We start from the raw sequence: 53242 nt of genomic DNA, 5'->3' as shown, positions 1-53242 counted from the left end.
CCGTCAGCACCAGGCTGAAGGCGACAGTGGCACGGCTGGCCACTTCATTGAAGTTCCAGCGTTCCCAGGTCACCAGACCGGTCAAGCGGAACACCCCGGCGTACCACTCCGTATCCATGGGCTTGCGCCAGGCGCTGGAACGGCAAGAGATCCAGCGCGGCGCAGGCGCCCCGCTGCCAGCATGCCCGCCGCCAGCAGCGGCACGATGCGGCGCGGGTCGTCGCTGGCCAGGTAAAGCAAGGCAAACAGCAAAGTCCCCAGCGTCATCAAAGGATGGATGACCAGCGACAGGGGGCAACAGTGGGCACCAGCCAGCGCCATTTGCCGCGCAGCAGGCAAGCGATGGCAAATATGCCCCAGCGCCTCGGCAAAAATGCGCGGCGTCAGGTAGGGCTCGGCCAGCGAGATCGCCATGATCGGGTCGTAATCACTCGGCAGCAGCAGCAGCAGCCACGCCAGCCCCACCCACAGCATCGCGCCGCGCAGCAGGCCCGACAGCAGATACCAGGCGGCCGCCAGCCACAGTACGCTGCCCAGGGTGTGCAACAGGTGCGAGCCCGCATCCAGGCCCAGGGCCAGGATAAAGACGCTGTACAAGGGGGCTGAACAGGGTGAACGCATCCTGCGACCCGAACATGAAGTACAGGTCGTGCTCGAACTGGCCTGGATTCAGCAGGCGCAAGGCTTGCGCCGCATACAGCCGGGGCATCATGCCAGATGCCGGCCCACGGCCGGGGCATACAGCCAGACGGCCAGCAAGGCCAGCAGCATCACACTCTGGCGCGCCCCCCCAGCGCGGCGCCAGTTGCACGGGCGCCGCCAGTGGCAGGGGCGCTGCCGGCGCCGCCGCCGGCAGCGGCAACGCCTGCGTCATGCAGCTTTCTTCTCTTCGTGGTACTCGTCGTCGATGTTAACGTCCCACAGCGCGTCTTTCGACACGTCGCCGGAGGCGATGGCTTCCGCCGCCAGTTTGGCGGTGAGCATCGAATGGTCCTGGTTGTTATAAGCGGTGCATGCCGTTGCGGCCGACCAGGAACAAGTTGCCGATGGTGTCGGTATAGCGGCGCACTACGTCGAACTGGTCGTAAGTACCAAAGTAAGCCGGATAAGCCTTCGGCACACGCACCACCGTACCGTCCAGCACCTTGGTGCCGGTCAGCATGCCGATCTTGGCCAGTTCGCCGGCGCCGAACGTGATCAGTTCCTGGTCATTCATCTGCCACAGGTCGTCGTCCTCGTTGCAGAAGTACTCCAGGCCCATCCACATGGTGTCCTCATCCTTGACCAGGTGCGGGCTCCAGTTGTTGAAGATCTGCAGGCGGCCGATGCGCACATCCTTTTCCTGGATGTAGATCCAGTTGTCGGGCAAGGCTTCGCCATTGGTGGTCAGCACATCCGACTTGCGTACCAGCAGGCCGACGGTCAGGAAGTCACGGTACATCAGGCCGTCGGCCACCTTGCGCACTTCGGCCGGCACCTCATTCATGCCCTTGATCAGCTCACGCACCGGCATGGTCGATACCGCGTGTGCGCATTCCAGGCGGAACTGGGCCCCGGTATTGCGGTCGCTGCCGCTCACGGCCACCACCTTGCCATCCTTGGTTTCCACGCCGGTGACGGCCTGGTTGTAGCGGATTTCGCCCACCGCCCTCGGTGATCAGGCGCGCCACCTCCTGCCACATCTGGCCAGGGCCGAATTTCGGATAGAGGAATTGTTCGATCAGGCTGGTCTCGGTGCCCTTTTGCGACACCCCACCCTTGCTCTTGAAGACCTGCTTGACCGCATGCCACAGCGCCTTGCTGATGTTCAGTCCCTTGATGCGCTGGGCGCCCCAGTCGGCGCTGATCTGGTCGCACGGGATGCCCCACACCTTGTGGGTGTAATCCTTGAAGAAGGTTTCGTACAACTCGCGGCCGAAACGGTTGATCATGAAATCTTCCAGGTTCTTTTCCGGCCTGCGCGGGGAACATCATGATCCAGCCGTAAGTCACCGCTACCTTGGTCAGGCGCCACAGCCCCAGCTTGCTGGCGGTGGCGGCATTCATCTTGATCGGGTAGTCGAAGAGAAGCGGCGCAGGAAGAAGATGCGCGACAGGCGGCGAACGCACCAGCATGCGACGGTCGTCGTCGCTCTCGTGCGCAGTGCCGGCCACCTGGACCGAGGTTTTCTTGTTCTGGTAGGTCAGGTCGAGCGAGGGCATTGGCCGCCGCGTCGATCGGCAGGATGTCCTGCCACCAGTTCATGACCCAGTCGGATTTGGAAAAGAAGCGGTGGCCGCCCAGATCCATGCGATTGCCATTATGGCAAACAGTGCGGGAAATCCCGCCCACTTCCCCGCTTGCCTCCAGCACGATCGGTCGAACGTTGCTGTTCCGGATTAATTCCAGGGCCGCAGTCAGGCCTGCGGGACCGGCGCCGATAATCACGGCTTGTTGCTGCCCCCATACAACTTTTCCTTCAAGTCAATTCATATAAGAAAAGCCACTGCCCAGAAAACAGGCAGTGGCTTTCAGAATTTTACCTTGTGGAAATTATTAATGCTACAACTGGATGTTCAATTGTGGCGCGCGACGCATCAGACGTAGCCGTAGCCGCGTGGCCATGGCGGCGGCAGCCAGCGGCAGCAGGGCGAAGACATGAATCTCTGTCATCAAGGTCTTGCGCACCGAACGGATTTCCACCTCTTCCGGAGCGAAGCCGGCGTCCGCCGCTTGCGCCTTGCGCCAGCGCAGGAAGCTGCGGGTCGGCTTGATCGACAGCAGGCCGATGATGGCGAACAGCACCACCTTGGTCCAGAACACATGGTTATGCAGGTAGAAATCGGAACCCTTGGCGCCGAAGAATACGCGCAGGAAGCCGATCGCCACCAGCGACATCGACATCACGCCCAGCGCGATGTCGTACTTGGCCGCCAGCTGCACGGCCGGCGGCTGCATGCCCGGGCGCACCAGCACCAGCTGGGCCGTGATGGCCGCCGCAATGCCGAAGGCCAGCAGGTGGTGCACGATCGCGAGCAGCAAGTCGACCATCACCGTGCTCCTCAGGCGCGTTCCGACACAGCGTCCACCACGCACAGCGCCGTCATGTTGACGATGCGGCGCACGGTGGCGGACGGCGTCAGGATGTGCACCGGGGCGGCGCAGCCGAGCAGGATCGGTCCGATCGCGATGCCGTTGCCGGCTGCGGTCTTGACCAGGTTGTAGGCGATGTTGGCGGCGTCGATGTTCGGCATCACCAGCAGGTTGGCGTCCTGCTTCAGGGTGGTGGTCGGCAGCAGCTTGTGGCGGAACTTGGTGTCGAGCGCGGTATCACCGTGCATTTCGCCGTCCACTTCCAGTTCCGGCGCGCGCTGGCGCACCAGTTCCAGCGCGGCGCGCATCTTCTGCGCCGATTCGCTGTTGGAAGAACCGAAGTTCGAATGCGACAGCAGGGCCGCGCGCGGCACCAGGCCGAAGCGCTTCATTTCTTCCGCGGCCATGATGGTGATGGCGGCCACTTCGTTGGCGTTCGGGTTCTCGTTGACGTGGGTGTCGACCATGCACAGCTGGCGCTCAGGCAGCACCAGGATGTTCATCGCCGCGTACACGCAGGCGCCGGGGCGCTTGCCCAGCACTTGGTCGATGTAGTGCAGGTGCAGCTGGGTGGTGCCGAAGGTGCCGCAGATCATGCCGTCGGCATCGCCCTTCTTGATCATCATGGCGCCGATCAGCGAGTGGCGGCGGCGCATTTCCAGCTTGGCGTATTCCTGCGTCACGCCCTTGCGCGCGGTCAGCTCGTAGTATGCCTGCCAGTATTCGCGGTAGCGCTCGTCGAAGTCTGGGTTGATCACGTCGTAGTCGACGCCCTGCTTCAGGCGCAGGCCGAACTTCTGCACGCGCGCATCCAGCACGGCCGGGCGGCCCACCAGGATCGGGCGCGCCAGCTTCTCGTCGACCACCACCTGCACCGCGCGCAGGATGCGCTCTTCTTCGCCCTCGGCGTAGACGATGCGCTTCATTTCCGGCGGCGCCTTCTTGGCCACCGAGAACACCGGCTTCATGAAGGTGCCGGAACGGTAGACGAATTGCTGCAGGCTGTCGGCATAGGCCTCCAGGTCCTTGATCGGGCGCGTCGCCACGCCGGAATCTTCGGCCGCCTTGGCCACGGCCGGCGCGATCTTGGTCAGCAGGCGCGGGTCGAACGGCATCGGGATCAGGTATTCCGGGCCGAAGGCCAGGTTGGCGATGCCGTACGTGGTGGCGACGATGTCCGACTGCTCGGCGTGGGCCAGGTCGGCGATCGCGTGCACCACGGCGATTTCCATTTCGCGCGTGATGGTGCTGGCGCCGCTATCGAGCGCGCCGCGGAAGATGTAGGGGAAGCACAGCACGTTGTTGACCTGGTTCGGGTAGTCCGAACGGCCGGTGCAGATGATGGCGTCGCCGCGCACCGCTTTCACGTCTTCCGGCAGGATTTCCGGGTTCGGGTTGGCCAGCGCCAGGATCAGCGGGTTAGGCGCCATCGCCTTGACCATATCCTGTTTCAGCACGCCGCCGGCAGACAGGCCGAGGAAGATGTCGGCGCCGGAAATGCATTCGGCCAGGGTGCGGTGCGGGGTCTCGCGCGCGAAACGCTCCTTGTCCGGGTCCATCAGCTCGGCGCGGCCCTTATACACCACGCCGGCCAGGTCGGTAACCAGGATGTTCTCGATCGGGAAGCCGAGGTCGACGATCAGGTCGAGGCAGGCCAGTGCCGCCGCGCCCGCGCCGGACACCACCAGCTTGACGTTCTTGATGTCCTTGCCGATGTATTTCAGGCCGTTCAGGATGGCCGCGCCGACGATGATGGCGGTGCCGTGCTGGTCGTCGTGGAACACCGGGATCTTCATCTTCTCGCGCAGCTGGCGCTCGATGTAGAAGCACTCTGGCGCCTTGATGTCTTCCAGGTTGATGCCGCCGAAGGTCGGCTCCAGCGAGGCGATGATGTCGACCAGCTTGTCCGGGTCTTGCTCGTTGATCTCGATGTCGAACACGTCGATGCCGGCGAACTTCTTGAACAGCACGCCTTTGCCTTCCATCACCGGCTTGGAGGCCAGCGGTCCGATATTGCCCAGGCCCAGCACGGCGGTACCGTTCGAAATCACGGCCACCAGGTTGCCGCGCGCGGTGTACTTGTAGGAATTGGCCGGGTCGATGACGATTTCTTCGCAAGGCGCCGCCACGCCCGGAGAGTAGGCCAGTGCCAGGTCGCGCTGGTTGGTCAGTTGCTTGGTGGGGGAAACGCTGATCTTGCCTGGCTTGGGGCACTCATGGTACTCAAGCGCGGCAGCGCGCAGTTGTTGACGAAGTTCTTCTTTCTTGTCAGATCCCGAATCCATGCTGTACTGCCCCTTCTATCCTGTGTCCGAAAGCTTCCGATTCTAGCAGATAGAGTGGTTGCTCTAACGTAGGTATTTTTACCAATGCCGAATTTTCATCGGTTTCAATTGCCATTCAATCAAGAATCATCCTTGGTGGGGCGATTTTTCTGCACAACAAGTTAATAAACTGTCGTCCGGGCGACAATGCTGACTTGCGGCACGAAACCTTAAAATCTTGTTGCGCCAAATCGTATTTGCTTGGAATTTTCGGCGAAAGCAACTTTACATATAGCATTTTCCTGCATAGACTGGGTTTACTGGCACTTAACGGAAGGAAAACACCATGCGCAATGCAATCTGGCATTCCTGGTCCCGACTGTCCGGCGTCCTGTTCCCTGCGACCGCCGTCGCCCTGTTCTTCACCCCGCAAGATTCCGGTTATGTTGCCTTATTGGCAACGGCCGCCCTCGCTTCCGGCGGCACCTGGATTTACTTGCGCGATAAGCCAACTAAGGACGAAGCCGGGGTGCCCCGCTAGAATGGCGGGATGCTTTCCGAATTCGACCTGATAAAAAAATACTTCGTGCGTCCCTTGCCGGGCCGCGCAGCACTTGGCATCGGCGACGATTGCGCCCTGCTGGTCCCATCGCCGGGAATGCAGACTGCCATTTCCTCCGACATGCTGGTCGAGGGGCGGCATTTCTTTGCCGGCGAAGATCCGCAGCGTCTCGGCCATAAAAGCTTGGCGGTCAACCTGTCCGACCTGGCCGCCATGGGCGCCCGCCCGGTGGCTTTCACGCTGGCGCTGGCCTTGCCGGCCGCCGAGCGCTCCTGGCTGGAGGGTTTTTCGCGCGGCCTGTTCGCGCTGGCCGATGCGCATGGCTGTGAGCTGATCGGGGGCGACACCACCAAGGGCCCGCTGAACATCTGCATCACCGTGTTTGGCGAAGTGGCGCCAGGGCGCGCCCTGCGCCGCAGCGCCGCCCGTCCTGGCGACGATGTGTGGGTGTCCGGCACCCTGGGCGATGCGCGCCTGGCCCTGGCCGGCTACCTCGGTGAACTGACACTGCCGGCCGACGCGCAGGCAGCCGCCGGTACGCGCATGCATACGCCGACGCCGCGTGTGGCGCTGGGCGAAATGCTGGCAAAGCGCTGCCTGGCGCATGCCGCCATCGACATTTCCGACGGCCTGGTGGGCGACCTTGGCCACATCCTCGACAAATCCCGCGTGGGTGCCACCTTGAATGCCGACGCGCTGCCGGCCGGTCCGGTGCTGGCCACCCAGCCGCAAGCCCTGCGCCGCGCTTTCACTGCAGCTGGCGGCGACGACTACGAGATCTGCTTCACCGCGCCAGCGTCGGCACGCGAAGCGATCCTCGCCGCGGGGGCCGAATGCGGCACGGCAGTCACCCGCATCGGCCGCATCGAGGACGCCGCCGGCTTGCGCTGGACCGACGCCACGGGAGCACCACTGGCACTCGATCTGTCCAGCTTCGACCACTTCACCACCTGATCCATGACCTTCCGTGAACGTTGCGAGCGCCTCGACACCGAGGCATTGCTGGAGCACCTGCGCCTTGACCTGCGCGACGACGCCAAAGCTATCGTGTTGCAGCTGCTGGCCGCACGAGGCATAGCGCCCGCCACAATTGAGCAGGTGCTGGCCGAGCAGGCAGCCCATGATGCCGAAGCATTCGCGCAGCACGAACGCATGGCCAGCCTGGGCGAGCGCATGCTGGCCTTCGGCATCGACTTCGCGGCCTGGCTGCTGGTGGGCGGCCTGCTGATCGGAACCCGCGATGGGGAGGCCTCCACTGGCGCGGAAGCTTTTTTCGAAATCCTGAGCTGGACCTACCTGCTGCTGCGGGATGCCGTCCCTGGACTGAGTCTTGGCAAGCGCCTGCTCAGGTTGCGCGTGGTCCACATTCCGGGCGAGCGCCCGGTGACGCTGGTCGGCTCGGCACTGCGCAACCTTTCCCATCTCATCCTGGTCATCGACGCCCTGTTCATGCTGGGCGAACGCCGCATGCGGCTGGGTGACCGCCTGGCGCGCACTATCGTGCTGCGGGCAGCGGCAATTGACGCAGGTACTCGCCTGGCGGCTGGCCCACCAGGGCAGTAAATTCCTTGATGAAGTGGGCCTGGTCGTAATAGCCCAGGTCCAGCGCGAGTTGCGCAAGTTGCGGTGCGGCGCCGGCCTGCAACTGGGCCACGGCTTCGTGCATGCGGTAGCGCTTGATCACCCATTTCGGCCCGACGCCGACGTATTGCTGGAACAGGCGCTGCAAGGCACGCTTGTTGACGCCGGCCTGCTCGGCCAGGGCGTCCACCGTCAGCAGCGCTGGATCGCCGGCAATCGCTGCCACCAGCGCGGCCGCGTGCTCTGCGTCTGCGTCGCGCGGCGGCAGGCGAGCCAGCAGGAAGGCTTGCGCTGCCGCGGCCATGGCGTCCGGCGCGGCCGCTGCGGCACAGGCGCGCACCTGTCGCGCCAGCGCGTCGCCATCCGCGCCAAACAACAGCGCCAACACGATGCGCTGGTCGGCAATGTCGGCGACGGCACGGCCCAGGAAAGGGCGGAATCCGCCCGGCCTGAACTTGATCCCGAACGCAAAGCCCTGCCCTGCCAGCAGCTTGCTATAGCGCGCCGTATGCACGCCGTACACGCCGTCGCTATCGTGCTCGATCACCAGGTGCACATTCGGGTGCGGCAGCGTTTCCTGCTGCTGCGGCGGGTGGCCCTGCATGTCCCAGCCAACGAACCAGTAATGCTCGACCAAACCAGCCAATTGCGCGCACGGCGCCAGCCGTTCGTGGCGAAATGTACCCGTCGCAAAATGCGGCACCAGGACGCCGCGCGGTTCAGTTTCGATTTGTCGCGTTTTTCCAATCATCAGGCGCAGGAGACTAACATACTGGCCGGCATGAAAACACTAATCCCATTACTATTCGCATTCGCCGCTGCTGCGGCCAACGCAGGAGACAAACCCATGCAAATCGAAGGCAGCTTCGAGGTCAAACTCACACCCCAACCAGCAGCCGAAGGCCAGACCTGGGGCCGGCAATCCATCACCAAGACTTTCCAGGGTGCGCTGGATGGCACCAGCCGCGGCGAGATGCTGGCCGCAGGCACCGCCGTCAAAGGCTCCGCCGGTTACGTCGCGATGGAGCAGGTTAGCGCCACGCTGGAGGGTCGCAAAGGCACGTTCTTCCTGCAGCACTTTGGACTGATGGACAAAGGCACGCCAACGCTGAAGGTCAGCGTGATTCCCGACTCCGCCACCGGCGAGCTCACCGGCCTGCAAGGCACAATGACCATCGACATCACCGGCGGCCAGCACCGTTACACCTTCACCTACAACCTGCCGCCCCGCTGAACTGTCATGAAGTGGTCATAACCGGAGACTACTATCCTGCCTGTCTCCACATTCATACCACTCTCCCATGAATGTTTTTAGCCGCCCTTCACGGGCGGCTTTTTTTCATCCGATGCAGCGATCCCCTGTGCCATGGCGCGCCTCAATGCCTCGCTCAGCTTGCGGCCGATGGTGTCCTGCACGACGAGCAAATCCTGCGCCGGGCTGTCATAGGTATCGGACCAGACGATAAAGCCACTGTCGGCCCGCATCAGCCGGGCGGAAACCCGCAGCGTGCTACCGGACTTTCTTACACTGCCGTCAACCACATAATCGACGGCCAGCCGCTTGGCAACCTCGCCAACCGGGGTGCCGCTGCCCTTGAACTGGAACGAAACCGACAGCGCTGGCACTTTGAAGCCCGGTACTTTGCTCAGCCGCCCAATCAATTCTTCGGCAATCCCATCTGCAAAAATCTCGTGGCTCATGTCTTCAGTAAAATCGAGGAAAGGCAGCACGGCAACCGTATGTTCGACGGGCGCACCCATGGCGCGCCAAAGCAGCGCCCCCGTCATCAACAAGAAACTGCAGGCCAGCAGGGCCAGCCGACCGCGCCCACGCCTGGCCGCGGGTGCAGCCTGGGCGGCGACCGGCGACATCGGGACTGCTGGGGGCGCTGGAGACACGGCGCAGGCATCAACAGCCGCAACCAGCCGATACCCCTTGCGCGGGACGGTAACAATATAGGGCGACGTCTTGGGATCGTCGCCCAACAAGCGGCGCAGGGATGCAATGGCTTGGTAGACCGAGTCCGGCGTGACGATCACCCCGGGCCAGACTTCGGCCAGCAGATCGTCAGCGCTGACCACCTTCCCGGCCCGGCCAGCCAGGCATAACAGCAGGCGCAAGGTGCGCGGTTCCAGCCGAACCGTCTTATCACCTTGCGTCATCTGGCCCAGCTCCGGATCGACAGTCCAGGCACCGACACGTATTTTTTCCACGCTTTCGTGCTCCATCCAAGCCTTTGATTTTTCATGAGAATTCGCGATTCTACCAGCGTATTCAGGCGAACTTCAGGCAACTTTCAGGTCTCTTTCAGGACTTTTGGCGCCCTGAGCGTCATCGTACGCACTCCAAAACCAAGCACTGGAGCCAGACATGTCTCGTATCGCAATCAGCTTATCAATATGTGTATGTATGGCGGCACGCGCCGCCGACCAGACGCCAGGTCCGTGGCGCGAGCATAGCCCGGGAGTCCTATTGCAGGCCCCTGCGCACCTGCTCTGGACGCAAGGCGACAGCCGCCAGGAATTGGCGTGGAGCGAAGCCCGCTCATATTGTGCCTCGATCGGGCCCGGCTGGCGCCTACCCCTTATCGCTGAATTGACCGCAGTCGCGGCAACGGCTGTGCGGGATGGCGAGCGCGTCGCCTGCGGCGATGCAGTCTGCCAGGCGACGCCGCTATTTCAGCTGAACGGCGCCTGGTTCTGGAGCGACGTGCCGGTTGCCAAGAGCGAGGACAGCGAGTCCGAAAGGCTGGCATGGGGCGTCACCCTAGCCGGCGGTCGTCCGACCATGGCCTTCCGCAAAGCGTCTTACGGCAGCCGCGCCCTGTGCGTTCGTAGTGCATAACCCTCCAGGAGAGACCAATGAAATCAGTTCTTTTCGCCCTGTTCATGCTTGCCAACTTTTCCGCCAAGGCGTCGGAAGTGCTGAAAATAGATGCCTTGCACAGCGCGGTCGTCTTCAGTTGGAACCATTTCGGCTTTTCCAATCCGCTCGCGCGCTTCGAGCAAATCGAAGGGGAACTGCGCCTGGATACAAAGGCGCTGGACAAATCGAACGTATCGGTCAGCCTGGCAGTGGAAGGCGTGCGCACCGGCGTTCCATCCCTGGACAAACGACTGAAAGCGCCGGAATTCTTCGACGCTGCCGCACACCCGTCGATCACATTCAAAAGCACCGGCGTGGAATTGCTGGCACACGACCGGCTCCGGATTACCGGCGAGCTGTCCATGCGCGGCGTGACGCGCCCGGTAGTATTGAGCGCAAAACTCAACAAGATACAGGCCGAGGGCGACAAGCTGGGCCGGGCCGGTTTCGATGCCGAAGCCACGCTGCGACGCTCGGACTTTGGACTAGACCGCTATGTCCCCGCCGTGAGCGACGAAATCGGCGTGCGCATTACGCTGGAAGCCTTCGCGGACAGCTAAGCAGCCATCATCCCGTCAGGGCGGTGTGGTCTTCGCCCGGTTCGCCGGCGCGGCGGCCGCTGCCATGCATCAGCCAATAGTGGTGGAAGGCCAGGCGGATGTTGTCGCGCAGCTGGGTGTCGTCCCACGGCTTGGTGTAGAAGCGGTAGATCGCACCGCGGTTGATCGAGTCCAGCACCGCTTCCAGCCCGGTGTAGCCGGACAGGATGATGCGGATGGTGTCCGGGTACATCTCCTTGACCTTGGCCAGGAATTCGGTGCCGCTCAGGATCGGCATGCGCTGGTCGCACACGATCACCTGCACCGGATACAGCGCCAGCAGGTCGAAGCCTTCGTCCGGCGTCACCGCAGTGAGGATGCGGTAGCCGTCGCGGCGGAACAGGCGGTGCAGCGAGGACAGCACGTTGACATCGTCATCCACCAGCAGCAGCGTTTGCGGCGGTTCGGCCGCCATGTTCGGGTCGGGCGGCAGGCTCTTGCCTGATTCGGCCAGGGCGCCCATTTCCGCTGCCGGCAAGGGGCGGCTGAAGAAGTAACCCTGAATCTCGTCGCAGCGGTTGCGGCGCAGGTACTCGAGCTGCGGCCGCGTCTCGACGCCTTCCGCAATCACGCGCAGCTTGAGGCTGTGCGCCATGCTGATGATGGCCAGCGCAATCGCCGCGTCGTTGGGATTGGTGGTGATGTCGCGCACGAAGGCGATGTCGATCTTCAGCTTGTCGATCGGGAAGCGCTGCAGGTAGGCCAGCGAAGAATAGCCGGTGCCGAAATCGTCGATCGCCACCTTGATGCCCAGCTCCTTGAGCGCCGTCAGCACCTGGATGGTGCGCTCGGCGTTCGACATCAAGGCGGTTTCCGTCAATTCCAGTTCCAGCAATTCCGCGGGGACCTGGTGCCGCTCCAGCGCTTGCCGGACGTCGCTCTCCAGGTCGCCTTCCACGAACTGGCGGCTGGCCACGTTGACCGCCACATGCACGCCGCCTACCGGCGTGCGCAGCCAGGTCGCGATCTGGCGGCAGGCGGCATCCAGGATCCAGCTGCCGACACGCACGATCAGGCCGGTATCTTCCAGCACGCTGACAAATTCGGCCGGATAGACCAGCCCATAGCCCGGGCGGTTCCAGCGCAGCAGCGCTTCCGCCCCGCTGATACGGCCCGTGGTCAGGTTGACCTTGGGCTGGTAATGCAGTTCCAGTTCGTTGTTGTCCAAGGCGCGGCGCAGCGCCATTTCCAGGTCGAGGCGCGCCAGCACCTGCACGTTCATGCCGGCCGTGAAGAAGCGGTAGCCGTCGCCGCCGGCGTCCTTGGCACGCTCCATCGCGGTGTTGGCATATTTGACCAGCGTCTCGGGATCGTTGGCGTCGTCCGGATACATTGCGATGCCGATGGAGGCGGTCAGCGTGGCCTGGTGATCGTCCAGGTCGAACGGCGAACGCAGGGCTTCGCGTACTTCGTTCGCCACCAGCACGGCGTCCTGCTGGTCGCGCGTCATGGTCAGGATCAGCGCAAACTCGTCGCCCCCCAGGCGGCCCACCGTGTCGCGCAGGCGTACGCATTGCACCAGGCGGTTGGAAAATTCATGCAGCAACTGGTCGCCCATGGCCGCGCCCATCGAGTCGTTGACCTTGCGGAAGCGGTCCAGCCCGATAAACAGCACCACGATGCGCCACTCCTTGTCCTGCGCCAGCTCGATCGATTCACCCAGGGTCTGGAAGAACAGGGTGCGGTTCGGCAGGCCGGTCAGGCGGTCGTAGTGCGCCATGTGGCGCAGGCGCTCTTCGGCCAGGCGGCGCTCGGTGACATCGCGCGCCACGCAAATCAGGGTGCGGTGCGCCGACTCGCCCTCGCTTTGCAGCAGCCAGTAGACTTCCACCGGCACGGCCGCGCCATCGCTGCGCAGCAGTTCTATTTCCGTCAGCTCCGGCGCGCGGTGCGGGGCATTCAGCGCCTGGCCGGCGCGTTCCGCCTGTGCCGACAGGGTTTCGCGGCTGCCCAATCCGAGCCGGCCCGGTTCCAGCGACAGCAGTTGCGGACGCGGATGGCCCAGCATGCGGCAGGCGCCCTCATTGACGTCCACCAGCGCCAGCGTGCTGGTGTCGATCAGGAAGATGGCGTCGGCCGTGGCGTCCATCGCGCTGCGGAAGCGCTGCAGGTCGGCAGTACGGGCGCGCACGGTCTGCTCCAGCACCTCGTTGTAGTCGCGCGCCTGCTGGTGCAGCAGGCGTACTTCCAGCATATTGTTGATGCGCGTAAGGACTTCGACCGGGTCGAATGGCTTGCTGATGAAGTCGCGCGCACCGGCGTCGAGCGCAGGCAGCTTCTGGTCCGGCTGCGCCGTCACCACCAGCACCGGCAGGTATTCCGGCTCCAGCGGCTTGAGCGCCTCCATCACCTCGAAGCCGCTCATGCCGGGCATGTGCAGGTCGAGAATGATCAGGTCATAGCGGTGCTCTTCATGCCAGGGCGCCACCACGCGCGGGTCGGTGGTGGAACTGACGTTCACGTAAGCGCTGGTCTGCAGCAGGTATTCCAGCAGTTGCACGTTGACCGGCTGGTCATCCACTATCAGGACTTTGGCATTCAGGATATCGTCGCGGCTGATCACTTGGACGTACTCCCTTCTTCCTCCCTGCGAGCCAGGAAGGCCATGGTGCTGTTAATCGCTTCGGTGAACTCGTCGATGTTGATCGGCTTGATCAGGTAGCGGAAGAAACCGGCCGCCAGGCCTTTTTCAACGTCGCGCGGCATAGCATTGGCGGTCAGGGCGATGACGGGAATCTGTGCGGTGCGCGGGTCGGTGGCCAACAGCTTGACGGCGTCGATACCATTCAGGCCAGGCAGGTTGATGTCCATCAGGATGATGTCCGGCTGGTGGGCACGTGCAAGTTCGATGCCGAGGTGGCCGTCCGGCGCGGAAATCAGTTTCAGGTCGGGCCGGAAGCTGATGATTTCCTCCACCAGTTTGAGGTTGGCCGGATTGTCTTCCACGTACAGGACGGTAGCCGGCTCGCCTGCCGCGTGCCGGTGCGGCTGCGCCGGGCGTTCGGCACTGAAGTCCACGCGCGAAGGCGTCGGTTCGGTCGATTCCAGTTCGATCCAGAACATGCTGCCCACGCCCTGGCTGCTGGTCACGCCGATGGTGCCGCCCATCAGCTCCACCAGGCGCTTGGTGACCACCAGGCCAATCCCGGTACCCTCTTCCGCCCCGCTTTCCTGTCCCAGGCGGTTGAAAGGCTGGAACAGCTGCTTGACCTGCTCCGGCCTGAGGCCCATGCCGGTATCCTGCACCGAGACCCGCACCAGGTTTGGCCCGCTCGGGCTGCAATCGACCACCACGGCGCCGCCATCGCGGTTGTACTTGATGGCGTTGGACAGCAGGTTAAGCAGGATCTGCTTGAGGCGGGTGCGGTCGGCCGTGACGTTGGCTGCGCAACCGTCCGGGAACAGCAGGCGGATGCCGCGCACGCTCGCCAGCGGCGCCACCATGCCCTCGCATTCGAGCAGGATCTCGTTGAGTGCGACCGGTTCCAGCGACAGCGCCACGGCGCCCGATTCGATCTTGGCCAGGTCGAGGATTTCGTTGATCAGGGTAAGCAGGTGGCGGCCGGACTTCAGGATATGGTTGGCGAATTCGCGCTTCTGCACCAGCGTGGAGGGCAGCTTTTCAGAAGTCAGGATTTGCGCGAAGCCGAGGATGGCATTCAGCGGCGTGCGCAGCTCATGGCTCATGGAGGAGAGGAACGCCGACTTGGCCTGGTTGGCGCTCTTCGCCTCCTGCATCGCCATGGCCAGTTCGCTGTTGGCCTGCTCGAGCTGCAGCGTGCGTTCATGCACGCGCTGCTCCAGTTCCTCGTTCAGGCGCATGACTTCCTGCTGCGCCTTGCTGCGCTGCTCCGCCTCGCGCGCGATTTCGCTGTTGGAGGTTTCCAGCTCGCGCGTGCGGCTTTCGATCTCGCTCAGCATCTTGTTGAAGGAGTCGGCCAGTTCGGCCACTTCGTCATTGCTGGTGCCCGGCGCGCGGCGCGAGTAGTCGCCGGTCGCCATCACTTCGCGCGCCACGTCCGCAATCGCCAGCACCGGCTGCGTGACCACCTTGTTCAAGGGCCGCATCAACAGGTAGGCAATGCCCATCGCCAGGAAGGTGGCGATGATCGCGATCATCACGTAGTCGCCGAAGCGCCCCAGAAGTTCATAGTCCGACTGCAGGTAGACGGTGCCCAGCAACTCGCCGTTATCGCGGATGCGCCGGAACAGCATCATCTTGCCGTCTTCGAACGCCACGCCCTCGGCCTGCGGCGCGGCAGGAACGCTGATATCCTTTCCCGGCGCCACGTAGGTGGCGAACAGTTGGCCGCGCGCATTGTAGATGGCGCCTGCATTGACTCTCGGGCGCAGGCGCAGCAAGGCCAGGTTTTCCTTGGCCAGGCGCGGGTCGTCAAAGGTCAGCGCGGGCGCACTCATATGCCCCAGCAACTCGGCCTGGGTGGTCATGTCGGAACTCAGCGACTGGTGGTAGGCGCGCAAGTCATACGCGATGATGGTGCCGAGCGAGACCAGCAAGGCCACCAGCGTAACCAGCATCACCACGCCGAGCAGCTTTTGCGGCAGGGAGCGGCGGCGCGCAATCATCCCGCCACCTGCTGCACGCGAAGAGCGGCCGACAGCATGCGCGCGCTGATTTTCAGGCGCGCCACGGCCGCATGCTTCAGGGAGACTTCAAAGCGCAGCCTTTCGTCGGCGATGACGAAGTTGATCATGCTGCCCATGCCGAAGGTTTCGTCGCCATCGGTGACGGTCAATACCGGCTGGCCGCGGCTGGCGGCCAGCAGTTCCTGCGCCAGCAGCTTGTCATGCGCCGGGATGAACAGGATGTGGATGCCGGCCAGGCTGTCGCCGCGCTTGACGCGCCTGACCTGCAGCGGACGGCCGTTGGCGGTGTGGCCGGCCACGGTCTGTTCCAGCTGCTCGGCCAGCGGGTCGGCGCCGGCCACGCCGATCACGATCGGCGCATCCGGACGGGCAAAGCTGCCGTCGGGCCATTCGACGAAGCCAGCAAATTTGTAGAGGTAGGCTGCCTTGACCTGGCGCTCCAGGCTGGAGCCCGATTGGGCATGGGCGAGCAGGGGCCACAGCGCAGCCAACAGCAGCGCCACCCAGAAAACGGGACGTCTTCCTTGGAGAGTCCTCACCGCCGTGCCTCGCGAACAGGGGATTGGGGGCATTCTATCGCTGAGTACCGAGCAGTGGCGCAAATATTGGTTTGTCGCACCACAAAAGCCTTCCCAGGCTTGCAAGTTAGTCGTGACGCCACATTATTGCGGTGCAGCGTGGTCAATCTGCACAGCAGCGCGCTAGAATGGACTCAAACGCTTTTGTTTGCTAAAGGAGCCACAAGTGAGTACAGACATCAACGAACTGGCCGCCCAAGTGGGTAAGGCCCTGCAAGACAAAGGCTTGCTGTTGGCAACCGCGGAATCCTGTACCGGTGGCGGCATCTCGACGGCGATTACCGACATTGCCGGTTCCACCGGCTGGTTCGATTGCGGCTTCGTGTGTTATTCGAATGCTTCCAAGACCGAGATGCTGGAAGTGCCGGCCGCCATGATGGCGCAATTCGGTTCCGTCAGCGAAGAAGTGGCAGCCGTTATGGCGCAGGGCGCACTCGGCTCCAGCAATGCCCACGTGGCGGTATCGGTGACCGGCATCGCCGGCCCTACCGGTGCGGTACCGGGCAAGCCGGTTGGCACCGTGTGTTTTGGCTGGGCCAACGCCGATACCGTGCACACCGAACGCCTGGTATTCTCCGGCGACCGCCAGGCGGTGCGCACACAGACCATCGAGCATTCGCTGAAAGGCCTGCTGCGCTTTATCAATTGAGTTAGCTAAGCGAGCAGGCGGCTGCGGCGCTCCGCAGCGGCCGGCTCGAACAGGGTCAGCCCGGCGATAGCTCGGCTGATCGCCACATACAGGTAGCGCCGTTCCTCCGCGTATTCATCGCCATTGCGGGTGGCGCGCGGGAACTGGCCTTCCTCCATATACGGCAGCAGCACCTGCTGCCATTCCCGTCCCTTTGCCGACTGCACGGTGGCCAGCGCCAGCGCCTTGCCCGCGCCACCGCGCGCCGTGGGCTTGCCGCGCGTTGCCACCTGGCGGCGGCGCAGTTCTTCCAGGAAGGCCGGCGCCTTCGCGTCGCCTTGGCGCTGTGCGAAATCCATGAAGGCACCCAAGGTGCGCAGCACGGAGTCGGCGTGGGCGCGCTTGACAAAGGTGCGGCGGGTGGCGGCGGGCAAGTCGAGGCCCGTGCTGGCAAGTTCAAGCAATTGCGCAGCGCTGGCCGTTGCGGACTGCGCCTTCATCTGCGCCAGCACCTCGGCCAGGCGCTGTTTCCAACGGCGGGTGGCGCCGCTGTCGTAATGCTGCTCGGCGCACAGCAGGCCGCTGAACATGAACTCCAGCGTTTCCGGGTCGCGCACCACGGCGTCTTTCTGCTGCTGGTAGGCGTCGCCGGAGCCGTACATGGCGTGGCTGGACTCGTAATCGCGACGGTCGCCGGAAACGGCGAAATAGGTTTGCAGGCCGTCCACCATCAGTTCGCAGCTTTCCTTGTCCGCCTTCAGCGTGCTGTAGTCGCCGCTGGCCACGTGCAGCAGCGCGCGCAGGGCCATGATTTCCGGGCGCTTGAGGTAGGACGCGAAACCGTCGCAGTTATAAGGCAGGCCGGCATCGAGCAGTGCGTTCTCGATTTCAACGCTCTGGTCGACTTCGCGCAGGATAATCGCCAGGTCCGGGCCCAGCGCCAGCTCTTTCGCCTTGGCGACGACGGCGTGGGCGCAAGCTTGCCGGTCGGTGTGCTCGTATTCAACGTGGCGCACTTCGGAATAGGTGTCCGGATGCGATTCGAAGCCGCATTTCGGCAAGGCCCGCTCCAGCAGTTTTTTCAGCGATACGCCGCAACGGCGCGACTGCGACAGTGGCAGGCGCTCCGCATTGGGGAAGGCCAGCTCGAAGCCGCCGCCAGAGAAGCGCGGATCGGCGCCGCGCTCGGCATTGATGACCTGGTGGCGATCGCCCACCACCACCAGCCGCGCGTTGCGGCGGAACAGCTGCAGCAGCTCGAATTCGGCGGCATTCACGTCATGCCATTCGTCGACCAGCAGCAGGCTGGCTTGCGGCATATCATGCACCGCTTCCGGGAAGCGGCGCAGGATGGACACCAGGTCGGTCGCGTAATCGACCGGCGCCTGCCACAGGATATGGCCGGCCTGCGGCTGGCGGCGGCGCTCGAACTCATGGAAGATTTCCACGATCTCGCGGTCTTCCAGCTGGAATTCGTTGCACAACTCGTCGAAGGTGAAGTCGTCGAAGACTTCATCCTCGAAGCGCAGCGTCGCCAGGGTGGCCTTCATCTGCGCCAGCAACTGCAGCATCACTTCCACCCGCTGGGTACTGCGTTCGAAGTCGAAATCGAATTCCGTATAGCGGCCTTCGTGGCGCTGCCAGATCGTGTTGGCGGCCGCCACCAGCATGGGACGCATCTGCTCCAGGCTCGACCAGCGCTCCGGCAGGTCCAGCCAATTGCCATGTTCCGCGATGCGCGTGAGCTGTGAGCGGGCCAGCGCTTCCACCGTCAACACCTGCACTTTGCGTTCAGGGCACTCCAGCGCCAGCTTCTCGTAGAAGCGCTGGCGCGCGCCTTCCGAGAAACACAAGCCCAGCACCACGCCCGGTTCCTGTGCCGCCAGCATGGACAGCGTGGTAGTCTTGCCTGTCCCGGCGCGCGCCTCGATCATCAAGGTCTGGGCACGGGACTTCAGGATCGCTTCCTGCTCGCTGGATGGTGAAACTCGCATGCCTGTTCAAATGGTGCCAATGAAAACACGCATTCTACCTTGGCTGGCCGCCGCAGCCGCCTTCTCGGCCCCGGCCGCCGGACATGCAGCGCGGCCCCTGACGGTATACGCCGCTGGCGACATCGCCGACTGCCGCTATAACCGCGCCGCCGACTCCGGCGCCGCCGGAACCGCCGCCCTCATCGCCCAAGGCGACCCGCAGGCCCTGATCCTCACTCTGGGCGACCACACTTACCCGAATGGCGCCCCCGCCGAATTCAGCGACTGCTACGCCCCCACCTGGGGCCAATTCAAATCCCGCACCCGCCCCACGCCCGGCAACCACGAATACACCAGCGGCAAAGCCACCGGCTATTTCGAGTACTTCGGCGAACTGGCCGGCCCTGCCGGCCGCGGTTATTACAGTTTCGACAAGGGCGGCTGGCACTTCCTTTCCTTAAACAGCGACCTCAAAACCGCCGATCACCAGCGCCAGCTCCTGTGGCTGAAAGACGACCTGGCCACAAGCAAGGCGCGCTGCACCCTCGCCTACTGGCACGCGCCCATGTATAGTTCTGGCGGACACACCCCGACCAGCAAGATGCAGGACATCTGGCGCGCGCTGCACGCGGCCGGCGTCGAGCTGGTCCTGTCGGGGCATGACCACGACTACGAGCGCCTGGCGCCGATGGATGCCGACGCGCAGCCCGATGCCGCGCGTGGCGTACGCCAGTTCGTGGTCGGCACCGGCGGCGCCATGCTGACGCCCTTCCTCTGGCTGAATGAGCAGAGCGAAGCGCGCTCCAACTGGCGCACCGGGGTGCTGAAACTGGTTTTGAAGGAAAACAGCTACGAATGGGAGTTCCTGCCGGTCCAACCAAAGCCGGCACCGGAGCGCCCGCAGCAGGAGGCCCGTGACAGCGGCACGGCCAACTGCCACTGATAACAGGAGCATCAATGCAAAACACGGTTCACTTCGTCCTGCAGGGCAAGGGCGGTATCGGCAAGACGTACGTATCGACCATTCTCGCGCAATGGCTGCAGACCAAGAGCGAGACCCCGCTGCGCTGCTACGACACCGACCAGGAAAACACCACCTTCTCGCGCTACAAGGCGCTGGACGTGAAGCATGTGCCGGTAATGACCGAATCGCGCACCATCGACCCCAAGCGCTTCGACGCTTTGATGATCGATATCCTGGAAACGGACGGCAACTGCGTGATCGACAACGGCGCCAACACCTTCTCGCCGCTGATGGCCTACCTGATTGAGAACGACTGCTTCAACCTGCTGGAAGAATCTGGCCGCAAGGTGTACATCCACACCATCGTCGGCGGCGGCGATACGCTGCACGATACGGCGATGGGTTTCGTGACCACGGCCAAGTCGACCCAGGTGCCGCTGGTGCTGTGGGAGAACGAGCATTTCGGGCTGCTGCAATCGGCATCCGGCAAATCGTTCCTCGAATCGCAGACCTACTCCGACAACTCGCAGCGCGTGCGCGGCCGCATCGTCCTGAGCGCGCGCAATGCCGACACCTTCGGCGCCGACGTGAAGAAGATGAACACCGGCCGCCTGACGGTGGACGAGGTGAAGGCCAGCGACAAGTTCAATGTGATGGAGAAGCAGCGCATCAAGGTCGTGTTCCGCGACCTGTTCGAACAACTCGACCTGGTGAACTGGTAATGGCCCTCGACCCGCAGAAACTGCGCCTGCATGTGTTTGAAAAGACCGGCATCAAAGTAGATGTCGACGACCCGATTTTTGCCCTGGTCGCCTTGAACGAAGCGGTGCTGGAAGAAGCGGTCGAACGCCACCTGGCGCGGCTGGACGGCGCGCGGGCCCCGGCCGCCGCGCCCGCAACCGGCCCCGCCTACGTCCCGCCGCCGGGCGCCCGCCCCATCCCCACCTCGCATGAACCGTTCTCACGGCGCGAATTGCGCCTGCTGGCCGCCGCCGCCGGCGTAGCGGTGCTGACCGCCGCCCTGGTCCTGATCGGCCAGGCCATCTTCAGCAAGCCCGCCGGCATCCCGCCCGCCAAGCTCGAGCGCGCCCTGCAAACCCTCGACGCCAAATCCCGCGCCGCCGTCGAAGCCGAACTCGCGAAACCCTAAAAAATGTCCACTTTGGGGTCAGGAACGAAAGTGGACAAAAATGTCCACTTCTGTTCCTGACCCCAAAGTGGACATTTTTCATGCTAACATATGAATACCTATTCACTTGTTTGCTATGGCTATCTACTCTGACAATGATGCTTCCGTCGCGGAGCTGGCGGATTTGTTCCATTTGCTGGGGGATTCGACCCGGCTGCGTATCGTGCTGGCTTGCCTGGAGCAGCCGATCGCGGTCAGCGATATCGCGGGTTCGCTGCAACTGAGCTCGTCACTGGTCAGCCACCACCTGCGCTTGCTGCGCGCTGCGCGTATCGTCAAGTCCGAGCGCCAGGGCAAGCAAGTCTTCTATTCCACCGCCGATGCCCATATCAGCGGTGTCTTGCGCGATATGCTGGAACACATCGCCGAACCCTCCAACGGTAACGAACAATGAGCGCCCATCACCACCACGGACATGGCCACGACCACGGCCATCACCACCATCATCACGGCGAAGTCGGCCACGGCCGCGCCTTCGCCATTGCCATTACGCTCAACGCGGCCTTTGTCGCGATTGAGTTCTTCTACGGTTTCCTGGCCAATTCCACCGCGCTGATGGCCGATGCGGGCCATAACCTGTCGGACGTCCTGAGCCTGATCCTGGCCTGGGGCGCGGCTATCCTGGCCAAGCGCGAACCGTCCGGCCGGTATACCTACGGCTTGCGCAGCAGCTCGATCCTGGCGGCGCTGTTCAACGGCATGCTGCTGATGGTGGCTACCGGCGCCATCGCGTGGGGTGCCTTCCAGCGCTTGATGGAACCGACGCCCGTGGCGGGGCTGACCGTGTCCGTGGTGGCCGGCATCGGCATTGCCGTCAACGGCATTTCGGCCTGGCTGTTCATGAAGGGCAGCAAGGACGACCTGAACATCCGCGGCGCCTACCTGCACCTGGCGGCCGATGCTGCCATCTCGCTGGGTGTGCTGATCGCCGGCCTGGTGGTCATGTACACCGGCTGGGCATGGATCGACCCTGCCGTTTCGCTGGTCATCGTGGTGCTGATCATGAAGAGCACCTGGTCGCTGCTGCGCGAGGCGCTGGATATGACGCTGGGCGCGGTGCCGGGCAATGTGGATGCCGGCGAGGTGGAGAAGCTCCTGCTGGCCAGCCCTGGCGTGAGCGGCGTGCACGACCTGCACATCTGGTCGATGAGCACCACCGACGTCGCGCTGACTTGCCACCTAGTGATGCCGGGCGGTTATCCGGGCGATACGGCGATCGACGACATCGCGCGCCAGTTGAAGGAGCAGTTCGGCATCCATCACACTACCCTTCAGACCGAGCAAGGCACCACGCAGCATGAATGCTGCCTGCAAGGCCCGGCCCATGCGCTCGACGACAAGCACGACCATGACCATGACCACGACCATGAGCACCACCATGGCCATGCCCATTAAGCCGTAGCGCCACGCCTGGCCAAGAAGTCAGACAAAGCCTCTCCAACCGGTCCAAGCATCGGGACGAAAAAATTACCTGTTGGCATCATTGATGTGCCGACAGGCTTATAAATCAAGCACTTACCGGACTCCGCCCCGCCAATTCACGGCGGGCACACAGCTTGCTGTTGAGCCAGGACCCCGCCAGACGCGCGGGGACCTAGACAACGGAGACCGGAATGCAAAAGAAGCGCCCCCTCACCCTCTACATCTTGTTCGCGATGCTGCTTGGCATCGCCGTCGGCTACGCCTGTCACACGGTATTCCCTGACAAGAAACTCACCGCCGACATTTCGGCCCACATCTCGCTGGTGACCGACATCTTCCTGCGCCTGATCAAGATGATCATTGCGCTGCTGGTGTTCTCCACCCTGACCGTCGGTATCGCCAACCTGAGCGACGGCAAGGCTGCCGGCCGGATCGGCGCCAAGGCTTTCGCCTGGTTCATCGTCGCCTCGCTGGTCTCGCTGGCACTCGGCATGGTGCTGTCGAACCTGATGCAGCTCGGCACCAACCTTGGCCTGCCGCTGCCCGCCATCGATGCCAGCACCGGCCTGAAAACTTCGGCCTTCACCCTGAAGGACTTCGTCACCCATGTGGTGCCGAAGTCGCCGATCGAGGCCATGGCCAATAACGAGATCCTGCAGGTGCTGGTGTTCTCGATCTTCTTCGGCTCCGCACTAGGCGCACTCGGCGAATCCGGCAAGCGCTTGCTGGACGTGGTCGACGAGCTGGCGCAAGTGATGCTGCGCATTACCGGCACCATCATGGGCATGGCTCCGCTGGCGGTGTTTGCCGCCATGGCGTCGGTGGTCACCACCAATGGCCTAGGCATCCTGGCGACCTTCGCCAAATTCATGGGCGGCTTCTACCTCGGCCTGTTCAGCCTGTGGATCCTGCTGATCGGCGCCGGTTTTGCTGTGCTGGGCCCGCGCGTATTGCGCTTGGTGGGCTTGATCCGCGAACCATTCCTGCTGGCCTTCTCCACTGCCAGCTCGGAAGCGGCGTACCCGAAACTGCTGGTTGCGCTGGACAAGTTCGGCGTGCAGCGCCGCATCTCCAGTTTCGTGCTGCCGATGGGCTATTCCTTCAACCTGGATGGCTCGATGATGTATTGCACCTTCGCCGTGCTGTTCATCGCCCAGGCCTACGGCATCGACCTGTCGCTTGGCACCCAGATCACCATGCTGCTGCTGTTGATGTTGACCTCCAAGGGCATGGCTGGCGTGCCGCGCGCTTCGCTGGTGGTGATCGCCGCCACCCTGACCCAATTCCATATCCCTGAAGCCGGCCTGCTGTTGCTGATGGGCGTGGACCAGTTCCTCGACATGGGCCGTTCGGCCACCAACGCTGTCGGCAACGCCATCGCTACCGCCGTCGTAGCGAAGTGGGAAGGCGCGCTCGGCGAAGAAGATCCAGCGGACGAACACAGCTACATCCGCGCCGCATAAGAACAACAACCTCAGGAGAACCCCAATGAAATACACCGCCATCACCCTGCTGGCCTTGGCTTGCTGCAGTGCGCACGCGCAATCTTCCGTCAAAATCTATGGCGTGGCCGATGCCGGCATCGTGCTCGAACGCGGCGGCGCCGCCGGCCATACCAGCAATGTCAGCAGCGGCGTCGCGTCCGGCTCGCGTATCGGCTTCAAGGGCACGGAAGACCTGGGCAATGGCCTGTCGGCCGGCTTCGTCGTCGAGAGCGGCTTCGGCATCGACACCGGCGCCTCCGGCCAGGGCGGCCTGACTTTCGGCCGCCAGTCCTTCGTTTCTCTCGGCAGCCCGCTCGGTACCATCAGCGCCGGCCGCCAGTACTCGCCTTACTACAAGGCCTTGCGCGATATCGCCGATCCTTTCGCCGACGGCCTGGCCGGCCAGGCTGCCAACCTGATGGTGCCGAACCGCCGCATGGACAATTCGCTGCGCTACGCCTCGCCGAAGATTGCGGGCTTTTCCACCGAGCTGGCATACGGTGCGGGCGAGGTGGCAGGCGACAGCACCCGCAAGCGCGCGCTGAGCGGCGCGCTGAACTACGACGAAGGGCCACTGGCGCTGTCGCTGTCGCACTTCCGCCGCGAAAGCGCTACGGCCGGCCTGCATGCGCATAACACCCTGCTGGCGGCGCGCTACAAGCTGGGCGACTACCAGCTGCACGCCGGCTATGCCTTCAATCGCGGCATGGGCACGGTCGGCGGTGGCGGCAGCAGCACGCTGTCGAACGGCGCGAGCGGTACTGCGGGTACCGGCACTGCAGGTCCTGTTTCCAGCGCGACCAGCATCATCACCAGCGGCACGATCGGCGTTCCAGGCGCCTCCAGCCGCGACCTGGTGCTGGGCCTGTGCGCCACTTTCGGGCCGCACAGCTTTGCCGGCTCGGTGGTGCAGCACCAGGACCGCAGCCCGGCCAACCAGGATGCGCGCCAGTACGGCATCGCATACCTGTACGGCATGTCGAAGCGCACCGACCTGTATGCCGCCTATGGCCGCATCGATGGACACAATGGCGCCCCATTCACGGTCGGCAACGCCACCGACGACGGCAAGGGCCTTCGCGCCTTCAACCTGGGCTTGCGTCATCAGCTGTGACGGAGGTTTGCTATAGTTGGCTGTGATGCCAGTCCAGCCCGACACTACCGCAACGCCCCAGGCGCTATCGCGCCCGACGCAACACGTCCGTACCTTGTGGGGGCTGGTGCTGCTGGCTGGCCTGGCCCTGCCCTACCTGGCGTACTGGTGGGCCGACAGCGCGACCACCGAGCGCCTGCGCGAAGCAGGCGCGCAAAGGCTGGAGGTGTACGCCACCAGCCTGGAAAACCTGCTGGACAAGTACGACCTGGTGCCGCGCATGCTGGAGCTGGACAAGGACGTGGTCCGGCTGCTGGAGCATCCCGGCGACGAGGATGCGCGCAACAGCGTGAACGAATACCTGGAAGGCCTGAACCAGAAGGCCGAGTCCAGTAATATCTACATCGTCAACCTGCAGGGCCGCACCCAGGCGGCCAGCAACTGGCGCCAAAGGGACAGCTTCATCGGCGACGACGTCAACTTCCGCCCCTATATCCGCAACGCGCTGCGTGGCCGCCCGGGCGGCTTTTACGGCGTCGGAACCCCACCAGCCTGGAGCCGGGCTACTTCTACGCGCACGGCATCTACAAGGATGGCCGCATGCTGGGCGTGGCGGCGATCAAGGTCAGCATCGAGAACCAACAGCGCAGCTGGACCCAGGGCAGCGACAAGGTGGCGCTGGTGGATCCGAACGGCGTGATCTTCCTCAGTTCGGACCCGGACTGGAAATTCAAGGCCCTGAAACCGCTGTCGGCGAGCGTGCGCGCCGAACTGGAGCAAACCCGCCAGTATTTCGCGCAAGAGCTGCCGGCATTGACGCTGAAGTACGATGAACCGCTCGCCAACGGCAACCGCCTGCTGGTCGTCCGCGACAGCAATGCCCCCGGTGCGGCGAGCACGCCGCTGATGCTGGCGCAAACGCGCTCGCTGTCGCCGCGCGACTGGACTTTCATCTACCTGTCCGACCTGAACGCAGCGCGCGGCAACGCCAGCGTGGCCTTCCTGTTTGCACTGCTGGCATATGGCTTCCTGGTGCTGCTGTTCCTGTACTGGCGCCAGCGCCTGCGTGCCAAGGAAGAATTGGAACGCATGGTGGCCGAGCGGACCGCCAGCCTGGCGCGCATGACACAGGATTTGAGCAAGGAAGTCGACGTGCGGCGCCAGGCCGAGCAGCAACTGCAGATCACGCAGAATGAGTTGTTCCAGGCTGGGAAGATGGCGGTGCTGGGGCAAATGTCGGCCAGCATCACGCACGAACTGAACCAGCCCCTGACGGCGCTGCGCACCATGTCCGACAACGCCGTGCTGCTGTTCGAGCGCGGCCGCATGGACGACGTGCGCAACAACCTGAAGACCATTTCGCAGGTGGTGGCGCGCATGGGCACCATCACAGGCAAGTTGAAAGGCTTCGCCCGCAAGTCGAATGCGGAACTGGGACCGGTGTCGATCCACACCTCGATTTCCAATGCCCTGGTGCTGGTCGAACGCCGTATCCAGCTGGACAAGGTGACCTTCCAGTTGCGCATCGACCAGGCCGATATCTACGCGCTGTGCGACAGCAACCGCCTGGAGCAGGTGCTGCTCAACCTGATGACCAATGCACTCGACTCGATGGCCGGCTGCGCGGTGCGCGAGCTGGTGCTGGAAGTGAGCAGCAAGCCAGGCCGCGTACAGATCCGCGTAGCGGACAGTGGCCCAGGCCTCAGCGACGAAGCGCGCCAGCGGCTGTTCGAGCCCTTCTACACCTCCAAGCCGCAAGGCGAAGGCCTGGGCCTGGGGCTGGCTATTTCAGAACAAATCATCCGCGATTTCGGCGGAAGCTTAAGAGCGGAACAGGCCAGTGCCGGCGCCTGCTTCGTGATCGAATTAAAAGCGGCGCAGGAGACATGATGGACAATATACAAGTGCTGTTGGTCGAAGACGATCCGACCGTGCGCGCCGGTAGTGCGCAGGCACTGGAGCTGGCCGACTTCACCGTAAGCAGCTACGAAAGTGCCGAGCCGGTGACCAAGCTGCTGCAGGCGAACAGCGCGGTGGTGCTGGTAAGCGACGTGCGCCTGCCCGGCATGAGCGGCCTGGAATTGCTGGAAGCGGCGCGCGCCATCGATGCCGAACTGCCGGTCATCCTGGTCACCGGTCACGGCGATATTTCGATGGCGGTGCAAGCCATGCACGATGGCGCTTACGACTTCCTCGAGAAACCCTATTCATCCGAACAACTGGCAGACGTAGTACGCCGCGCCGCCGACAAGCGCCGCTTGCAACTGGAAGTGCGTGCGCTGCGCCAGAAGCTGGAACATAGCGAAGGCATCGAGGCCTGCCTCCTTGGCAACGCACCCGCGATACAAGCCTTGCGCCGGGTGATCCTGGATGTGGCCGGGCAGCCGGCCGATGTGCTGATCTACGGCGAAACCGGCACCGGCAAGGAATTGGTGGCGCGCTGCCTGCACCAGTTCAGCGAGCGCAGCAAGCACCACTATGTGCCGGTCAATTGCGGTGCTATCCCCGAGACCATTTTCGAAAGTGAGCTGTTCGGCCACGAGCAAGGCGCCTTCACCGGCGCGTCCAAGCGCCAGGTCGGCAAGATCGAACACGCCGACCACGGCAGCTTGTTCCTGGACGAGATAGAAAGCCTGCCGCTGGCAATGCAAGTCAAACTGCTGCGGGTGCTGCAGGAACGCTCCGTCCAGCGCCTGGGCTCCAACGCGCCGGTGCCGCTGGACATACGCGTGATTGCCGCTTCCAAGGAGGACTTGAAGGAATTCTCGGACCAGGGCAAGTTCCGCAGCGACCTGTATTACCGGCTCAACCTGATCGTGCTGCACATCCCGCCGCTGCGCGAACGGCGCGAAGATATTCCGCTGTTGTTCGAGCATTTCATGATGGATGCGGCAGCGCGCTACAAACGCCCTTGTCCGGTAGTGCCGGCGGCGCAGATGCAGCAGTTGATGGCACAGGACTGGCCCGGCAATGTGCGCGAGTTACGCAACGCAGCCGATCGCTTCGTGCTGGGCCTCTCCGCCTCGACGGAGAGTGTGGCGCCAGCATCGCTGGCGGACCAGGTCGGCGCCTTCGAGCGCATGCTGATCGAACAGGCGCTGCGCGCGGCCGGTGGCAACGTCGCCGCTGCCTGTACCGCGCTGAGCCTGCCGAAACAGACCATGTACCACAAGATGCAAAAATACAGCCTGGCGGCCGACGACTACCGCTGAATTACTTGACGTCCATCAGTTCGACGTCAAAGATCAGGGCCGAGTTGGCGGGAATGTTCGGCATGGAGCGCGAGCCATACGCCAATTCCGACGGGATGATCAGGGTGCGCTTGCCACCGACCTTCATCCCGACGATGCCCTGGTCCCAGCCCTTGATCACTTTGCCGGTACCCAGCTTGAAGTCCAGCGGTTCGCCGCGTGGAATCGAACTGTCGAACTGACGGCCGCGCTGGTTCTTGGCCAGCGGGCGGTACAGCCAGCCGGTGTAGTGCATGAAGACGGTGTTACCGACATTGGCTTCGGCGCCCTTGCCGATCTTGTGGTCGGTGATGATCAGTTGCTCGGCGGCGGGGCCTGGCTGGGCCGAGCCCGGCACGATCGGGCCTTGTTGGGCCGACGCTGCGGCTTCAGCTTGCGCCACCGGCGCGGCTGGCTGCGCCTGGGCAGGTTCTTGGGTAGGCTGCTGTGCCTGCGCCAGGCCAGCGGCGCACAGGAATGCGAACAGGATCGAAGTGCGTTTCATGTATATTCGTTAAGTGGTTTTAAAGCGGCTGTCATGATAACAAAACAAGCTGTGCACAAACTGTTTTTTGCGCTCTGGCCGGACGAAGCGGTCCGCCAGGCCCTGGTGCGGCTGCAATCGCCGGTACGCGGGCGTTTGATACCGCAGGAGAAGCTGCATCTCACCATGGCGTTCCTTGGACAGCAACCGGCCGAAGCCTTGCCTGTTTTGCTCGACATCCTGCATGCAACGCATATGCCGCCGTTGCAGTTGACGTTGGATTGCTACGGCTATTTCAAGCGGCCGCGTATTGCCTGGGCGGGGATGAGTGCGGTGCCTGCGGGCTTGCTGGCGGCGCAAGGGGAATTGATGGCGCGGCTGGAGGCGGCTGGCTTCAGCGCGGCGACGCATGGGGAGTTCAAGCCGCACATCACGCTGGCGCGTGAGGCGAAGGAGGCGCCGGCCGAGTTTAGCCTGGCGCCAGTTGTGTGGGAGGTGGAGGGGCTAGCGCTGGTTGAGTCGTTGCCGGATGGGCGTTATGTGCCGCTTACCAAAACCGGTAAACCAGGGTCTGACCCAAGGGTCAGACCCGACCTGCGGCCGCCGCGGATCGGGTCAGACCCTTGGGTCTGACCCAGAATTACCGGTTTCAGCCTGCTCAGCCAACTTCCGCAGTAAGTGCCCCGCCGCCACCATGCCAAACGTAGCGGTCACCACCATTGCCGAGCCAAAGCCCGCGCAGTTAATGCCAGTCAGCCCCGGCTTCGCCGCCGCCTTCTCATCACCATCGACCGTGCACGCCTCGCCCGTCTCCGGGAACTTGAGCGGTTCCATCGAAAACACCGCATCCACCCCCAACTTGTTCTTCGAATTCGGCGGATAGTTGTACTGGCTGCGCAAACGGCGGCGCACCTTCTTCAGCAAAGGCTCCTGCTCCGTTTTGGACAAATCCCGCACTTCGATGCGAGTCGGATCAGTCTGCCCACCAGCGCTGCCGATGACGATCAGCGGAATCTGCTTGCTGCGGCAATAATGAATCAACGCCGTCTTCGACTGGGCCGAATCGATGGCATCCACCACGTAATCGAAGTGATGCGCCCCCACCATCTCATCCAGGTTATCCGGCGTGATGAAATCCTCCACCTGCACCACTTCGCAGAACGGATTGATCTGGGCAATGCGCTGCGCCAGCGCGGAAATCTTGGCCATGCCGATGGTGCCGGACAGCGCCTGGATCTGGCGGTTAATGTTCGACTCGGCTACGTTGTCGAGGTCAATCAAGGTCAGCTTGCCGATCGCCGAACGCGCCAGAGCCTCCACAATCCATGAGCCAACACCGCCCACGCCAATCACGCAGACATGTGCCCCACGGAAACGTGCAAGGGCTTTTTCACCGTACAAGCGGGCAATGCCGCCAAAACGGCGGTCAAAATCGATATCTTCCAGAACTGGATCAACTATTTGCGGGGAATTCATCCCGTCATTTTACCGGACCCGGGCTACAATGTTTTCTCTTGCCAAGTACACCAGACCCGCACATGAGCAATTCCTTGATCGATACCGCACCAGGCTATGACCAGCCGATCGCCGTCCTGAAACATTGCCACGACAAGATCCGCAAGCAACTGCAAACCTTGCAAAACCTGCTGAGCCATCTGCCGCAGCACGGCGCCGATGCCGCAGCCCAGCAAGCCGCCCAGGCCGTGCAGAAATACTTCAACAAGGCTGCCCACCTGCACCACGCCGACGAAGAAAACGACCTGTTCCCGCTGCTGACCGCAGCGGCGCAAGGTGAGGACGCAGCCCTGCTGGCCAAGCTGGGCCCGCAAATCCTCGGCCAGCACAAGCAGATGGATCTCGACTGGGATATACTCAATTCGCAACTTGATAAGATTGCCAACGGTTCCAGCGCGGCATTGAGTACAGCCGACGTAGAGCGCTTCGTGCAGGCCTATACCTCGCATATGGAAACCGAAGAGGCGCACATCGCGCCCATGGCCAAACGGATACTCAGTCCCGCCCAGATGACCATCCTGGGTGAAGCCATGCAGCAGCGCCGCGGCATCTTGCCGGCGGCCCTCGCCGGCGGAATCGCCCTGGCCGACCTGCGCATGGATTATGGCCGCGCCAGCCTGTCGGAAACCGACACCCTGGCCGACCCGATTGCGCAGTTTGCCAAGTGGTTCAATGAAGCCATGAAGGCGCAGGTGAACGAGCCCAACGCGATGAGCGTGGCCACGGTTGGCAGCAATGGCCGCCCGAGTTCGCGCATCGTGCTGATCAAACAGTACGACGAGCGCGGCTTCACCTGGTACACCAATTATGAGAGCCAGAAAGGCCAGCAGCTCGCGGAAAATCCGCACGCGGCAATCCTGTTCTTCTGGCCCGAGCTCGAGCGCCAGGTACGGATCGAAGGCCGCGTCGAGAAAACGTCCGCGGAAGAGAGCGACAAATATTTCTATAGCCGCCCGGTGAAAAGCCAGTTGGCGGCAATTGCTTCACAACAGAGCCGCCCGACCGGCAGCCGCGAAGCAATGGAAGCGAGTTATGCCGCCGTCGAGGCGGCCAGCGGCGACAAGCCGCAACGGCCCGACCACTGGGGCGGTTACCGCCTGGTGCCGGACCGCGTCGAGTTCTGGCAAGGGCGCGCCTCGCGTTTCCACGACAGGATAGTCTATGACTTGCAGGACGGTAGCTGGAATAAGGAGCGCATCCAGCCCTGATCCGTCCTCCCAGAGGGAAGGGGCAGGCGCATGTTTGTACAGAACCGCATCAATAGCTGGATCAGCAGCATTGCCCCGCAAGTCGCCCTGCCCCTGAGGATAGAGCTGTGGAATGGCCGCAGCTTCGACTTCTCGCAAGAAGCGCCGCGCGTGACGATCCGCGTCCCCAGCCCATCCGCGGCGCGCTACCTGCTCAAGCCCTCGCTCTCCAGCCTGGGCACCGCCTATGTCGAGGGCGCCATCGAAGTGACCGGGCGCGCGGTCGACATGATCAAGGTGGTCAATGCGCTGGCGCGCAGTTCGCTGAAAGATACCGGCAGCCTGGAGCGAATTACGCGTACCTTCCGCCACAACCGCAAGCACGATGCGGAAGCGATCCGCTACCACTACGACGTATCCAACGAGTTCTACCAACAGTTCCTCGACCCGAACATGGTGTATTCCTGCGCCTACTTCGAAAATGGCGACGAGGACCTGGCTACCGCGCAAATCAAGAAGATCGATCATATCCTGGCCAAGATCAAACTCCAGCAGGGGCAGACGCTGCTTGATATCGGCTGCGGCTGGGGCGCGCTGGTGATCCGCGCCGCGCAGAAGTACGGCGTTCGCTGCGTTGGCATCACCCTCAGCGAAAACCAGCACGCGCTGGCGCAGGAGCGGGTGCGCGCCGCCGGTCTGTCCGGCCTCATTGAGATTCGCTTGCAGGATTACCGCGACGTACGCGGCAGCTTCGACCGCATCACCAGTGTCGGCATGTTCGAGCACGTGGGCATCAAACACCTTGTGGAGTACTTCGGAATTATCAACAAGCTGCTGGCCGACGACGGCCTGGTGATGAACCACGGGATCACGTCGACCGACCCGGATAACGGCGAAACCCCGTACGGCGGCGGTGAGTTCATTGAGAAATATGTTTTCCCGCACGGAGAGCTTGCTCACATCGGGCAAGTGCTGCGTGCGATGCAGGAGGGGCAGCTCGAAGCATACGACGTCGAGAACCTGCGCCGCCACTATGCTCGGACCTGCATGATCTGGACCGAGAATTTTGAGGACCATGAAGAGAAGGTGCGCGAACTGGCAGGTGACAAGCGCTTCCGCATCTGGCATGTTTACCTGGCCGGCTGCGCCTATGCTTTCGACCAGGACTGGATCAGCCTTTACCAGATCGTCTGCGGCAAGGCGGGGCGGCATCCTTCTTCTTTGCCATGGTCACGCCGCTATATGTATCAGGGAAGTTAGCTGAAATGCTATATTGCGGGGAAACTTAACTTAAAGTCCCTATGCTGCTTGCAGTAGATGTTCAATATCGGGACGACTGCGGATTCGCTGCGGGCGTCCTTTTCCAGGATTGGCACTCGGACCGCGCCGTGCGCACTGTTTCTGCACGCGTCGATGGCATTGGCGAGTACGTGCCCGGCGAATTCTATAAGCGAGAACTTCCGTGCATCCTCAAGCTCCTGAGTCTCGTGGATGAGGACATCGACTGCGTGATCATCGACGGTTTCGTCTACCTTGATGGCGATGCCCGGCCCTGCTTGGGGAAGCATCTTTTCGATGCGGTGCAGGGACGATATCCCATCGTCGGCGTGGCAAAGACCTCCTTCGCAGGCATCAGTGATCAATACGAAGTATTGCGAGGAGACAGCAAGCGACCGCTTTATGTCGCCACGGCAGGCTACGATCTCGATGATGCCAAGTGCAGTATCGCAGCTATGCACGGAAAGCACCGCATTCCTTCCCTGCTGAAAATAGTTGACCAGCGCTGCCGCAGTGACTCCATACCTGCCAACGAACACAATAGCGATGAAGCGAGTTCAAATGTCCAATGCCAAATACTTTGAAGGTGGCTGCCTGTGCGGCGCCATTCGCTATCGCGCAGCTTCGCAACCGCTGCGCGGTGTCATCTGCCATTGCGAGACGTGCCGCAAGCACTCCGGCGCACCTGCGCTGGCATTCGTTCACTTCGCAAAAGAATCGTTCTCTTGGCTGCGCGCGGAACCGGCCTGGTATCGCTCTTCGACTTTCGCTGAACGCGGCTTTTGCCCAATATGCGGAAGCACCCTTGGCATGCGAGAACAAGTCCTTGCCGATCGTGTGCAAGTCTGTGTCGGCAGCCTAGATGAACCGGCCCGCGCCACAATCCAGGACCACGTCTGGACGTCATCGCAGTTGCATTGGTTCGATATCCGGGACGACCTTCCGCGCTTTGCCGGAAGCAGTTCAGCAGTGCCTTCCAAAGCGGGTACCAAAGCCGCCAGCGAATAAACCAGCGCATGTCCACAATGAAGATAAACAAAGCCACTTTTGTCTTTCTTTTCGCGTTCCCGGTGTACGCTCAAGCACAAGAAGCGGCAACGCTCTCCTACAACCAAGGCATTGCCAACTGCGAGAACAAGTGGTCCGGATTCAAGGATCGCGATGGAAAAACCCAGCTGGGCTATGTCTACGTCGATCCCAGTGCCGGATTCACCTTCGAACTTTACGGCAAGCTGGAAAGCACCGAGGGGCACATCCGGGCAATCAAGTCCGAATTACATGGGAAGGCCCGCGTCATTGTGCGGATTGAGCATAACTTCCCTGCAATGTGCTTGAGTGAATCCCAGGTTGCGGAGCTCGGGCTGCCCCTAACGCCAGAATGGATGAAGTTCTATAAGGATGATCGTCCACTTCCAGAACACCATACGCGCTGGGCCTATCACGCCAATCACATTGGAGCCAACGAACTCGCTCTCGCGCATATAGCGAAAGTAGTTGCTGCCGGCGCCGCATCGCCGTCCCTGATCTTTGAAAATGCGTTTGCGCTGAATGCGTTGCGAAGGTTTGATGAGACTATTGCTCTCCTGGCGCCCGCCATCGCCTCGAATGGCGCGAGCAGCGATCTTATCGCCGAACTTGCGTTCGCGCATCTTGCCAAAGGCGATTTTCAAACGGCTATCGTGTTCTACAAACGCGCAATTGATCATGACAAGCCCTCGGTGCGTCGCTCACAGTTTGCGAACAACACTGCATATGCTTATGGGAAACTCGGTGATCACGAGCAAAGTGACCATTGGGCCGCAGTCGCCGTGAAGTACAAAGAAGAAAATCCGGATTTACCATAGTGTTTACACTATCGATTTCATAACAATAATCAATTAGATCAATCGCAACCCTTGCTTTAGCCTAAGGTTTCCCCGACAACAACGACAAGGAGACCGTGATGAGCAATCGCAAACTCGCCCTGCTGGCCATGCTGGCAGGCCTTCTTCCCCTCTTCGAACCGCAGCTCGCCTACGCTGCCGACAAGGTAGCCGGCGGGCAGAATTGGTGGCCCGAAAAACTGGACCTCCAACCCCTACGCCAGCATTCCTCAGAATCCAATCCCTACGGCGCCAACTTCAACTACGCCAAAGAATTCCGAAGCCTCGACCTGAAGGCAGTCAAGAAAGACATCAACGCCATCCTCACCAGTTCACAACCCTGGTGGCCAGCAGACTATGGCAACTACGGCCCCTTCTTCATCCGCATGGCCTGGCACAGCGCAGGCACCTACCGCGTTGGCGATGGGCGCGGCGGTGCAGCCAGCGGGCAGCAGCGCTTTGAACCGCTGAATAGCTGGCCGGACAACGTCAGCCTGGATAAAGCCCGCCGCTTGTTGTGGCCTGTCAAACAGAAATACGGACGCAAGATTTCATGGGCCGATTTGATGGTCCTGGCCGGTAACGTGGCGATGGAAAACATGGGCTTCAAGACCATCGGCTTTGCCGGCGGGCGCACCGATGCCTGGGAAGCCGACAAGGTGTTCTGGGGCGCAGAGAACAAGTGGCTTGGCGCCGACCGCTTCAGCGCCAAGCGCGAACTGAAAGGCGCGCTGGCCGCCACGCAAATGGGCCTAATCTATGTAAATCCTGAGGGCCCGGAAGGCAAGCCTGATCCAATCGCGGCAGCAGCCGATATTCGCCAGGCCTTCGGCCGCATGGCCATGGACGATGAAGAAATCGTTGCCCTGATCGCGGGCGGCCACACGTTCGGCAAGGCGCACGGCGCACACAAGCCAGACGAATGCGTCGGTGCAGATCCCGCCGGTGCCGCGATGGAGCAGCAAGGGCTGGGTTGGCAGAACAAATGCGGCAAGGGTAATGCCGAAGACTCGGTGACCAGCGGCCTGGAAGGCTCCTGGACATCGAACCCGATCGCCTTCACCACGCAATACCTGGACAACCTGTTCGCCTTTGACTGGGTGCAAAGCAAGAGCCCAGCCGGTGCGACGCAGTGGGTGCCCAGCACGCCGGACGCAGCGAATCTGGTGCCGGACGCGCACATCGCCGGCAAACGCCACGCTCCGATCATGTTCACCACCGACCTGTCGTTGAAGGAGGATCCCGAGTTCAAAAAGATTGCCAAACGCTTCCAGCAAGATCCGAAGCTGTTTGCCGATGCCTTCGCCCGTGCATGGTTCAAGCTGACCCACCGCGACATGGGGCCAAGCGCCCGCTACATCGGCTTTGATGTACCGAAGCAAACCTTCCTGTGGCAAGACCCGATTCCCGCGCCAGGCTATGCCGCCATCAGCAGCCAGGATGCGGCGCAACTGAAGCAGAAAATCCTGGGCTCCGGCCTGAGCACGCAGGAGCTGGTCAAGACCGCATGGGCCGCAGCTGCCAGCTTCCGCAGCAGCGACAAGCGCGGCGGCATCAATGGCGCCCGCATCCGTCTCGCGCCGCAGAAGGATTGGGCCGTAAACGAACCCGAGCAACTGGCCAAGGTGCTGGCAAAGCTCGAATCCATCCAGGCCGATTTCAACAAGACCCAGAAAGGCGGCAAGAAAGTCTCGCTGGCCGACCTGATTGTCCTTGGCGGAAACGCCGCCATCGAGAAGGCCGCGAATGCCGGTGGCTATGCCGTGCAAGTGCCCTTCAAGCCGGGCCGCGCCGATGTGAGCCAGGCACAGACCGACGTGAAATCCTTTGCCGTTCTGGAGTCGAAAGCCGATGGCTTCCGAAACTATTACGACAACGACAGCAAACTGTCGCCTGCCGAAGCGTTGGTCGAAAAGGCCAACCTGCTCAACCTGACCGTGCCTGAAATGACCGTGCTGGTCGGCGGCCTGCGCGCCCTCGATGCCAACTACGGGCATTCGGCCAACGGGGTATTGACCAGCAAGCCGGGCACGCTTAGCAATGACTTCTTCGTCAACCTGCTGACCATGGACACCAAGTGGAACAAGGCGCCGGGCACGGAAAGCTTGTACGAAGGTCGCGACAGGGCCAGCGGAGACCTCAAGTGGAAAGCGACTCCGGTGGACCTGGTGTTCGGTTCGAATTCCGAACTGCGCGCCGTAGCCGAAGTCTATGCTGCCAACGATAGTCGTGATAAATTCGTCAAGGACTTCGTGGCCGCCTGGAACAAGGTCATGACACTTGACCGCTTCGACTAAGAACCGGGGCCCTGCGGGGCCCCTTCCTCCATTCAGGAGAGCCTGTGCTCGAAAAGAAGAACCTCGCCAGCATCCTCAGCCAGCTCACCCATCTGCCAAACCGCACGCCGGAAATGGCATTCGACGGCGTCGCCGACCAGGCCTTCGCCGAGGTCGCGCCGTTCCGCGAAGGCGGCATCTCGGTTGGCTATTATTCCGGCAGCAGCGAATGGGAGCGTCATCCCGTCGGTGACGAGATCGTGATGGCGCTTGAAGGCAGCACTACTGTCATCGTGCTGGTGGAGGGAGCACAGCAGCGCATCCACTTGAATGCCGGTGAACTGCTGGTGGTACCGCAGAACCACTGGCACCGCTTCGAAAACTCCGACCGCCTCAAGATCCTTGGCGTCACCCCGCAACCATCGGACCACAGCCTTGAACTCCCCGGCACCTGAAGCACTGGACGTCCATATCCTGCCTCTGTCGATAGGCCATGCTGCGCAATATCGAGACCTGATGCTGCATGGCTTTGAACACGAGCCGAATGCGTTCACCTCAACGCCTGCCGAACGCGCTGCCTTACCGTTCTCGTGGTGGGAACAGCGTATCGACGATCCGCAGCAGAACGGCATTGTGTTCGGCGCCATTACCAACGGACACTTGGTGGGCACCGTAGGCCTGGAATTTTCGGTACGCTCCAAGACCAGCCACAAGGCACATTTGATCGGCATGTACACGCTTGCCGAATGGCGCGGCAAAGGAATCGGCCGCAAATTGCTTGGCGCCGCCCTCGCCTACGCGCGACGCAGGCCAGGTATCGAAGTCATCACGTTGACGGTTACCGAGAATAACCAATCAGCGATTGCCGTCTACGAGGCCGCCGGTTTCCGCAGCTTTGGGGTTGAACCAATGGCGATACGCACCGACGATGGCTACAAAGCCAAGGTTCATATGTGGCTTCAAATGACTTTACCTGGAAAATCAGCATGAAGATGTACATCCTTGTTCGAGACGACATTCCACTTGGCTTCGCCATGGTGGCAGTTGCCCACGCATCACTCGCAGGCTATCTGAAGTTTCAACACTCCCCAGAAGTGAAAGAATGGCTTTCTGGTCCGTTCTTCAAAGCCGTATGCAAAGCCAACCCGAAGGAGTTCGAGAACGCCAAGCTTGTTCCAGACCATGTTGTCCTCACGGAGTCGGCGCTTGGCAACCGGGAAGTCGCCATCGTTTTCAAGCCGCGAGCTGAATGGCCCAAAATGTTCAAGTTCCTAAGGCTCTACCGCGACGTACCCTTGGTATCCACGGCAGGCGCCAGTGATGCCTAACGCTTCCATGTCGATATAAGGCCCGCAACCAGCTGCAATGCCAAGGTCCGTATGACATAAGCAGCGTGTTACTATTTGCAGAAAAGTTAATTCGAGTTTGAATCAATGTTTTGGAACCGCAAAAAAACACCAACAGCTGCGCCGGTCGGTCCTAGAGATCATCACACCGCAGCTCCCCGCGCACATCATTTCAAAGCAAAACATCTAATCGCTGCAATGGCAGTGGAAAACATCGATAAATTCCTGGAACGGTTTTCACCTCCTGATGGCGATGCCTATTTCAGGGCCTTATGGGGCGGTTTGGGCTTAGATATTCCCGAGGAAGAAAGAGTCAGTAGCGACGGCCTGGCTGTCGATTCTCGTGAACTTAAGGGCGGTCAATCGGCCCTCATTCTCACGATGCCTGAGCCACGAGCAAGAAACGAAGCGTACTTTCTGGCGATTTTGCAGTCGCAGCGAGAAGCTGCCCTTGTATTTTGTCTTGAGCAATCGTTGAATCCAATGACGCAGGAATCGACAACTGCCCTTGCCGGATGGACTACGCAAGGTAGGTTCAACACGGGGATGAGCCCTCCCCCAAATCTCGATTCATTCGTACTTGCAGTGGAAGAGTTGTTAGCATAATGGTGCGCAAGTTGCCCACCCTCGCTCTATTCCTGCTTCTCCCATCGATAGCCTCCGCACTCGGTATTGAAGACATTGCGTACTACGGCCTATACGGAAGTGGCAAAGTCTTAAAGATCTCGTATATCGGTGATCCGCAACCGTGGTCAAGACAGCAGCCAGTGTATGGGGCGGCTGGTATCAAGCCATTCTCCTTTTGCTGGAAAGAATCCATCGACGAGGCAGCTCAGCTGCTCGTTTGCGCTGCGAACCGCGCATCGAGGCCCACCCTAATATATCGGGCTAATGGAATATCCGAGCAAGCGTCAGCATACGACGCCAGGACACCGGCGGGCGCAGCGTATCGCAGGATCGCTAAAGAAGAAAAGTTGGGCGATGGTTCGGCACGCGGCGATGGCACGCTGGAGGCCATATACGAGTGCAAGGTCGGCTGCACAAAGGAGCTGCCACGCTACATCTTTGAAATTGCGCGGTACGACTAGCAAGGCGAGTGCAGTACCACTTCCTTCGCAATACTTAGCCTCGCCTTTCGTACATAACGTCCGATCTCAACACGTATTTGGTGCCCGCGCCGATTTCCGCTCCCTGGTGCGACTGGTTGTGAGGGAAGACCAGTAGCATTCCTTCGTGCGGCCGCACGGTCTCCCACCGGAATTGGGTGTCGCCACCTTCGAAACCCGCATTCAGGTAGATCAGGAACGTGAGCATGCTTACCTCGTCGGGCGACTTCTCGAACGAGCCGTCCTTGTGCCATTTGAAGTACTCGCCTTGGCCGTAGCGGTAGAAGCGAAAGCGCTCGTTCAGGCCGTGCAGCCGCCATTCGCCAATGGTCGCAGGCAGTAACGGCGCAGCGCGCGTGTACAGCAACTCGGCCAGGCACGGATCGTCAAAGATCACCCGGTCGTTGTTGCGAATGTCTTCGCGCCGCACCGAACCTGTACGCAGGTTCACTTCGGATGGCTGGTAACCCATCTGCTCGCCCATTTCGATGTAGTGCCGGCATTCGGCTTCGTTGAGGAATTGATTTACTGTGAAGATGCCGAGGCCAAGTTGTTCCGCTTGCATAATGCCGCCTTTGTTTTCATCTTAGTGAATATGTTACACTAACTTAGTTATAGTTTTAACTAAGTTATGTTTATTCCTCACTAAGGCAGGTAAAATGGCTGCTCAACGAACGAGGACATCCATGAGCGGCAGCGAGACAGAGCAGGAATTTCTGCGGAAGTACAATATTCACGACTTTGACGTTCCACTCACCAGCGTCGATCTCGTCATTTTCACGATCCGCGAACAGGCATTGCACGTGCTGCTGGTGAAGCGCGGCGAGCATCCGCATAAGGGATTGTGGGCGCTGCCGGGCGGCTTCATCGACATTCATCGCGACAGAGATCTTGATGCGACAGCGCTACGCAAGCTGCGCGAAAAGACAGGCGTTGAGGCGCCCTATCTCGAACAACTGCAAGGCTTCGGCAGTGCCACGCGCGACCCGCGCGGGTGGTCGGCGACCTTCGCCTACTTCGCCTTGATCGGATCGGACGGCGTGGAGTTGCGCCATGGGTCCGGCAGTGACGCAGCTAGCTGGCATCCGGTGGAAGACTTGACGGCGGTGGATGCACTGGCCTTCGACCATGCCGGCATTCTCGACGTGGCCTTGCAGCGCTTGCGTAACAAGGTTGAATACACCTCGATTCCCGTGCATTTGCTGGCAGCCGAATTCACGCTGTCGGACCTGCAGCGCGTGTATGAAACCATTCTTGGGCGCCCGGTGGAAAAGAGCGCATTCCGAAAACGGATCAAGGAAGGCGACTTCCTCGAAGAGATTCCAGGCAAGCAACGGCACGGCAGCAACCGCCCCGCACAGCTGTATCGGCTGCGCGCAGGCCAACCGACTGTGTACTTCAACCGCGTGATGGGACCGTAGGCTCATCATCGCTGCGAGACTTTTACTGTGGATGCATTGAAAATAATCCTTGCCGGCCTGTGTGCATCTGCCACCTGTTTAGCTGCCTGCATTCTACGACGTCGCTGGCTGGCGCAACGGTATAAGGACGTCAACGCCGCCTCGATTCAAGCGGAAGTATCCCAGGTAAGAAAAATTAACGGCCAAAAGCGCGGCACGCTCACTCTGACGGCGAATGGCGAGCGTTTGGTTCGCATACCGGACATTGCGCTAATCGAGCTTGCCAAGCAGCTGCAGGAATGGGTTTCAGTCGTTGACGACGCCGAAAACTGCTGTGAGTTTGCGTTTTACATTAACGGAGAGCCTGAGACTGCGGGTTTGTTCAGAATGATTCCAAGGTCGATTGGATGGCAAATCAATTCGAAGCGACGTCGTGCTCGCCGTACCATCCCAATTTCTCTTGATGCACATACCGCAATGGCAAGGAGCATCATCGAGCAAATTGCAATGACCAGAGCCACATGACAGGAGTCAGAATGTCCACACTCGAACGAGCCATCGAGATTGCTGCTGCCGCGCATGCAGGGCAAGTCGACAAGGCTGGGCAGCCATACATTCTTCACCCGATTCGTGTGATGCTTCATGTATCGAGTGATTTCGAACGCATGGCCGCAGTACTGCATGACGTCGTTGAAGACACGCCGGTTACATTGCAGCAGTTGACCGACTCCGGCTTTCCGGCCGAAGTAGTCGCGGCTATCGAGGCGCTCACCAAGCGCCCCGGTGAAACACGATTGCAGGCCGCGGCACGCGCTGCATCGAATCCGATTGCGCGCGCCGTCAAGCTCGCTGACAATGCTGAAAACATGGACTTTAGCCGCATCGCCAATCCAACGGAGAAGGATTTGGCGCGGCTCGAGGAATATAAGCAGGTTCGCGCACTCCTACTCGCATCGGATCCAAATTGACCCGCACTCTTGACATCACCCTGGCCTTCGGCCTTGGCGCTGCGTTGCTGGCAGCAGTGTTAATCTTTGGCGATCCCGCCTATCTGGGACCCTGGTATTACCTGCTAGCCTGGGGTGGACTTGTCGGCCTGATCCAGCTTACTAAAGCGCCGCCGTTATCTACGCTGGGCGCAGCGACTGCATTGACTGCAACTTTCCTCGGCTACTGGGCATGGCAAGCGTCATTGGTACGGCCGGAAGGCTTGCTTGGACTCGGCCACTTGTTCTCGTTACCGGGTCTTGCGGTGGCGGCAGTCATTGCCGCTTTCTATGCGCGTCGCCGCGGTCTCGCGCCGGCCACTGCTTTCGCAATGACCTTCACAGGATGTTGCGTTGGTTTTGGCGCCGCGCAGCTTGCTGTTTGCAGGACCGTTCTGTATTGCGGTCCAATTTCCGGGATGTGAACCGTTTCGTTGAAGGGGTACCTGCCATGGCGACACCTGTTGGACCATTCAAAGCCGTCGATACTTTCCTTCATCTTGGCCCGGACGGGACCTCGGTCCCGCTCGAGGTCAACGAATCGTTCTGGCAAGAGCTGACTTCGGGCGGATTCGCCCATCTTGGCCCCGGCCGGCTGGTGTCGACTTACGACTTCAGCGAAGACTGGACTAGCTGGGAGCAGCACCCTGCCGGCGAAGAAGTCGTCGCGCTGATCTCAGGCTCGCTTGAATTTGTGCTGGAGATGAGCGACGGGGAACGAAAGGTCACGCTGGACCAGCCGGGCCAATTCCTGCTCGTGCCACGCGGCACTTGGCACACCGCTAACGTATCGCAGCACGCCAAAGCGCTTTTCATCACACCGGGCGAAGGCACCGAGCATCGCCCAAGGGCATAATGTGCAAGAAAGGCCATGTGAATTTTCGAGGTATTAAACATGAATGATGTCGTTTCGCCGAATCGGATTGCCGCCAGCCTGGCCGAATACTGGTCGCCTCGCGTAGTGGCGGAACTTGACGACTCCTTCGTCAAGGTTGCCAAGGTCCTTGGCTCGCTCACCTGGCACAGCCACGAAAATGAAGACGAACTTTTTTATATTCTCAAAGGCTCGTTGGCGATCGAAATGAAGACAGGACGGTCGTACTCCATGAAGGCGAAACGTTTGTCGTACCCAAAGGCGTAAGGCACAACCCCGTCGCGGAGCAAGAGTGCCACATCATGCTGATCGAACGTAAATCCACCCTGCATACCGGCACCGAGGTGACTGAAAAAACGCGCAGCCTCGCAGACCAATTACGACCGGTGTAAAACTTCGTCCCGACAGAACCCCACCGGAAGGTCTAGGTCTTGAGCTTTTCAGCGTACATCTTGCGGAACTTGGACACCTTGGGCGCCACCACGAAGGCGCAATAGCCTTGCAGCGGGTGCTGGGCGAAGTAGTTCTGGTGATAGTCCTCGGCCTTGTAGAACGGTGCTGCCGGCGAAAGTTCGGTGACGATAGGAGCATCCCAGACGTGCGCCATTTCGGCGACCACCTGCCGCGCAGTGGCTTCCTGCTCGCCGTCCTGGAAGAAGATCACCGAGCGATACTGGGTGCCGACATCATTACCCTGGCGGTTCAGGGTAGTCGGATCGTGGATCGTGAAGAAAATGACCAGCAGGTCGCGGTAGCTGATTTGGGACGGGTCAAATTCCAGCCGCACCACCTCGGCATGGCCGGTTTCGCCGGTACACACTTGTTCATACGTGGGATTCGGCTGCGCGCCGCCCATGTAGCCGGATTCGACCTTGGTGACACCTTTCGCCTCCAGGTACACCGCCTCGGTGCACCAGAAGCATCCACCGCCCAGGATTGCTACTTCAGCCATATCGCCCTCCTCACGTACCGGAAGTATTACTGTAGCGCAAATCGGCGCGCACTGCTCAAAAAGTGCCGCCTTAGCTAAAATCCCCGTCGCTTTCGCCAAAGGTTAGACTATCGTTCTTTGGCATAATCTCTTTGAAACAAACAGGTCCCGCATGAATACCAGCTCCCCACGCGCCACCGAGCGCGAATTCGACAGTGTGCATTTTCGCCAGGCACTGTCGCAATTTGCCACCGGTGTGACCGTGATTACCACGCGGCTCGCTGATGGCAGTTTCCGTGGCTTGACGGCCAGCTCCTTCAATTCCGTCTCGCTCGACCCGCCATTGGTGCTGTGGAGCTTGGGCACCGGCGCTAACAGCCTGCCCATTTTCAGCGGTAATTCGCACTATGTGATCAATGTGCTGAGCGCCGACCAGGCCCATTTGGCCAAGCTGTTTTCGACCCGCATGGAAGATCCGTGGGACACCGCCGAATACGAGCTGTCGCGCACCGGCCAGCCGATCCTGAAGGGTTGCACGGCGTGGTTTGAATGCCACAACCGTAGCCGCTACCCGGAGGGCGACCACGTGATTTTTGTGGGCGAGGTAGAGCATTGCGAATTTGCGGGGAACGAGCCGCTGGTTTTCCACGGCGGGAAGTTCCGGGACCTGTTGAAATGATTGATTTTTTTATAAACAAAGAGAGACAGGAAGCAACATGAGCAAAGCCGCATTCCACTGGGACGATCCCCTGCTGCTGAACGACCAGCTTACCGACGACGAGCGCATGGTGCGCGATGCCGCCGCGGCTTACTGCCAGGACAAGCTGCAACCGCGCATCCTGGAAGCCTTCCGCCACGAACAGATGGACACGTCCATCTTCCGCGAAATGGGCGAACTGGGCCTGCTGGGCCCGACCATCCCGGAACAATACGGCGGTCCTGGCCTGAACTACGTGGCATACGGCCTGATCGCGCGCGAAGTGGAACGTGTCGACTCCGGCTACCGCTCGATGATGTCGGTGCAGTCGTCCCTGGTGATGGTGCCGATCTATGAATTCGGTACCGAAGCACAGAAACAGAAGTACCTGCCAAAGCTGGCCACCGGCGAGTGGATCGGCTGCTTCGGCCTGACCGAGCCAAATCACGGTTCCGACCCAGGCTCGATGATCACCCGCGCCAAGAAAGTACCAGGCGGTTACTCCCTGACCGGCTCCAAGATGTGGATCACCAACTCGCCAGTGGCCGACGTATTCGTGGTCTGGGCCAAGGACGATGAAGGCGCGATCCGCGGCTTCGTGCTGGAAAAAGGCATGAAAGGCCTGTCCGCTCCGGCGATCCACGGCAAGTTCGGCCTGCGCGCTTCGATCACCGGCGAAATCGTGATGGACGAAGTGTTCTGCCCTGAAGAAAACGCCTTCCCGGATGTACGCGGCCTGAAGGGCCCGTTCACCTGCCTGAATTCGGCCCGCTACGGCATCGCCTGGGGCGCGCTGGGTGCAGCGGAAGACTGCTGGCACACCGCCCGCCAGTACACCCTGGACCGCCAGCAGTTCGGCCGTCCACTGGCAGCGAACCAGCTGGTGCAGAAAAAGCTGGCCGACATGCAGACCGAGATCACGCTCGGCCTGCAAGGCTGCCTGCGCCTGGGCCGCATGAAGGACGAAGGCACTGCCGCCGTCGAAATCACCTCCATCATGAAGCGCAACTCATGCGGCAAGTCGCTGGACATCGCCCGCGTGGCGCGCGATATGCTGGGCGGTAATGGCATCTCCGATGAATTCGGTATCATCCGCCACATGGTGAACCTGGAAGTGGTTAACACCTACGAAGGCACGCACGACATCCACGCCCTGATCCTTGGCCGCGCGATGACCGGCATCCAAGCCTTCCAATAAAAAACCGGTAAACCAGGGTCTGGCCCAAGGGTCAGACCCGCGCTGCTACTGCTGCTGACTGGCGGCTACACCGGCTGCGTCAGGAAGTTGAGATTGGCCGCTGCGGTGGTCTTTGCTTTCGCGGCGCCCTTCTTGTTGTCGGTCGAGAGCTTCTGCCAGCGATCCACAAAGTCCGCCAGCGCGTGCATCAGCGCTACCTGCGCATTCTCCCTGGCGATGATTTCGCCGAGCGATTTATGCAGGCGGCTCGATTCATCCACAATCTTCTGCGTAGGCGATTCAGTCGACACCGGGCCGAAACGGTGCATGAATGCTTCGTGCGCTTCACGGAAGCGCGCAATCATATTGGCCATATCGAGGTAAGCGGCAGCGGCTGCGGCACGCGCGCCGTCGGTGCTACCGGGGTCGGAAGCAGCGTCTTCGAATTCATTCTGCTTCGCCTTAAGACGCCGCAGGGAATCGAAGTAGTCCAGCATGTATTGTTCGGTCAGTGACGCCATCTTTGCCTCCATTAGTCATTAGCCTTCTTTTCAGCTTCTTCGATTTTCTTTTTGCCGTCTTCGACGCTGTCTTTCACAGCCTTGATGAAAGCCTGCAGTTCGCTGCGCCGGATATCCCAGCCGAGTTCTTCGCCCATCTCCGCCAGCCTTGCCTGCGCGGTGGAGGTGCCACTGCGGGTATCCGGAATCGGCGCCAGCAGGGCCGCCACCGCTGCTTCATTCCGGGCATTGCTATCCGAGTACTCAGCCTGGCTCAATGCCAGTCCTTCGGTATTGGCGACCAGGTTATCAATCAGGGTGACGGACAGTTTGTCTCCCGCTGCCACGCGGGCCTGCAAATCGCGCTGTTTCTCGCGGTCGACAAAGGCGATGGCCTTGCGCTGGGCGAGCAGGGAGTCGGCGCGCGCCTTCATGGAATTACGCTCCACGCGCCGGAATTCCGTTAGTGAAGACTCCAGTTGGGCGATCATGCCAACCCCATGGTTCGCTTGCTCCATCGCGGGCTTTGGAGTAGAGCATCCGGACAGCGCCAGGGCGGCAAGCATCAGGACGATACGCATTATTGAACTCCCTTCGCAATGAACAGCAGTGCAATCGAGTTCACCAGGCCTGTGATGTCTTCCTTGCGCACGCCGGCATCGCCATATTCCGCGAGCTGGTTGATGGTCGACGAGATCAGCACGTTCCACTGTGCGATATTGCCCTCAGCATAGGCGATGGCGCGTTCGTGGTCGAGCGCATTGCGCTGGATATCGGTCTTATTCACTTCCGCAGCCAGGCGCCCATTGGCATCCAGGTAGGAGGCTGCGCTCTTCCAGACTTTGGTCTTGTCTTCAAAGGCCTTGCCGGAGGTGGCTTTCGCGGTTTCGACCGGCGCCAAGGCCGCCCGCAGCTGCATCGCAGCCATGTCCGCACTCACCGCCTGCAAGGCTTGATGGCCATAGCTCAGCGAGCGAAGCTGCTCGAGCTGCCAGTTCATTTTGGTTTCCAGCAGTTGCAGCTCCATCGCCTGCAATTGGGCGTCCTTGGCAGCAGCATCCGCTTTTGCCTGCTCCAGGTTGCGCAGCAGAAGCGCAGCAGCCAGGCGCGGCTTCTTCGCATCGACCAGCGCCACGTGCGACTGGTCAAACCATTCGGCCAGGCTGGCCAGCGCCGCACCGGTGGCGCTGCTTTCGCCCTTGCTATCGGCATTCCCCGCCAGCGAAGCCAAAGCCGCATCAAGCGCCTTCACCCTCTGCTCGGAGACAAACTGGCGCGAAACCGGGTCCGGCAGCTTCTCGATTTTTGCCAAGGCCTCGCCAAGCTCCTTGGCGATGGATTTCAACTTGTCCTGCGCCCGCGTCGGATCGGTGGAGAGCTTTTCCAGTTCGCCGCTGTATTCCTTCGACAGCTTGGCAACCTGATTGCGCGCCGCAAGGCTGGCCGCCTTGGCGCCGCCGATTGCCGCACGGGCCTCGGCTACAGCCTTCTGGGTAATCGCCAGTGCACCGCCCTTGAATTCGAAACTGGAGCCGGCCGTCAGGCCGGTGCCCGAGCATTCGTCAACGGCGCTCATCCAGGCTGCCCGCAGGTATGCCGGTGCACCGGCGTGGACCTGCGCCCAATCGTCGAACGACTGCTGCAACAGGACACCGCAAGCGGGCATCTCGACACCGGCGCGCGTGAACTCGATTTCCGCATCATGCAGGTTGCTCTTTGCCCTTTCTTCCTTCTTGAGGGCAGCGGCCCAGGCGACAGCAATTTGCGGCGAGCCGGCCAGCGCCAGCAACTGCTTCTCGATCGGTTCCTTCAATTGCGACGCAACGGTGCCTTCAAACACCATCGATCGAATCAGCGCGTCGCGCCTGGCTTTCTGCAGCGCCTCTTCAGTCTTGAGCTGCTCAACCAGCAACGCCGCCTCGCCCTTGCGCGCTACGCCAAGCTGGCCGGCGATTTCGACCGACTTCCAGGCTTCCTTGGCAGCCTCGCCCTGCTTGTGCCGCGTTTCGCTATACACTGCACAACCGGTGAGGCTGAAAAATGCCGGCAGCAGCGCGGCCAAATATATCGTTCGAAATTGCAAGTTATCTCCTCCTCAAAAGGACTTACAGCATGCCCCAAGATCACGTTCCAACTTTGTACGAATGGGTTGGCGGTATCGATGCTCTGAACCGCTTGACCACCCGCTTCTACCAGCACGTAAAGGCCGATGCCCTGCTCGGCCAAGTCTTTGCCCATATGGGCGACCATCACCCTGCACACGTCGCGGCCTTCCTGGGCGAAGTACTCGGTGGGCCAACCGCCTATTCCGAAGCACATGGCGGCCACGCCCACATGATCCACCAGCACCTGAACCGCCACCTGTCGCAGGAACAGCGCCGCCGCTGGATGGCGCTGCTGCTGGAAACCGCCGACGAACTGGCGATGCCGGACGATCCCGAATTCCGTTCGGCACTGGTGGGCTACCTGGAATGGGGCTCGCGGCTGGCCGTCATCAACTCCCAGCCCGGCGCGACGGTCGATGCCGACCAGCCAATGCCGAAATGGGGCTGGGGCGAGGTCAAGGGGCCGTACACCCCTTAGCAGGGCAGTCGCAACGCGGGTCGATAATAGTGCAAAAATTACATCTCCGCTCGCCGCCGGGACGAAAAAAAGGTTCATCACGGATTTGCAGGAAGAGGATCCGACACCCTGCGACCGTCGAGGATCGGGTCTGCTTCGATGGTGACAAATGAAGCATAGGTCCAACCTTTGAGCCTCCACGGTCCTGCCAGCGAGTGCAACTTTTACCAGACTTGGAAAGCTAGACCCGGTAACCCAGGGTCAGACCCAAGGGTCTGACCCGCCTACATTTCAGCTAATGGCTAGCCCTGTGTTTTCCGGTAATTCGTGAAGAACGCCCCCAAAAAAAAGCCGCCTTGCGGCGGCTTTCCTGGCTGGGACTCGGCTTAGAAACGGTAGCCGACCGACAGGCTGACTGCCAGCGGGTCCAGCTTGATGTCCAGCGTCTGGCCGGTCGAGAAGTGGGCGGTAGTTTTGAGCTTGGTCTTGACCACGTTCACGTCCGCGTAATAACGATCGCCGAGCTTGGCAGTAGCGCCGATTACGATGCTGCCGGCATGCTTGGAATCCAGGGAATAGGTGGCCGGCTCGCCGCCGGTGTTCAGCACGGCGGTCAGTTGCGCCGAGCCGGTTTCCTTCTGGAAGTAGGCGTAGGTGTAGCCAAGGCCAACATAAGGACGCACGGTTGCAGTCGGCTCGAACATGCGGTACTGCAGGAAGAGGGTCGGCGGCAACGCTTCCGCGGTACCCAGCTTGCCGGTACCTTCAATCGAACCGGCACCGTACAGGGTGTGCTTGTACGGCACGCCCAGCATCAGCTCAGTGCTCACGTGATCGGTGATCATGTAGCCGAGGCTGAATATCGGCTTGGTGTCGGAACCGACATCGGCCTTGATGCCCGGTTTGGAAGGCGCGCTCACGTCGCCGGAAGTCACGTCCGGTGCAATGCGGTTGACGCCGACCTTGCCCAGCCACTCACCCTTGGATTGCGCCGATGCGCCCGATGCTGCACCCAGCGCGGCCACCACGGCCAGCAGCTTTACAGCGGTGTTGATACGTTGTGTCATTGTGTCTCCATTATCCTTTGATTACAGCCAGCCCTTGGCTACCATTTTTTCCGAAACATAGCGTGCCAGCAGCAGGTGCAGGAACGGCGTCGGGTGCACGGTGTCGGCGTAGGAGTAGTGGCTCACGTCGCCGGCCTTCAGGTTGCTCGCGCTGCAGCCCAGCGAGTTGCCCAGAGGGTTCTTGGCAGGCGTCAGGTCGCAAGCGGTATCGGTGACGTTGGTCAGGCCGTATGGCGCCGGATTGGTGGCCTGGTCGTGGCTGACGCTGAACGTATCCACCAGCAGGATCTTGGCATCGCCCGTCAGGCCGGCCGCCAAGGTGTCGTTGAAGGCTTTGACCATGCTGTCGATCAGCGCGCGCGTGCTGGCCGACTGCGCCAGTCCGGACGGGGTGTTGGCGATGTCCGGCATATTGTTCACGACCACGAAGTTGGCGCCGTTGGCCACGACCTGGGTCTTGACCAGTGCCACCAGTTCCGAACCTGCCTTGGCGATAGCCTGCACCAGTAACGGCGCTTGCGCGGCGGCGTAGTCGGCGCCTGCCTTGGCGCCTGCAGTGGCGGCATCAGCCTGCGCCTTGGCGCCCATCGGTCCATACACGGCTGGCGAAGCAGCCGCGGTATTGCCAGCCAACTCAGCCGCCTTCGCGGCGGCAACCACGATGGAGGTGCTGGTGCTACCTGCGCGTGCGGCTTCGGTGGCAATGGCCAGGGCGATCGATTGCACGGCAGTCGCCGGGTTGGTAGCGCCGGCTGCGAGTTGGGTCGCGAGGCTGGTAGCGAATGCGGTGCTGCCGGTTGCGGTGCCAGCGGCGGTGGCGCCAGCCGACAGTTGTTCGAGGCTGATCAGGACGTCGTTGTTGCCGCCCATGACGTAGACGATTTCATCGCCTTTGAACTTGCCGCCCACGGTTGCCAGGTGGTTCTTGACCTGGGTAACCAGCGGCACGGTCAGTGCACCCAGCGGGCTGCCGGTAGCCTTGTTGCCAGGGCCGACAGGATTGGTCACGCGGGCGCCGCCCTGTGCATAGCCGTAGCAGCCAGCCTTGGCTTGCACCGGCACGCTGAAGCCCTTGGAGGCATCGCCATCCAGGCCGGTCACGGCCGGGCATGGTGCCGGCAAGCCGACTTGCGCGGCCATCAGCTCGGTCCAGTTCTTGCCGGTCAGTGCCGGATTGGTGGCGGTGTTGTTGCCGTTGATGGTGAAGGTACCGCCGCCGATTGCGGCCACGGTGCCGACCTTGTAAGTGCCGACGTCCGACAGGCTGTCGCCGAAGGTAACCTGGGAAGAATATTTGAGTTTAGGCGATTGATCGCCTGGGCGTGGATCGTTGCCGCCGCAACCGGCAATAACTGCCGCTGCCATGACCGTCATGGCAAGTTTGAAATGACGCATTGTGTCTCCAGAGGGGATGATTTTTTATGGGCTTTGCGAACGTGCGTGCTATTCGCTGCTGGATTAATATGCCAGCTTGGTCTTGTTTGTTACAAGTAGAAATTTGTAAAAACAACAGCCATGCCCAATCAAGGGCCGCGACTGTAGCAGCCACGCATCAGCATTGCAAGTCACCCCTCTTCCAGCCATGTCGGATGGGCAAATTCCTGCTTTAGGAAATCGACAAAACGCCGCGTGCGCTGGGGGCGTTGCTGGGCGTTCGCCGGCAGCAGCGCGACGATGTCGGCTTCCGGCAGCGCATGGTCGGGCAGCACCCGGCACAGCGCGCCGCTACGCAATTCAGCCGCCACATCCCATTCCGAGCGCAGCATGATGCCGTGGCCATCCAGCGCCCATTGCTTGATGACGCGGCCATCATTGCAGGCCAGCGTCGGCTCGATGCGCAAGGTCCGGTACTGGCTGGCGCCAGGCGGCAGCAGCTTCCAGCGCGTAGCGTCTTCGTCGTTTTCGCGCAGGGCGAGGCAGGCATGCGTCGCCAGTTCCCCCAGGTCGCGGGGGTTGCCATGCAGTGCGAGGTAAGACGGCGCAGCGCATAGGTAGCGCCGGTTACGCGCCAGCACCTGTTGCCGCAGGCTGGAGTCCCGCATCGCCCCGATGTGGACCACCATGTCCCAGCCCTCATGCAGGCGAAGGTTGGGCCGGTCCGACAATTCCAGCTCGAAGGCCAGCGCCGGATGCTGCGCCCGGAAGCGCGCCACCAGCGGGGCTATATGCGCGCTGCCGAACCCCATCGGCGCCAGCATACGCAAGCGCCCCGCCAACTCATCGCGCTGTTCGTGCAAGGCGCGCTGCAAGGCTTCCACGTCGGCCAGGATGGCTTGCGCACGCTCGGCCAGCAGTTGCCCCTGTTCGGTCAGTGCAATGCCGCGCCCCAGCCGGTCTGCCAGTTTGAGGCGCAGCTTGTCTTCGATAGTTTGCAGGCGCTGGGTCACCGAGGATGGCGTCACATCCAGCAGGCGCGCCGTGGAAGATAGCGAAGGCTGGCTGGCAAGGGCGCAGAAAAAGCGCAGGTCGTCGGTGGAGAGCATTAAGGCTGGCCTTAATCAGGTAATCAAGCAATCTTAAGCACGGACTTTATTCTATTTATTAGAATTCCGGCAATGAAAATTCCAATCCTTCTCCTTGCCCTTGGCGTGCTTTGCTGCGCGCCCCTGCACGCCGATCCAGTCCGCTTCACACCTGCGCAATTGCAGCAGGACCTGCAATTCGTGCGCGACGCCGTCGAAAGCACGCATCCCGAACCGGCGCTGCGCTCAGGGCAGCCCGCCTACGATCAAGCCTTCCTGGCGGCGCGAGGCAAACTGGACCAACCCCTGACACGCGACGAAGCATGGCGCGTGCTGGCGGCCATGAATCCCGTTTTCAACGATGCCCACCTTGGCGTCATTTTCCCCGACTGGCGGGCGGAAACGCGGGCCCACCTGCAGGCAGGCGGCAAACTGTTTCCATTCGAGGTCATGATCAATGGCCGCCAACGCTTACACATCGTCAATGCCTTGGGCGGCGGCACGACCGCGCTGGCAGGCCGTGAGATCGACAGCATCAACGGTATGCCGTCGGTGCGCATCCTGCGCGAGCTGGGGGCGCTGGTGCATGGCGATACGCCGGCCTTCCGCAACAAGTTGCTGGAGCGGCGCTTCTGGCTGTATTACTGGAAGAACTATGGCGCAACCGAGCGCTTCACACTGCAGGCAGGCGGGAAGACGCTGGAAGTGCCCGCCGCATCGGCGCTGCCGGTCTCGGTGGCAGGTGAAAAATCGTTCGAACAAACGTTCCAGTTCCGCGTGCTCCCGGGCGGCGTCGGGCTACTGACCGTCAACCAGTTCGCCTGGCCGGATAAGCAGCGCTTCTACGATTTCACCGAACGCGCCTTCACCACCTTGCGCGATGCCGGCGCGCAGACGCTGTTGATCGACGTGCGTGAAAACGGCGGCGGCGATGACGATATGTGGAAGACCGGCATCCTGCGCTATATTGCGGACAAGCCCTATCGCAACGGTTCCAGCTATGTGAAGAAGGTGCTGGAGGGTCGTGCCGGCCCCGGCGAAAAAGTTGGCGACATCGTCACCGGCAACGTGGACAGCTGGGTGCAGCCCGAGCCTGCGCATCCGCTGCATTTCGGCGGCAAGGTGTTCGTGCTGGTGGGCGACATGACTTATTCGTCCGCCATCCTGTTCAGCAATACGGTGCAGGACCACGGCTTCGCCAGGCTGGTTGGCGCCGGCGGCTATGCCTATGTGCGCCAGACCGGCGGCACGCAGAAACAGCACGTGCTGCCGAACACCGGACTGGAAGTGGTGGTGCCGCGCTTCGTGCTCGACCGCCCTTCTGGAAAGCGCGAACCGGCGCTGCTACAGCCGGATATCGTGCTGGCCGACGATCCATTCGATCGCAACGCGCTGGTCAAGGCGCTCCTACAGCATCC

The 53242-nt window shown here is 61.6% G+C and carries 59 protein-coding genes and 1 pseudogene (2 of these 60 cut by a window edge); 38 read left to right on the top strand and 22 right to left on the bottom strand.

Annotated features, from left to right (window positions below; all coding sequences use genetic code 11):
- Positions 1-81: 81 nt before the first annotated feature.
- The 5 genes from ACQ4MM_RS23030 to ACQ4MM_RS23010 form a co-directional block, all read right to left on the bottom strand.
- Positions 82-597, bottom strand: coding sequence for a hypothetical protein (locus ACQ4MM_RS23030; RefSeq protein WP_431479548.1), 516 nt, complete (start codon positions 595-597; stop codon positions 82-84).
- Positions 598-1000: 403 nt separating this feature from the next.
- Complete coding sequence (locus ACQ4MM_RS23025) at positions 1001-1645, bottom strand: hypothetical protein (RefSeq protein ID WP_431479547.1); 645 nt, start codon at positions 1643-1645, stop codon at positions 1001-1003.
- 282 nt (positions 1646-1927) lie between these two features.
- Positions 1928-2428 carry an NAD(P)-binding protein gene (locus ACQ4MM_RS23020; RefSeq protein WP_431479546.1) on the bottom strand — a complete coding sequence of 167 codons (501 nt, stop codon included), beginning with the start codon at positions 2426-2428 and terminating at the stop codon, positions 1928-1930.
- A 114-nt stretch (positions 2429-2542) separates the two neighbouring features.
- On the bottom strand, positions 2543-3031 hold the full coding sequence (locus ACQ4MM_RS23015) for a DUF2214 family protein (RefSeq protein ID WP_431479545.1): 489 nt from the start codon (positions 3029-3031) through the stop codon (positions 2543-2545).
- A gap of 11 nt (positions 3032-3042) precedes the next feature.
- Positions 3043-5358, bottom strand: coding sequence for an NADP-dependent malic enzyme (locus ACQ4MM_RS23010; protein ID WP_431479544.1), 2316 nt, complete (start codon positions 5356-5358; stop codon positions 3043-3045).
- A 325-nt stretch (positions 5359-5683) separates the two neighbouring features.
- Here ACQ4MM_RS23010 and ACQ4MM_RS23005 point away from each other — a divergent pair, with 325 nt between their 5' ends.
- Genes ACQ4MM_RS23005 through ACQ4MM_RS22995 form a run of 3 tightly spaced genes read left to right on the top strand, consistent with a single transcriptional unit; the run spans position 5684 to position 7462 of the window.
- Positions 5684-5878 carry a hypothetical protein gene (locus ACQ4MM_RS23005; protein WP_431479543.1) on the top strand — a complete coding sequence of 65 codons (195 nt, stop codon included), beginning with the start codon at positions 5684-5686 and terminating at the stop codon, positions 5876-5878.
- A gap of 9 nt (positions 5879-5887) precedes the next feature.
- A complete protein-coding gene (gene thiL, locus ACQ4MM_RS23000; protein ID WP_431479542.1) occupies positions 5888-6853 on the top strand; it encodes a thiamine-phosphate kinase in 966 nt (321 codons plus the stop codon).
- Between the two features lie 3 nt (positions 6854-6856).
- Entirely contained in the window at positions 6857-7462 is a 606-nt protein-coding gene (locus tag ACQ4MM_RS22995; protein WP_431479541.1) for an RDD family protein, read from the top strand.
- Here ACQ4MM_RS22995 and ACQ4MM_RS22990 read toward each other — a convergent pair.
- Positions 7395-8183 carry a DUF6597 domain-containing transcriptional factor gene (locus tag ACQ4MM_RS22990; RefSeq protein ID WP_431479540.1) on the bottom strand — a complete coding sequence of 263 codons (789 nt, stop codon included), beginning with the start codon at positions 8181-8183 and terminating at the stop codon, positions 7395-7397. The genes ACQ4MM_RS22995 and ACQ4MM_RS22990 overlap by 68 nt on opposite strands.
- Positions 8184-8327: 144 nt before the next feature.
- Here ACQ4MM_RS22990 and ACQ4MM_RS22985 point away from each other — a divergent pair, with 144 nt between their 5' ends.
- On the top strand, positions 8328-8714 hold the full coding sequence (locus tag ACQ4MM_RS22985) for a DUF3224 domain-containing protein (RefSeq protein WP_431479539.1): 387 nt from the start codon (positions 8328-8330) through the stop codon (positions 8712-8714).
- A 77-nt stretch (positions 8715-8791) separates the two neighbouring features.
- Here the strand turns inward: ACQ4MM_RS22985 and ACQ4MM_RS22980 are convergent, their stop codons facing one another.
- Positions 8792-9709 carry a winged helix-turn-helix domain-containing protein gene (locus tag ACQ4MM_RS22980; RefSeq protein WP_431479538.1) on the bottom strand — a complete coding sequence of 306 codons (918 nt, stop codon included), beginning with the start codon at positions 9707-9709 and terminating at the stop codon, positions 8792-8794.
- Positions 9710-9890: 181 nt separating this feature from the next.
- On the opposite strand from ACQ4MM_RS22980, the gene ACQ4MM_RS22975 reads away from it, so the two are divergent.
- Positions 9891-10325, top strand: a complete 435-nt coding sequence (locus tag ACQ4MM_RS22975; protein ID WP_431479537.1) for a DUF1566 domain-containing protein — start codon at positions 9891-9893, stop codon at positions 10323-10325.
- A gap of 17 nt (positions 10326-10342) precedes the next feature.
- Positions 10343-10906: a YceI family protein gene (locus tag ACQ4MM_RS22970; protein WP_431479536.1), complete on the top strand. Its 564-nt coding sequence runs from the start codon at positions 10343-10345 to the stop codon at positions 10904-10906.
- Positions 10907-10913: 7 nt separating this feature from the next.
- Here the strand turns inward: ACQ4MM_RS22970 and ACQ4MM_RS22965 are convergent, their stop codons facing one another.
- Genes ACQ4MM_RS22965 through ACQ4MM_RS22955 form a run of 3 tightly spaced genes read right to left on the bottom strand, consistent with a single transcriptional unit; the run spans position 10914 to position 16092 of the window.
- On the bottom strand, positions 10914-13508 hold the full coding sequence (locus ACQ4MM_RS22965; protein WP_431479535.1) for an EAL domain-containing protein: 2595 nt from the start codon (positions 13506-13508) through the stop codon (positions 10914-10916).
- Positions 13505-15532, bottom strand: a complete 2028-nt coding sequence (locus ACQ4MM_RS22960) for an ATP-binding protein (RefSeq protein WP_431479534.1) — start codon at positions 15530-15532, stop codon at positions 13505-13507. Before ACQ4MM_RS22960 ends, ACQ4MM_RS22965 begins: the two co-directional genes overlap by 4 nt.
- Positions 15529-16092, bottom strand: coding sequence for a YfiR family protein (locus ACQ4MM_RS22955; RefSeq protein WP_431479533.1), 564 nt, complete (start codon positions 16090-16092; stop codon positions 15529-15531). The genes ACQ4MM_RS22960 and ACQ4MM_RS22955 overlap by 4 nt, the downstream gene beginning before the upstream one ends.
- 205 nt (positions 16093-16297) lie before the next feature.
- On the opposite strand from ACQ4MM_RS22955, the gene ACQ4MM_RS22950 reads away from it, so the two are divergent.
- Positions 16298-16780: a CinA family protein gene (locus tag ACQ4MM_RS22950; protein ID WP_431479532.1), complete on the top strand. Its 483-nt coding sequence runs from the start codon at positions 16298-16300 to the stop codon at positions 16778-16780.
- 5 nt (positions 16781-16785) lie between these two features.
- Here the strand turns inward: ACQ4MM_RS22950 and ACQ4MM_RS22945 are convergent, their stop codons facing one another.
- Complete coding sequence (locus tag ACQ4MM_RS22945; protein ID WP_431479531.1) at positions 16786-18753, bottom strand: 3'-5' exonuclease; 1968 nt, start codon at positions 18751-18753, stop codon at positions 16786-16788.
- A gap of 19 nt (positions 18754-18772) precedes the next feature.
- Between ACQ4MM_RS22945 and ACQ4MM_RS22940 the strand changes: the two genes are divergently transcribed.
- The 10 genes from ACQ4MM_RS22940 to ACQ4MM_RS22895 all read left to right on the top strand — a co-directional run bounded on the left by ACQ4MM_RS22940 (position 18773) and on the right by ACQ4MM_RS22895 (position 28096).
- Positions 18773-19675 (top strand): metallophosphoesterase family protein, encoded by a 903-nt coding sequence (locus tag ACQ4MM_RS22940; protein WP_431479530.1) that lies wholly within the window; start codon positions 18773-18775, stop codon positions 19673-19675.
- Between the two features lie 14 nt (positions 19676-19689).
- On the top strand, positions 19690-20418 hold the full coding sequence (locus ACQ4MM_RS22935; RefSeq protein ID WP_090435485.1) for a hypothetical protein: 729 nt from the start codon (positions 19690-19692) through the stop codon (positions 20416-20418).
- A 32-nt stretch (positions 20419-20450) separates the two neighbouring features.
- Positions 20451-20846 (top strand): hypothetical protein, encoded by a 396-nt coding sequence (locus ACQ4MM_RS22930; protein WP_431479529.1) that lies wholly within the window; start codon positions 20451-20453, stop codon positions 20844-20846.
- 115 nt (positions 20847-20961) lie between these two features.
- Positions 20962-21279 (top strand): ArsR/SmtB family transcription factor, encoded by a 318-nt coding sequence (locus ACQ4MM_RS22925; protein WP_057261009.1) that lies wholly within the window; start codon positions 20962-20964, stop codon positions 21277-21279.
- Positions 21276-22280 carry a cation diffusion facilitator family transporter gene (locus ACQ4MM_RS22920; protein ID WP_431479528.1) on the top strand — a complete coding sequence of 335 codons (1005 nt, stop codon included), beginning with the start codon at positions 21276-21278 and terminating at the stop codon, positions 22278-22280. The genes ACQ4MM_RS22925 and ACQ4MM_RS22920 overlap by 4 nt, the downstream gene beginning before the upstream one ends.
- Before the next feature lie 218 nt (positions 22281-22498).
- A complete protein-coding gene (locus tag ACQ4MM_RS22915) occupies positions 22499-23770 on the top strand; it encodes a dicarboxylate/amino acid:cation symporter (protein WP_431479527.1) in 1272 nt (423 codons plus the stop codon).
- A gap of 25 nt (positions 23771-23795) precedes the next feature.
- Positions 23796-24905, top strand: a complete 1110-nt coding sequence (locus ACQ4MM_RS22910) for a porin (protein ID WP_431479526.1) — start codon at positions 23796-23798, stop codon at positions 24903-24905.
- Positions 24906-24930: 25 nt separating this feature from the next.
- The gene (locus ACQ4MM_RS22905; RefSeq protein ID WP_431479525.1) at positions 24931-25584 is read left to right on the top strand and encodes a cache domain-containing protein; all 654 of its coding nucleotides are present in this window, start codon (positions 24931-24933) and stop codon (positions 25582-25584) included.
- Positions 25485-26774, top strand: a complete 1290-nt coding sequence (locus tag ACQ4MM_RS22900; RefSeq protein WP_431479524.1) for a sensor histidine kinase — start codon at positions 25485-25487, stop codon at positions 26772-26774. The genes ACQ4MM_RS22905 and ACQ4MM_RS22900 overlap by 100 nt, the downstream gene beginning before the upstream one ends.
- Positions 26774-28096 carry a sigma-54-dependent transcriptional regulator gene (locus ACQ4MM_RS22895; protein WP_431479553.1) on the top strand — a complete coding sequence of 441 codons (1323 nt, stop codon included), beginning with the start codon at positions 26774-26776 and terminating at the stop codon, positions 28094-28096. Before ACQ4MM_RS22900 ends, ACQ4MM_RS22895 begins: the two co-directional genes overlap by 1 nt.
- 1 nt (position 28097) lies before the next feature.
- On the opposite strand, the gene ACQ4MM_RS22890 is transcribed toward ACQ4MM_RS22895, so the two are convergent.
- Positions 28098-28619: an FKBP-type peptidyl-prolyl cis-trans isomerase gene (locus ACQ4MM_RS22890; protein WP_431479523.1), complete on the bottom strand. Its 522-nt coding sequence runs from the start codon at positions 28617-28619 to the stop codon at positions 28098-28100.
- Between the two features lie 33 nt (positions 28620-28652).
- Here ACQ4MM_RS22890 and thpR point away from each other — a divergent pair, with 33 nt between their 5' ends.
- Positions 28653-29231 carry an RNA 2',3'-cyclic phosphodiesterase gene (gene thpR / locus ACQ4MM_RS22885; protein WP_431479522.1) on the top strand — a complete coding sequence of 193 codons (579 nt, stop codon included), beginning with the start codon at positions 28653-28655 and terminating at the stop codon, positions 29229-29231.
- Here thpR and tcdA read toward each other — a convergent pair.
- Entirely contained in the window at positions 29214-30074 is an 861-nt protein-coding gene (gene tcdA / locus ACQ4MM_RS22880) for a tRNA cyclic N6-threonylcarbamoyladenosine(37) synthase TcdA (protein WP_431479521.1), read from the bottom strand. The two genes, thpR and tcdA, sit on opposite strands and share 18 nt — an antisense overlap.
- Positions 30075-30136: 62 nt before the next feature.
- On the opposite strand from tcdA, the gene pdxH reads away from it, so the two are divergent.
- From pdxH to ACQ4MM_RS22830, 10 genes are all read left to right on the top strand, one after another.
- Positions 30137-31321: a pyridoxamine 5'-phosphate oxidase gene (gene pdxH / locus ACQ4MM_RS22875; RefSeq protein ID WP_431479520.1), complete on the top strand. Its 1185-nt coding sequence runs from the start codon at positions 30137-30139 to the stop codon at positions 31319-31321.
- 30 nt (positions 31322-31351) lie between these two features.
- Entirely contained in the window at positions 31352-32560 is a 1209-nt protein-coding gene (locus tag ACQ4MM_RS22870; RefSeq protein ID WP_431479519.1) for a class I SAM-dependent methyltransferase, read from the top strand.
- A 41-nt stretch (positions 32561-32601) separates the two neighbouring features.
- Entirely contained in the window at positions 32602-33162 is a 561-nt protein-coding gene (locus ACQ4MM_RS22865; RefSeq protein WP_431479518.1) for an endonuclease V, read from the top strand.
- On the top strand, positions 33140-33586 hold the full coding sequence (locus ACQ4MM_RS22860) for a GFA family protein (RefSeq protein WP_431479517.1): 447 nt from the start codon (positions 33140-33142) through the stop codon (positions 33584-33586). The genes ACQ4MM_RS22865 and ACQ4MM_RS22860 overlap by 23 nt, the downstream gene beginning before the upstream one ends.
- 8 nt (positions 33587-33594) lie before the next feature.
- Positions 33595-34422 carry a hypothetical protein gene (locus ACQ4MM_RS22855; RefSeq protein WP_431479516.1) on the top strand — a complete coding sequence of 276 codons (828 nt, stop codon included), beginning with the start codon at positions 33595-33597 and terminating at the stop codon, positions 34420-34422.
- A gap of 98 nt (positions 34423-34520) precedes the next feature.
- Complete coding sequence (gene katG, locus ACQ4MM_RS22850) at positions 34521-36737, top strand: catalase/peroxidase HPI (protein WP_431479515.1); 2217 nt, start codon at positions 34521-34523, stop codon at positions 36735-36737.
- Between the two features lie 44 nt (positions 36738-36781).
- Complete coding sequence (locus ACQ4MM_RS22845) at positions 36782-37171, top strand: cupin domain-containing protein (protein ID WP_431479514.1); 390 nt, start codon at positions 36782-36784, stop codon at positions 37169-37171.
- Positions 37152-37706: a GNAT family N-acetyltransferase gene (locus ACQ4MM_RS22840; RefSeq protein ID WP_431479513.1), complete on the top strand. Its 555-nt coding sequence runs from the start codon at positions 37152-37154 to the stop codon at positions 37704-37706. The genes ACQ4MM_RS22845 and ACQ4MM_RS22840 overlap by 20 nt, the downstream gene beginning before the upstream one ends.
- Positions 37703-38044 carry a hypothetical protein gene (locus tag ACQ4MM_RS22835; protein WP_431479512.1) on the top strand — a complete coding sequence of 114 codons (342 nt, stop codon included), beginning with the start codon at positions 37703-37705 and terminating at the stop codon, positions 38042-38044. The genes ACQ4MM_RS22840 and ACQ4MM_RS22835 overlap by 4 nt, the downstream gene beginning before the upstream one ends.
- Before the next feature lie 105 nt (positions 38045-38149).
- Complete coding sequence (locus tag ACQ4MM_RS22830) at positions 38150-38668, top strand: hypothetical protein (protein ID WP_431479511.1); 519 nt, start codon at positions 38150-38152, stop codon at positions 38666-38668.
- A 516-nt stretch (positions 38669-39184) separates the two neighbouring features.
- On the opposite strand, the gene ACQ4MM_RS22825 is transcribed toward ACQ4MM_RS22830, so the two are convergent.
- Positions 39185-39733, bottom strand: coding sequence for a 2OG-Fe(II) oxygenase (locus tag ACQ4MM_RS22825; RefSeq protein ID WP_431479510.1), 549 nt, complete (start codon positions 39731-39733; stop codon positions 39185-39187).
- A 121-nt stretch (positions 39734-39854) separates the two neighbouring features.
- On the opposite strand from ACQ4MM_RS22825, the gene ACQ4MM_RS22820 reads away from it, so the two are divergent.
- The 6 genes and pseudogenes from ACQ4MM_RS22820 (at position 39855) to ACQ4MM_RS22795 (ending at position 42820) form a co-directional block, all read left to right on the top strand.
- Entirely contained in the window at positions 39855-40589 is a 735-nt protein-coding gene (locus ACQ4MM_RS22820; protein WP_431479509.1) for an NUDIX hydrolase, read from the top strand.
- A gap of 27 nt (positions 40590-40616) precedes the next feature.
- Positions 40617-41093, top strand: coding sequence for a hypothetical protein (locus tag ACQ4MM_RS22815; protein ID WP_431479508.1), 477 nt, complete (start codon positions 40617-40619; stop codon positions 41091-41093).
- Positions 41094-41104: 11 nt separating this feature from the next.
- On the top strand, positions 41105-41536 hold the full coding sequence (locus ACQ4MM_RS22810) for an HD domain-containing protein (protein WP_431479507.1): 432 nt from the start codon (positions 41105-41107) through the stop codon (positions 41534-41536).
- Positions 41533-41979: a hypothetical protein gene (locus ACQ4MM_RS22805; RefSeq protein ID WP_431479506.1), complete on the top strand. Its 447-nt coding sequence runs from the start codon at positions 41533-41535 to the stop codon at positions 41977-41979. The genes ACQ4MM_RS22810 and ACQ4MM_RS22805 overlap by 4 nt, the downstream gene beginning before the upstream one ends.
- A 26-nt stretch (positions 41980-42005) precedes the next feature.
- Positions 42006-42410: a cupin domain-containing protein gene (locus tag ACQ4MM_RS22800; protein WP_431479505.1), complete on the top strand. Its 405-nt coding sequence runs from the start codon at positions 42006-42008 to the stop codon at positions 42408-42410.
- Positions 42411-42449: 39 nt separating this feature from the next.
- Positions 42450-42820, top strand: a pseudogene (locus ACQ4MM_RS22795) (cupin domain-containing protein).
- A 32-nt stretch (positions 42821-42852) separates the two neighbouring features.
- Here the strand turns inward: ACQ4MM_RS22795 and msrA are convergent.
- Positions 42853-43380, bottom strand: coding sequence for a peptide-methionine (S)-S-oxide reductase MsrA (msrA, locus tag ACQ4MM_RS22790; RefSeq protein WP_431479504.1), 528 nt, complete (start codon positions 43378-43380; stop codon positions 42853-42855).
- 151 nt (positions 43381-43531) lie between these two features.
- Between msrA and ACQ4MM_RS22785 the strand changes: the two genes are divergently transcribed.
- Entirely contained in the window at positions 43532-44038 is a 507-nt protein-coding gene (locus ACQ4MM_RS22785) for a flavin reductase family protein (protein WP_431479503.1), read from the top strand.
- Positions 44039-44075: 37 nt separating this feature from the next.
- Positions 44076-45254 (top strand): acyl-CoA dehydrogenase, encoded by a 1179-nt coding sequence (locus ACQ4MM_RS22780; protein ID WP_431479502.1) that lies wholly within the window; start codon positions 44076-44078, stop codon positions 45252-45254.
- Between the two features lie 65 nt (positions 45255-45319).
- Here ACQ4MM_RS22780 and ACQ4MM_RS22775 read toward each other — a convergent pair whose 3' ends face one another.
- The 3 genes from ACQ4MM_RS22775 to ACQ4MM_RS22765 are packed head-to-tail and all read right to left on the bottom strand — an operon-like array spanning position 45320 to position 47750.
- Entirely contained in the window at positions 45320-45754 is a 435-nt protein-coding gene (locus ACQ4MM_RS22775; protein WP_431479501.1) for a hypothetical protein, read from the bottom strand.
- A gap of 11 nt (positions 45755-45765) precedes the next feature.
- Positions 45766-46314: a hypothetical protein gene (locus ACQ4MM_RS22770; RefSeq protein ID WP_431479500.1), complete on the bottom strand. Its 549-nt coding sequence runs from the start codon at positions 46312-46314 to the stop codon at positions 45766-45768.
- Positions 46314-47750 carry a hypothetical protein gene (locus ACQ4MM_RS22765; protein ID WP_431479499.1) on the bottom strand — a complete coding sequence of 479 codons (1437 nt, stop codon included), beginning with the start codon at positions 47748-47750 and terminating at the stop codon, positions 46314-46316. The genes ACQ4MM_RS22770 and ACQ4MM_RS22765 overlap by 1 nt, the downstream gene beginning before the upstream one ends.
- A gap of 95 nt (positions 47751-47845) precedes the next feature.
- On the opposite strand from ACQ4MM_RS22765, the gene ACQ4MM_RS22760 reads away from it, so the two are divergent.
- Positions 47846-48316: a group II truncated hemoglobin gene (locus tag ACQ4MM_RS22760; protein ID WP_431479498.1), complete on the top strand. Its 471-nt coding sequence runs from the start codon at positions 47846-47848 to the stop codon at positions 48314-48316.
- 365 nt (positions 48317-48681) lie between these two features.
- On the opposite strand, the gene ACQ4MM_RS22755 is transcribed toward ACQ4MM_RS22760, so the two are convergent.
- The 3 genes from ACQ4MM_RS22755 to ACQ4MM_RS22745 all read right to left on the bottom strand — a co-directional run bounded on the left by ACQ4MM_RS22755 (position 48682) and on the right by ACQ4MM_RS22745 (position 51845).
- On the bottom strand, positions 48682-49362 hold the full coding sequence (locus ACQ4MM_RS22755) for an OmpW/AlkL family protein (protein WP_431479497.1): 681 nt from the start codon (positions 49360-49362) through the stop codon (positions 48682-48684).
- A gap of 21 nt (positions 49363-49383) precedes the next feature.
- On the bottom strand, positions 49384-50757 hold the full coding sequence (locus tag ACQ4MM_RS22750; protein ID WP_431479496.1) for an SGNH/GDSL hydrolase family protein: 1374 nt from the start codon (positions 50755-50757) through the stop codon (positions 49384-49386).
- 170 nt (positions 50758-50927) lie between these two features.
- The gene (locus ACQ4MM_RS22745; protein ID WP_431479495.1) at positions 50928-51845 is read right to left on the bottom strand and encodes a LysR substrate-binding domain-containing protein; all 918 of its coding nucleotides are present in this window, start codon (positions 51843-51845) and stop codon (positions 50928-50930) included.
- Positions 51846-51917: 72 nt separating this feature from the next.
- On the opposite strand from ACQ4MM_RS22745, the gene ACQ4MM_RS22740 reads away from it, so the two are divergent.
- Positions 51918-53242 carry the 5' portion of a S41 family peptidase gene (locus ACQ4MM_RS22740; RefSeq protein WP_431479494.1) on the top strand. It continues 19 nt past the right edge of the window, so 1325 of the gene's 1344 nt are visible here — the first part of the coding sequence; the start codon lies at positions 51918-51920; its stop codon lies beyond the right edge, outside the window.
- Positions 53221-53242: the end of an alpha/beta hydrolase family protein gene (locus ACQ4MM_RS22735; protein WP_431479493.1), read on the bottom strand. It continues 1457 nt past the right edge of the window; the window shows 22 of its 1479 coding nt (coding positions 1458-1479); the start codon falls outside the window, past its right edge; its stop codon occupies positions 53221-53223. The two genes, ACQ4MM_RS22740 and ACQ4MM_RS22735, sit on opposite strands and share 41 nt — an antisense overlap.

Origin of the sequence: Massilia eburnea, from assembly GCF_050709955.1 — a bacterium.
Taxonomy (GTDB): Bacteria; Pseudomonadota; Gammaproteobacteria; order Burkholderiales; family Burkholderiaceae_D; genus Rugamonas; species Rugamonas eburnea_A.
The sequence above is the reverse complement of the archived record's forward strand: the minus strand, read 5'-3'. Positions and strand labels throughout refer to the sequence as shown.

Coding starts and splice junctions, on each gene's coding strand:
- ACQ4MM_RS23015 (WP_431479545.1), bottom strand. CDS start 3,031: ATGGTCGACTTGCTGCTCGCGATCGTGCACCACCTGCTGGCCTTCGGC.
- ACQ4MM_RS23010 (WP_431479544.1), bottom strand. CDS start 5,358: ATGGATTCGGGATCTGACAAGAAAGAAGAACTTCGTCAACAACTGCGC.
- ACQ4MM_RS23005 (WP_431479543.1), top strand. CDS start 5,684: ATGCGCAATGCAATCTGGCATTCCTGGTCCCGACTGTCCGGCGTCCTG.
- thiL (WP_431479542.1), top strand. CDS start 5,888: ATGCTTTCCGAATTCGACCTGATAAAAAAATACTTCGTGCGTCCCTTG.
- ACQ4MM_RS22995 (WP_431479541.1), top strand. CDS start 6,857: ATGACCTTCCGTGAACGTTGCGAGCGCCTCGACACCGAGGCATTGCTG.
- ACQ4MM_RS22985 (WP_431479539.1), top strand. CDS start 8,328: ATGCAAATCGAAGGCAGCTTCGAGGTCAAACTCACACCCCAACCAGCA.
- ACQ4MM_RS22980 (WP_431479538.1), bottom strand. CDS start 9,709: ATGGAGCACGAAAGCGTGGAAAAAATACGTGTCGGTGCCTGGACTGTC.
- ACQ4MM_RS22975 (WP_431479537.1), top strand. CDS start 9,891: ATGGCGGCACGCGCCGCCGACCAGACGCCAGGTCCGTGGCGCGAGCAT.
- ACQ4MM_RS22970 (WP_431479536.1), top strand. CDS start 10,343: ATGAAATCAGTTCTTTTCGCCCTGTTCATGCTTGCCAACTTTTCCGCC.
- ACQ4MM_RS22960 (WP_431479534.1), bottom strand. CDS start 15,532: ATGATTGCGCGCCGCCGCTCCCTGCCGCAAAAGCTGCTCGGCGTGGTG.
- ACQ4MM_RS22945 (WP_431479531.1), bottom strand. CDS start 18,753: ATGCGAGTTTCACCATCCAGCGAGCAGGAAGCGATCCTGAAGTCCCGT.
- ACQ4MM_RS22940 (WP_431479530.1), top strand. CDS start 18,773: ATGAAAACACGCATTCTACCTTGGCTGGCCGCCGCAGCCGCCTTCTCG.
- ACQ4MM_RS22935 (WP_090435485.1), top strand. CDS start 19,690: ATGCAAAACACGGTTCACTTCGTCCTGCAGGGCAAGGGCGGTATCGGC.
- ACQ4MM_RS22925 (WP_057261009.1), top strand. CDS start 20,962: ATGGCTATCTACTCTGACAATGATGCTTCCGTCGCGGAGCTGGCGGAT.
- ACQ4MM_RS22920 (WP_431479528.1), top strand. CDS start 21,276: ATGAGCGCCCATCACCACCACGGACATGGCCACGACCACGGCCATCAC.
- ACQ4MM_RS22915 (WP_431479527.1), top strand. CDS start 22,499: ATGCAAAAGAAGCGCCCCCTCACCCTCTACATCTTGTTCGCGATGCTG.
- ACQ4MM_RS22910 (WP_431479526.1), top strand. CDS start 23,796: ATGAAATACACCGCCATCACCCTGCTGGCCTTGGCTTGCTGCAGTGCG.
- ACQ4MM_RS22905 (WP_431479525.1), top strand. CDS start 24,931: ATGCCAGTCCAGCCCGACACTACCGCAACGCCCCAGGCGCTATCGCGC.
- ACQ4MM_RS22900 (WP_431479524.1), top strand. CDS start 25,485: ATGCTGGGCGTGGCGGCGATCAAGGTCAGCATCGAGAACCAACAGCGC.
- ACQ4MM_RS22895 (WP_431479553.1), top strand. CDS start 26,774: ATGGACAATATACAAGTGCTGTTGGTCGAAGACGATCCGACCGTGCGC.
- ACQ4MM_RS22890 (WP_431479523.1), bottom strand. CDS start 28,619: ATGAAACGCACTTCGATCCTGTTCGCATTCCTGTGCGCCGCTGGCCTG.
- thpR (WP_431479522.1), top strand. CDS start 28,653: ATGATAACAAAACAAGCTGTGCACAAACTGTTTTTTGCGCTCTGGCCG.
- tcdA (WP_431479521.1), bottom strand. CDS start 30,074: ATGAATTCCCCGCAAATAGTTGATCCAGTTCTGGAAGATATCGATTTT.
- pdxH (WP_431479520.1), top strand. CDS start 30,137: ATGAGCAATTCCTTGATCGATACCGCACCAGGCTATGACCAGCCGATC.
- ACQ4MM_RS22870 (WP_431479519.1), top strand. CDS start 31,352: ATGTTTGTACAGAACCGCATCAATAGCTGGATCAGCAGCATTGCCCCG.
- ACQ4MM_RS22865 (WP_431479518.1), top strand. CDS start 32,602: ATGCTGCTTGCAGTAGATGTTCAATATCGGGACGACTGCGGATTCGCT.
- ACQ4MM_RS22860 (WP_431479517.1), top strand. CDS start 33,140: ATGTCCAATGCCAAATACTTTGAAGGTGGCTGCCTGTGCGGCGCCATT.
- ACQ4MM_RS22855 (WP_431479516.1), top strand. CDS start 33,595: ATGTCCACAATGAAGATAAACAAAGCCACTTTTGTCTTTCTTTTCGCG.
- katG (WP_431479515.1), top strand. CDS start 34,521: ATGAGCAATCGCAAACTCGCCCTGCTGGCCATGCTGGCAGGCCTTCTT.
- ACQ4MM_RS22835 (WP_431479512.1), top strand. CDS start 37,703: ATGAAGATGTACATCCTTGTTCGAGACGACATTCCACTTGGCTTCGCC.
- ACQ4MM_RS22830 (WP_431479511.1), top strand. CDS start 38,150: ATGTTTTGGAACCGCAAAAAAACACCAACAGCTGCGCCGGTCGGTCCT.
- ACQ4MM_RS22825 (WP_431479510.1), bottom strand. CDS start 39,733: ATGCAAGCGGAACAACTTGGCCTCGGCATCTTCACAGTAAATCAATTC.
- ACQ4MM_RS22820 (WP_431479509.1), top strand. CDS start 39,855: ATGAGCGGCAGCGAGACAGAGCAGGAATTTCTGCGGAAGTACAATATT.
- ACQ4MM_RS22810 (WP_431479507.1), top strand. CDS start 41,105: ATGTCCACACTCGAACGAGCCATCGAGATTGCTGCTGCCGCGCATGCA.
- ACQ4MM_RS22800 (WP_431479505.1), top strand. CDS start 42,006: ATGGCGACACCTGTTGGACCATTCAAAGCCGTCGATACTTTCCTTCAT.
- msrA (WP_431479504.1), bottom strand. CDS start 43,380: ATGGCTGAAGTAGCAATCCTGGGCGGTGGATGCTTCTGGTGCACCGAG.
- ACQ4MM_RS22785 (WP_431479503.1), top strand. CDS start 43,532: ATGAATACCAGCTCCCCACGCGCCACCGAGCGCGAATTCGACAGTGTG.
- ACQ4MM_RS22780 (WP_431479502.1), top strand. CDS start 44,076: ATGAGCAAAGCCGCATTCCACTGGGACGATCCCCTGCTGCTGAACGAC.
- ACQ4MM_RS22775 (WP_431479501.1), bottom strand. CDS start 45,754: ATGGCGTCACTGACCGAACAATACATGCTGGACTACTTCGATTCCCTG.
- ACQ4MM_RS22770 (WP_431479500.1), bottom strand. CDS start 46,314: ATGCGTATCGTCCTGATGCTTGCCGCCCTGGCGCTGTCCGGATGCTCT.
- ACQ4MM_RS22760 (WP_431479498.1), top strand. CDS start 47,846: ATGCCCCAAGATCACGTTCCAACTTTGTACGAATGGGTTGGCGGTATC.
- ACQ4MM_RS22755 (WP_431479497.1), bottom strand. CDS start 49,362: ATGACACAACGTATCAACACCGCTGTAAAGCTGCTGGCCGTGGTGGCC.
- ACQ4MM_RS22750 (WP_431479496.1), bottom strand. CDS start 50,757: ATGCGTCATTTCAAACTTGCCATGACGGTCATGGCAGCGGCAGTTATT.
- ACQ4MM_RS22745 (WP_431479495.1), bottom strand. CDS start 51,845: ATGCTCTCCACCGACGACCTGCGCTTTTTCTGCGCCCTTGCCAGCCAG.